Source organism: Pseudomonas sp. 3A(2025) (assembly GCF_054589175.1).
Map to the genome: position 1 here is coordinate 57,672 of NZ_BAAILM010000101.1, position 57,671 is coordinate 115,342.

Sequence of the window (57,671 nt, forward strand, 5' to 3'; positions counted from 1 at the left end):
CGATGCAGTTGCTGGGTGGCGCGGTGGTGGTGGGTGCGATTGTGCTGCTGACCTATCGCAAGACCTCGTAGGAGCGGTTTTAGCCTGGTTCGGCACCCCGACGAAGGACACGACACCGTGTCGCGCCCTTCCCGACTAAAGCGGATCGCCGCCCGACGGATCGCCGCCCGGTCGGTCCTATGGGCTAATGCTGATCAGTTAAGCCGGTTTTCGCCGATATTTCGCCTGGCGCCGAATCCGTAGGAGATCACCCGCCGCCTTGGCGCCGCGCTGTCGCGCAGCAAACATTGGATGTAGGAGGGGCCGGTCGGCGTCCCGATCTGCCGGAATGCCGGACCATCGCGATCGGCTGCGCAGCAGTCGTAGATTTGCAGCGTTTCGACGATTTCTGTGAGCGCTTCGCGCTCAATCGCCAGCAGAGCTGCCTCCTACAAGTCAGCATTCGCGAGCTAGCGCTCAATCCTACAAGAGCGTTTCTTCAGTGGCTTAGTGCTTCGTTACCCGTTCCTGCAATCTTCTGAACCGGCTCGCTGCGCACTTCTCGCGCCAGGTTCCAGACCAGCACGGCCGCCACCAGATCGAATGCCGCCAGCACCACGAACAGCGGGCTGTAGCCGACCTTGGTCACCAGGATACCGAAGATCAGGGTGAACACGGCCGCCCCCAGATAGCCGAACATGCCGCCCATGCCGGTGGCGGTGGCCACCTGGTCCTTGCTGAACGAGTCAGAGGTGATCGAGTACAGCGCGCCCGACAGCGTCTGGTGAGCAAAGCCGCCGATGCACAGCAACGTAATCGCGGTGTACGGGCTTTCGACCAGACCGATGCAGGCAGGACCGATCATGCAACTGGCACCGAAGACCAGCACCATCTTGCGCGAGGTGAACAGCGACACCTTGAAATACTTATGGAAGAACGGGCTCAGGTAGCCGCCCAGCACGCAGCCGATGTCGGCGGCCAGGAACGGCAGCCAGGCGAACATCGCTACCTCTTTGATGTTCATGTGCCGCTCGGTCATCAGGTACAGCGGGATCCAGGCGTTGAAGGTCTGCCAGGCCGGCTCGGAGAGAATGCGCGCCGAGGCAATCGCGTAGAAGTTGCGTTCCTTGAAGATCTTCTTCCAGGCGCCCTTCTCACGTCTGGCGGTCTGAAAGTGCGCTTCCTGGCCGCTGAGGATGTAGTCGCGCTCTTCATTGCTGAGGTACTTCTGGTCCTTGGGGTGCTTGTACAAGAGCATCCACAACAGGGTCCAGACGATGCCCGACGCCCCGACGATCAGAAACGCCAGTTGCCAGCCACTGTGCAGAATCGCCCAGACCACCAGCGGCGGCGCCAGCAAGGCACCCAGTGACGAACCGATATTGAACCAGCCGATGGCGACCGAACGCTCTTTGGCCGGAAACCATTCGGTGGTGGCCTTGACGCCAGCGGGCAAGCCAGCCGCTTCGGTCATGCCCAGCAGGCCGCGCATGAATGCCATGCTTTGCCAGCCGGTGGCCAGGGCGGCGCCGGCGCAAGCCACCGACCAGGCCATGGCGAAGACGGCAAAGCCCAGTTTGGTGCCGATGAAGTCGATGAACCAGCCGGCCACCGGCTGCATCAGGGCGTAACAGATCTGCCAGGCCGCGACGATCTTCGCGTACTGCTCGGTGGAGATCGACAGGTCGGTCATCAGGGTCGGCGCGGCGACCGACAAGGTGTTACGAGCGAGATAGTTAACGACCAGGCCAGCCGTGACCAGGCTGACCATCCACCAACGGATGCCTTTTATTCTCATGGTTCACCTTAATTATTTTTAGAAGGCGGGCTATTGCCTAGGCGTCGAATAGCGACCCGAGACAATTTGTTTCAAAATAATTCTGGCACGTTACCAGACGTCGTACAACGACTTTTGAATAGCCAATGGTCTATGAACCCTAGCGATAAAAAAACAAACGGTTATAACCTTAGATCGCATCTTCATAACCGTCAGGCCTATAAGTCGCTATGCTGCCCGCCACTTTTTACCTGACAACAGATAACTGTGATTTAGGGCTTCGATAATGGATGTGGGCGGTTTGGGTTTTGTAGTAGCCGGCCTTGTGGTCGGTTTTATCGTCGGGATGACCGGCGTCGGTGGCGGCTCGTTGATGACCCCGATCCTGCTGTGGTTCGGCATCAACCCGGCTACAGCGGTGGGCACCGACCTGCTGTATGCGGCGATTACCAAAGCCGGTGGCGTGTACGTTCATAAAAAGAACGACAACATCGACTGGAAGATCACCGGCTGGCTGACCCTGGGCAGTGTGCCGGCGGTGCTGGTAACGTTAGGCTTTCTCAGCAGCCTGGACAGCTCGCCCGATGCGCTCAATGCGATCATCAAGCAGGCGCTGGGCTTTGTGCTGTTGCTGACCGCCCTGGCCATCCTGTTCAAGAACCGTTTGCTGGCCTTCGCACATAACCGTGTCGACGGCCATTCGCTGTTCAAGGACTCCAGCCTCAACCTGCTCACGGTGATTACCGGCGTGGTGCTGGGCACCATGGTCGCCCTGACCTCGATTGGCGCAGGCGCCTTGGGCACGGTGGCGCTGTTCATTCTTTACCCGTTGCTGCCGACCCGCCGTCTGGTCGGCACCGAAATCGCTCACGCCGTGCCGCTGACACTGGTCGCCGGCATCGGCCACGCCAGCATGGGCAATATGAACTGGGAATTGCTCGGGTTTCTGTTGTTGGGTTCGTTGCCGGGTATCTACCTGGGCAGCCATATGGCCGGGCGCGTTTCCGACAACCTGCTGCGCCCCTGCCTGGCGGTGATGCTGGGTTTGATCGGCTTCAAGCTGGCGTTCTGATTATTTCAGGAATCTGAATCCGTTCTCGTTTCGTCCACATCCCTTTCACATCCTCTTCACGTTCACGGCCTTAAAGTTACCCCACTCCTTTGATGAATCCCCTTGGCTCACCTCCCCCGGTGAGCCATTTTTTTTGCCTGTCTTTTAACGCGTTCAACGCACCTGAGTATCAGAAGACGTTCTTGCAGCAGACACCATGACGGGCTCAGGTAGCGGCGCCAATTGCGCCAGTCGCTCGTTACTGGTGCCGTTGACGACCTGACTGCTCCACTGCCCGGCCACACTGGCCAGCCAGGCCAGCAGCACCAACGCCATGATCTGCAAGGCCCATTTGGTAATCGTCGCCATGTTGTGTCTCCCCCTGTTGGTTTCGATGCCGGGGATATAACCACTGCTCTGTTGCAAAGCCATTGCAGCGCCCTGTCCAGGTCGACCGCTTGTCCGTGCACCGGAACTGCGCGCACGGCCTGGCCTTCCATAACTCATAAGGTTTCAGGCTGTTAACAAGGCATTGCCGAGGAGTCAGCTTATGAGCGGATCAGGTCGTGGTCATGTTGAAGTCGTTTTACTGCCCACTGAAAAAATCCTCGGCCAACACGAAGTGGTCGTGCATCAGGCACTGGGCCGGCAACTGGCGCAGTTGTTGGGCGGCGAGTTCGTCGGCACCTTCGATGAGTCGCTGCATAAGGGCCGCTCTTTGTATTTCGTGCCGTCCGATACGCTGGTCGACCCACAGGTACACGAACACCTGAACATCCGCAGCAGCGACGACCTGTTCGGCGGCCTGGTCAGTGAACCGTTCATGGCCACCAAAGCCATTTCCCACGCCTTGCCAAGGAACGCCAGCGCGCGCCCGCCGGGCTGGTCCGAGGCCTTTCATCGCCTGGCCGGTGACGCGGTGCTGGCGGGTTTCAGTGTGTTCAGCGAAGCCGATGCACAGCAGGCCGGGCAACAGATGCTCGCGAACGGCCCGGTGCGCATCAAGCCGGTACGTGCAACCGCCGGGCGCGGGCAGATCGTGGCCCGTGATGCAGAACAACTGGCGGCAGCGCTGGCGGAACAAGACTTTGCCGAGGTGGCGCGCTGGGGGCTGGTGATCGAAGAAGATTTGCAGGATGTCATCACCTACAGCGTCGGCCAGGTCTCGGTTGCAGGTTGCGTGGCCAGCTATCACGGCACCCAGAGCCTGACCCGTGATCATCAGGGCGCCACGGTGTATGGCGGCTCATGCCTGTGGATTGTGTGCGGCGGCTTTGAGGTGCTGCTCGACCAGCCGCTGGAAGCGCCCGTACGCCGCGCCGTGCAGCAAGCGATTGCCTATGACCAGGCGGCTCTGGACTGCCTGCCGGGCTTTATCGCCTCGCGGCGCAATTACGACATTGCCCAGGGCGTGAATGCCCGGGGTCAGACGTGCTCCGGTGTACTGGAGCAGTCGTGGCGTATCGGTGGCGCCAGCGCGGCAGAAATCCAGGCGCTGCTGGCGTTTGCCGAAGATCCCGGCCTGTCACGCATTCGCGTCTCGACCCACGAGGTCTACGGCGAATCGGCGCCCCTCCCTTCCAATGCTCAGGTGCTGTACGAGGGCGATGACCCTCAACTGGGCTTTCTCCGTAAACTCATTCAGGTTCAGCCTTATGACAGTGAGCAGTGAAGACATTGAAATCGCCATTGGCCACGACTCGATCTCCGGCACCCTTCTGACCCCCAGCGCCAAAGTGCCGGGCATTCTGTTCGTGCACGGTTGGGGTGGCAGCCAGCAGCGCGATCTGGCGCGGGCCAAGAATATTACCGGTTTGGGCTGTGTATGCCTGACCTTCGACCTGCGTGGCCATGAACGCACCGAAGAGCTGCGCGCCACGGTGTCGCGCGAGCACAGCCTGGACGACCTGCTGGCCGCCTACGACCGTCTGGTCAGCCACCCGACGGTCGACCCCGAAGCCATTGCAGTGATCGGTAGCAGTTACGGCGGGTATCTGGCGACGATTCTGAGCAGCCTGCGCCCGGTCAAGTGGCTGGCCTTGCGGGTGCCTGCGCTGTATTGGGACGCCGACTGGGACATGCCCAAGCAGGCTCTGGACCGCGACAAGCTCGCGCATTACCGCCGCTCGGTGGTCACGGCTGCCGATAACCGCGCACTGGCGGCGTGCAAGGCGTTCAAGGGCGATGTGCTGCTGGTCGAATCAGAGACGGACGATTATGTGCCGCACGCAACGTTGATGAGTTATCGCAGCGCTTTCGAGCTGGCTCATTCGTTGACGTACCGCCTGGTGGACGGCGCCGACCATGCTCTGTCCAGCGACATCAGCCAGAGCATCTACAGCGCGATGCTGACCAACTGGATCAGCGAAATGGTGATTGGTGACCGCCTGACGGATTATCCCCATCACTCGGCCACCCTGTCCTGAATGCTGCTGCAGAATCAATAGCGTGCCGGGCCCGACACATGCCGTGGTCCGGCGACGATCCAGGCCAGCACACCGACGATCGGCACCGCGACAATGCCGATGATCCACATAGCCTTGTTGCTGGCGCTGGTGTGGCTGGAGCGGACCCTCATTACAGCCCACAAGTCCGACAGAATGATAAGTACAACAAGCAGTAGCGCTCCCCACAGTCCTGCTTCTGACATAGGCATCTGAAACCTCCTGACCTTTCGGTGTGCCCAGGCGCCAACACGACGCTCTTGAATAGAAGAGATCGGCAAGGCAAGGAAAGTTCAGAGAAGTCGGATAAAACGCAGGGGGATTCAAAGCAATGCGACCACCGGTGAGGTGGTCGCAAGATATCGCATGCAAATGGGGCGTTTTTACCTCACGTCACTGGCGCCGGGTTGAACAGGGCCAGGTCGTTGTGCAGACGGTAATGCTCGGTCCAGGTTTTCTTCTTGCCGCTGGCCACGTCCAGATAGTAGTGCAACAGCTCCCAGCCCAGGTCTTCGATGCTCGCACGCCCGGTGGCGATGCGCCCGGCATCGATATCGATCAGATCGGGCCAGCGCTGGGCCAGCTCGGTACGGGTCGAGACCTTGACCACCGGGGCCATGGCCAGCCCGTAAGGCGTGCCACGACCGGTGGTGAAGACATGCAGGTTCATGCCGGCCGCCAGTTGTAGCGTGCCGCAGATGAAGTCGCTGGCGGGCGTGGCGCAGAAGATCAGGCCTTTACGGCTGACCCTCTCACCTGGCCCGACCACACCGTTGATGGCGCTGTTGCCGGACTTGACGATCGACCCCAGGGATTTCTCGACAATGTTCGACAGCCCGCCCTTCTTGTTGCCCGGCGTGGTGTTGGCGCTGCGATCCGCCTCGCCCTTGGCCAGGTAACGGTCGTACCAGTCCATTTCGCGCACCAGGCCCTCGGCCACTTCCTGGGTTTCGGCCCGGGAAGTGAGCAGGTAGATGGCATCGCGCACTTCGGTGACTTCGGAAAACATCACCGTCGCGCCAGCACGCAGCAGCAGATCGGAAGCGTAGCCCAGTGCCGGGTTGGCGGTGATGCCGGAAAACGCATCGCTGCCGCCGCACTGCATGCCCAGAATCAGCTCGGACGCCGGCACGGTCTCGCGACGGCGCTGGTCGAGCTTTTTCAGGCGCACTTCGGCCAGCTCCATGATCTGCTCGATCATTTCATTGAAGCCATTGCCGGCGTCCTGCAAGCGGTATTGCCACTGATCGCTGAGGTCGACCGACAGGTCGTTCTCGTGCATCACCTGCCCTGCCTGCAATTTCTCGCAGCCCAGGCTGATCACCAGTGCTTCGCCGCCCAGATTCGGGTTGCGCGCCAGGTTGCGCACGGTGCGGATCGGAATGTAGGCGTCGGTCGCCGAGATCGCCACGCCACAGCCATAGGTGTGGGTCAGGGCAATCACGTCGTCGACGTTGGAGTACTTGGGCAGCAGTTCATCGCGGATGCGCTTGACCGCATGCCCCAGCACGCCGGCCACACATTGCACCGTGGTGGTGATGCCGAGGATATTGCGGGTGCCGACGGTGCCGTCGGCATTGCGATAACCCTCGAAGGTGAAGCCTTCCAGTGGCGCCTCTTTTTCCGGCACCGCGTCGGACATCGGCAGCTTGTCCAGCTCGGGCGCCGACGGCATGCGCAGCAGGTCTTCCCTGACCCAACTGCCGCGCGGGATCGGTTGCAAGGCATAGCCGATGGTCTGGCCGTAGCGGATCACAGGATCCCCTTCGCCCAGATCGACAGTGCTGATCTTGTGGCTCTGGGGGACGTTATCGACCGTCTCCAGGCCATCATCGAATCGGGTGCCGGCAGGCACACCCTGGTCATTGACCACCACGACCACGTTATCCAGCGGGTGAAGCCGGATATGCCGTGGCGAATCGGCATGTTGAATCAGGTTCATCACGGTTTCCTCAGGATTTGGCTTGGGAAAGGTCGCTGTTCAGCGCTGGCCCCTGTGCAGGCGGCTCTTTCAATTCCACACGCTTGATGTCTCCTACGATAAAGATGTAGCTGATGACGGCCAGCAGTGCGTTGGCACCGACGAACACCAGTGCCCACTTGAACGAGCCGGTGCTGCTGATGATGTAGCCGATCACGATCGGGGTGGTGATCGATGCAATGTTGCCGAAGGTGTTGAACAGGCCACCACTGAGACCGGCGATCTGTTTTGGCGACACATCGGACATGACCGCCCAGCCCAGTGCGCCCACGCCCTTGCCGAAGAATGCCAGGGCCATGAAGCCGACCACGACCCACTCTACGTCGACGTAGTTGCAGGTGACGATGGAGGTCGACAGCAGCAGACCGAAGATGATCGGTGCCTTGCGGGCGAAGGTCAGCGAGTGGCCTTTGCGCAGCAGGTAGTCAGAAATGACCCCGCCCAGTACGCCGCCGATAAAGCCGCAGATGGCCGGCAACGAGGCGATGATACCGGCCTTGAGGATGGTCATGCCGCGCTCCTGAACCAGGTACACCGGGAACCAGGTCAGGAAGAAGTAGGTGATACCGTTGATGCAGTACTGGCTCAGGTAGATACCCAGCATCATGCGGTTGGTCAGCAACTGGCGGATGTAATCCCACTTCGGACCGCTGTTGGCGCTCTTGCTGCCTTTGCCCTTGTCCTGATCCATGTCGACCATGCCGCCGTTGCTGGCGATGTGATCGAGTTCGGCTTCGTTGATCATCGGGTGCTGGCGCGGGCTGTAGATGACTTTCATCCAGATGCCCGAGAACACGATACCGGCCGCGCCCATGACGATGAACACGTGCTGCCAGCCGTAGGTGAAGACGATCCAGCCCATCAGCGGTGCGAACAACACGGTGGCAAAGTATTGCGCCGAGTTGAAGATCGCAGACGCAGTGCCGCGTTCGGCGGTCGGGAACCAGGCGGCGACGATGCGGGCGTTGCCCGGGAACGATGGCGCTTCGGCCAGACCGACCAGGAAGCGCAGCATGAACAGCGCGACAATGGCGGTGGAGATGCCGAATTCACCGACATAGCCTTGCAGCAGGGTGAACAGCGACCAGGTGAAAATGCTGATGGCATAGACTTTCTTCGAGCCGAAACGGTCGAGCAGCCAGCCGCCAGGAATCTGACCGGCCACGTAGGCCCAGCCAAATGCGGAGAAGATATAACCCAGGGTTACGGCAGTGATGCCGAGGTCTTTTTGCAGGCTGGAGCCTGCGATTGCGATGGTGGCACGGTCGGCGTAGTTGATCGTGGTGACCAGAAACAGCATCAACAGGATCAAATAGCGGACGTGCGTCGGCTTGGACTTTTGCATTAGGTAGAACTCCCACTCATTATTTTTTTTACGCGGGTGATGCTGTTTTTGGGTGTAGCGTCTACAGGCCCCTTGGAAGCGTTGGTGGCGACAACGGATTCCACCTGCAGAGGGTCCAACGACAAAGACCGCGGAGCGTACTCAGCGGCCTTTGCCTGTCGGGGGAGTTACTGCGGGCCTTGCTTGTCCATCAACGCGGCGAGCAGGTCGACTTCTTCAGGCGTCAGGTCGGTCAGTGGCGCACGAACCGGGCCTGCGTCGTAGCCTGCGATCTTGGCGCCGGCCTTGACGATGCTGACGGCATAGCCGGATTTGCGGTTACGCAGGTCCAGGTAAGGCAGGAAGAAATCGTCGATGTACTTGCCAACGGTCTCGTGGTCGTCACGAGCGATGGCGTGGTAGAAGTTCATCGCCAGCTTCGGCACGAAGTTGAACACGGCCGACGAGTAGACCGGTACGCCCAGGGCCTTGTAGGCCGCGGCGTAGACTTCAGCGGTCGGCAGACCACCCAGGTACGAGAAGCGGTCACCCAGACGACGGCGGATCGAAACCATCAGCTCGATATCGCCCAGGCCATCTTTGTAGCCGATCAGGTTTTCGTTGCGCTCGGCCAGTTTTTCCAGCAGTGGCGCGGTCAGGCGGCAAACGTTGCGGTTGTAGACCACGACGCCGATCTTGACCGACTTGCACACCGCTTCAACGTGGGCGGCAACACCGTCCTGGCTCGCTTCGGTCAGGTAGTGAGGCAGCAGCAGCAGGCCTTTGGCACCCAGACGCTCGGCTTCCTGGGCCATTTCGATGGCTTGACGGGTCGGACCACCGACACCGGCCAGGATTGGCACAGTCTTTTCGCAGGTATCGACGGCAGTCTTGATGATCTGCGAGTACTCGCCGGAGGTCAGGGAGAAGAACTCACCGGTACCGCCAGCGGCGAACAGGGCGCTTGCGCCGTAAGGGGCCAGCCACTCCAGACGCTTGATGTAGCCTTCGCGGTTGAAATCGCCTTGGGCATTGAAGTCAGTGACAGGAAAAGACAGCAAACCGTGGGAAAGGATGGACTTGAGTTCTTGTGGATTCATTGTTCAAACACCCTGGGGGACATTGTTGTAGTAGGTAACTCATCAGCCTGAGTGCCGATGTCGTAAGTCATCGTACAACTGAAAATAAAATGTCTCAACAGGGATTTGCAGAATTTTTCCGCAAGGGGCGCTTGACTGGAGTTAAAGCCTTGATTACTGGGGATTTTAGCGAGGAGAAGACGACGAAAGTCGTACGATCACCGCAGGACGGCCACGCGTAGCCAGATCCTGCAACGCCTGCTGAAACGGCCTACATAAAGCGCACCACCAGACGCGCAAGGATGCATACCCCACGCATTCTTGAGCCTGACCATGATTCCTGTTTCCCGATTGACCGACCAGCACGCCTGCCCGATCCCTCTCCATGGCCTGACCCCGCTGGTATCCGGCTCACCCACTGTTTACGTCAACGGCCTGCCCGTAGCCCGGATCGGCGACCGCGCCGGCTGCGGCGCGGTGATCGTCAGCGGCTTTGTGCACATCCTCGTCGATGGCCGGCCCATGGCGCACATGGGCAGCCTGACCAGCCACGGCGGCGGCATCGTCACGGGCAGCCACGACACCGCCGGCGGGCAGGTCCGCTTCGATACGCAAAACCTCGCGGTCGATTTCGCTCTGCTGGGCGCCATCGATGCGCAGGGCAATGTCGATGAGCAAACGCTGCAAGCCTTGCTGGCCGACCCGCAGCTTGAACAACGCGCCCAAGCAGCAGGGGCATTGGTGCAGCCCAATGACGCGCCCTTCCCGAAAGCGCCGGCTACTGATTTGCCGGAAATGATCGCCGTCGCCGGTAGCCAGCATGACAACGGCGCCGGCAACAAGATGATGTTCATTGGCCAGGCCGTGCGCCAGTTGAGGGTGTTCAAGGAGCAATACCCTGCCCGACCGCGAACGCTGGTGGTTTTTACGCCGCATTACAGCGAGGCCATGCTCGACGCAGCCAGGAAATCGGCCGGGTTATACACCGCCGACTTCAAGACCCTCGACACCGCGCAGGCACTGATCGACTACATCAATACGGGGCGTGATCGCAGCAAACACCCGGTCGCGCAGCTAGACCTGTTCAGCCATGGTGTACCGCTGAGCATTGCCTTTGGTCATCACCTGGAAAATGAAGCCGACATGGCGTTGGATGTGGATAACTTTCAGCTTCTCGCCGTCAACGCTTTTTCTCCAGAAGCTCGAATCACGTCCTACGCCTGCCGAACGGGGATGGGCAATCCGCAGGATATGGACATTGAAAACGCGGTACAGCTTAACCCGCAACCGAAACTCAGCCTGGCGCAGAAGCTGGCCGATCATTTGAAGATTCCGGTGGGGGCGTTTATTACACGGTCGGATTACAAGGAAACGTGGGGGTCGTTTGTGGACAGGCGACGTGCCCAAGTGTGCCCTGTTACGAACACAGTATTACCCGATGACGAGTGGTGCGATGAGTGGGGGGCGTTGATGAAGGATAGGAAACGGGCCGAAAATCAGGTCGATGTACTCTACCAATCAGGCGGTGCAATTAACCCTGTGACGTCGGGTACGACACCCCACGGCCCGTCCATGGGCATTATTGAATTCAAGCCCAATGAATAAGTGGCGAATAATTCTGCCCAGCTTGGCGATTGGGTCTCTGATTGTGATATTCCAGAAAAATGACTACACCACTGACTATGGCAACGGCGTGACGGTTTATGCAGACCGGTATGTGAACACGGGAGAGTGGGTATATAACTGCAAGCGCTCATTCCTGGTCAGCAGGGTAGCGAAGGTATTTCCCTCGGAGCACTTCAAGAGTGAAGGAGAAATATCAATTGGGCCGATTCTTCTTTATCCACACAAAGAGCTCATAGCAAAAGCATTCATCAGCGCTGTCATCGCCGATAAGGACTGGCATGCAAAACTTGAATATGTGAAGACCGGCATTGATGAAACAAGCAGCCTGTCAGACCACTACTTTCAATTTACGACTGATTACGAAGGCTCCTTATGGACGATCTCGGTAGGCCAGCCACATGATTTGAACAGAGATAACGAATATTCGATTACCGCCAAGCCTTACGACCCGGCCACTCACATGACACATGAAAGCGCATTGCGTGAGTCACGGATCAGTTGCCCGAAGCCTCAATAGAGACAGAGGAGTCTGCGGAGTTTGTGTGTGGGCCATTTTTGGCGTCAGGCACAAACCCCGTAGGAGCTGCTTTAGCTGCGAAGGGTGTGGCGATCAGGCGTTTTGCGCAGCGGCTTCTTCGTGGGCGTGGCGCAGGCGTTCGCGGCTGTTGGTCAGGTGCAGGCGCATCGCGGCGCGGGCGGCGTCGGCGTCCTGGCGGGCGATGGCTTCGTAGATCTCTTCATGCTCACGGCTCAGGCGCACCATGTAGTGCTGCTGGTCGTCGTGGGCCAGGCGTGCCGAGTTAAGGCGGGTACGCGGAATGATGCTGGCGCCCAAGTGGGTCATGATGTCGGTGAAATAGCGGTTGCCGGTCGACAGGGCAATCTGCAGGTGGAACTGGAAGTCCATGGCCACCGCATCGCTGGCGTGGGCGGCGCTTTCGTTCAGGGCATCGAGGGCGGCGCGCATGCCGGCCAGTTGCTCATCGGTACGGCGTTGCGCAGCCAGACCTGCGGTCTCGACCTCAAGACTGATGCGCAATTCGAGAATGGCCAGCACATCACGCAGGGTGACGATGGTCGCCGGATCGATACGAAAGCCGCTGGGGCTGGGCATGTCGATCACGAACGTGCCGATGCCGTGGCGGGTTTCGACCAGCCCCGACGCTTGCAGGCGGGAAATGGCCTCGCGCACCACGGTGCGGCTGACGCCCTGCTCTTCCATGATGGCCGATTCGGTAGGCAGTTTGTCGCCACGCGCCAGTTGGCCTGAGCGAATGCGCTCGGACAGCTCGGTCACCAGTTCCTGCGCAAGACTGCGATGTTTACGACGTGCGCGGGGTGGAGCGCTTTGATTTTCCATATCCTGCAACGGTCTTCTCAATGGTTATGACGGGCAATCATAGCGCAGCGGTTATACGATCACACGCCATGAAAACGCAGGTAAGCCGGCCGGTCGTGGATTGGCCGGCTGACATTGGCGGGCCGATGCCCGGCCCTCGTGCCGCCAGCGCTCAAGCCTGCGGCTTTACCGGTGGCAGCGCGGATTTTCAGCGCCGCACCGGACGCTTCTGCAATTTGCGCTGCAAGGTACGCCGGTGCATGCCCAAGGCACGTGCGGTTGCTGAAATATTGCCTTCATGCTCGGTCAATACGCGCTGGATGTGCTCCCACTGCAAGCGGTCGACCGACATCGGGTTTTCCGGCACCAGGTTGTCGAGGTTGGCGTGTTCGGACAGCAATGCCGCCAGCACATCGTCGGCATCGGCCGGCTTGCACAGGTAATTGCAGGCGCCACGCTTGATGGCCTCGACCGCCGTGGCGATGCTCGAATAGCCGGTGAGGATCACCACGCGCATGTCCGGGTCAAGTTCCAGCAGCTTGGGCAACAGCACCAGCCCCGAGTCGCCGTCCATCTTCAGGTCCAGGGCTGCGTACTCAGGGATGTCCTGCTGGGCCAGTACCAGCCCTTCCTCGGCTGAACCTGCGGTACTGACGCGAAAGCCGCGACGGGTCATCGCCCGGGCCATGACCCGGGTAAAGGTGGCGTCGTCATCGACCAGCAGCAGGTGCGGCAGCTCTTCGCCATCGACCTGTTCGACTTCAATCTCATCACTCATGCTTGTTCTCCTCGCTTGTCACGCGGCAGACGCAATTCAGTGAGCGTGCCGCCTTCTTCGTGACGATAGAGCCTGACCGAACCACCCGCACGGGTGACACTGGCCTTGCTCAGAAACAGACCCAGGCCGAAACCTTTGCCCTTGGTGGTGAAAAACGGTTTGCCGATCTGTTCGGCAATCGCCGGCGGCACACCCGGACCATGGTCGCGGATGCTCAGGCAAATCTCGTCGCTGTCCCAGTCCAGCGACACCTGCAAGTTGTCCGGGCTGGCATCGGCGGCATTATTGAGCAGGTTAAGCAGCGCCTGGGTCAGGTCCGGCGGTGGCGCCAGCATCGGCACGCTGCCCTGGCCCAGTTGCTGGAAACGATAACTGACTTCCGGGCGCATCAGGTGCCAGCGGTTCAGCGCTTCGTCGAGCCAGCGCGACACGGTCTGGAACTCCACGGCCATGCGCCGGTTGGCCTCGGCGGCCCGTACCAGATGCTGCAAGGTGTGCTTGCACTGCCCGACCTGCTCCTGAAGCACCGCAAGATCCTCCTGCAAGCCTGGATCATGGTGATCCTGACGCATTTCGTTGAGCAACACGCTCATGGTCGCCAGCGGCGTGCCCAGTTCATGCGCGGCACCGGCGGCCTGGGTGGCGACGGCCAGCAATTGCTCGTCGCGCAGGCCTTCTTCGCGGCGCTCGGCACGCAGGTGTTCCTGGCGGCGCAGCTCTTCGGCCATGCGTGCGGCAAAAAAGGTAATGACGCCGGCGGCCAGCACAAAGCTCAGCCACATGCCGTAGACCTGCATGTTCTCCCGCGAGATCGGGTAGTTTTCCAAAGGATAGGCCTGCGACAGCAGCCAGGTGTAGAGCGCCAGTGCAATACCGGAAAGCACCAGCGAATAGCGCCACGGCAAGGTCACCGCCGCGATGGTCAGCGGCACCAGGTAATAAGAGACGAACGGGTTGGTCGAGCCACCGGAGAAATACAACAGCGCGCTGTGGATAATCAGGTCCAGGGCCAGTTGCAGGGCATATTCCTGCTCGGTGACCATCCACGGTGTACGCAGGCGAATGGCGGTCAGGGCGCAAAGAATCACCGAACAGCCCAGGGTGATCGACAATTGCAGCCACGGCAGTGGCAGGACATCGAACAGCCAGGCGATGCCCACAGAACCGGCTTGCGCGGCCAGCACCATGACGCGGATAAAAGTCAGGCGCCACAGGTTTTGCCGTGTGGCCGAAAGCATTTGGACGGGGACGAGCATGAGCGCTCCTGCTGACGCGGGTGGATCGGGCTGAGTATAACCAGCCACGGGGCATCACCGGGAATCCTGCGGCAATGCGCCACAGCACGCTTGCGCTAAAATCCTGACCGCCTCGCCCGGAACCGCACCCCAGGTGCGAAGTCTGATTGCAGGTGCCGTCCAACAGCCGTTGGAGGCCGTCCGTCAACAAGGAGTTCCCATGTTCAAGCTTCGTCCTGCTGCCGCATTCCTGGCCCTGAGCGCTACCGTCCTGGCGAGTGCGTCTTTCGCCGCCGATGAGCCGCGCTTCAATCAGGTATCGCTGCGCGCTGAAGTCAACAAGGAAGTCGCCCGCGACCTGATGCAAGTCACCCTTTATACCGAAGCCCAGGACCGCGATCCGGGCAAGCTGGCGGCGCAGATCACCGAAAGCCTGAACAAGGCCGTCGGTCAGGCACGCCAGGTCAAAGGCGTCGAGATTCGCCAGGGCAGCCGTAACAGCTCGCCGATCTACGACGATAAAGGCCAGAAGATCACTGCCTGGCGCGAGCGCGCCGAAGTGCGCCTTGAAAGCGCCGACTTTGCCGCCCTGTCGCAACTGACCGGCGAGCTGCTGACCACCCTGAAAATGGACAGCATGAACTTTGCCATTTCGTCGGCCACCCGCAAGACCAGCGAAGACGATCTGCTCAAGGAAGCTGTTACGGCCTTCAAGGCCCGCGCGCAACTGGTGACCGACGCCATGGGCGGTCAGGGCTACAAAGTGGTCAACCTGAACCTCAATACCTCGGGTTATCCACAACCTTACCTGCGTGACGCCGCACCGATGATGATGAAGGCCAGCCGTGCTGAAGCGGTGACGCCGGATGTCGAAGCCGGGACCAGCAAGGTCAGCGTCACGGCCGATGGCGTCATCGAAGTGCAAGTGCCATAAACCCATGGCCCCCTCGTCCGGGCGGTATCCGCCCGGACGCATCTACAAATCCTACAACCGCTATCGACCCCGTCTGATTTTAATCCGCGCCTCAATCCGTAGACTCGCCCCCTTCAAATATCCCCTTACACAAACATTTCTTAAGTTATAAGGAATCACGGATGAATCCTGTCATTTCGCCGGCGCATCGCGCACGGCATCGTCTGCTCACGCTCCTGTCCAGCGGCAGCCCTGAGTATCATCGTCACCAAAACCGGGTGGCTGCCAGCCAGTTGCACAGCCGCTTCGCCCTGAACCAATTGACCGGGCTGGCACAACGCTGCATGGCGCCCGAGTTCGTCCTGCTGATGGCGCCGGTGTTCGGCCTGGACCTTGAACCGCGCATTTACCTGAAGCTGCAAGCCGCGCTGCAACAGGGAAAAATCGCCAACCCCGAATGCCGCGTCGTGACCGACGGTTTCTACCCCGCCGAATACGACAGCCGCGAGCGCGTGCTGCGTATTCACAGTGCCGCCCTGGACTACGTGCAGGACAACCCGCATGCCGCCTGGGAATTGCTGGAAATACTGCTGCACGAGTTCGGCCATCACCTCGACACCCTGTTGCGCGAGGACTTCGCCGCAGGTCATGCCGTGCGTAGCGATGCCCCCAAAGAGGAAGGCCGCCGTTACGTGCAACGCATGGCCGACGCAGGCTGGCCGGTGCAAGCATTGTTGCCGATTGCCAGCTATCAGAGTGGCGCAGGCCACACCATGGTCATTCATGTGGAGCCTCGCCAGGCTTTGCTGAAAATCCGTGCGCGACAAACCGTTGGCGGCGCACATGCGCACGGTTCGCCCCATAATGGCCGTGAGCATTTCGAGGCCAGTGGCGAGGCGCACAACACGTTCAGCCATGAGCGTATCGAGCAAAGCCTCACGGCCCTGGGTTTTACCGAAGAGGAGCGCCTGACCCTGTATTTCGGCAACTGGCTACGCGATTACTCGCAATTGCTGGACCCCAAGCTGGTACGTGGTGCGCACATGCCGAAAAACTTTCCGCGGTTAATGTCCCGCGATGGCCTGACCGAGATTGTGGATATTCTGGCGGCACGCAAATTCGCCGAACTGCGCCTGCACGACAGCGCCAGCTTTACCGTCACTCGTGAGCGGCTGGGGGTTTATCGCCCCAGCGAACATATCGACAACCCGCGTACCGAGCCGCCTGCACCGTTCGACCTGGCCGAGCGCGATGCCGATTTCGAGCCGTGGGTCATGGCTGGCGATGATTGGCTGCAGGTAGACCCCGAGACCTCGATGAAGCGTTATCTGCAACACTCGGTGGCATTCATCCAGGACCACCTGCACCTTGCCCTGCAAGCGGGCCGCACGGCGCAAGGCTTACAAAGCCTGGGCGCAGCGTTGCATGTACTGGAAGACCTGTTCGCCCATGCCAACCTTGTCGAACTGGGGCTGATCAAACTGGGTTATCCGGTGCTGCCCTGGACGTCGCCGGCAGACTGTAAATGGAAACTGCCACTGGTCACCGGGCGTTTTGGCGGCGCCGATATCATCGCCAGCCTGGCGCAACCCATCGCCCGGTTGATTGCGCCGACCGAGAACTGGGCGTTCGTCCCCGCAAATCCCGGCGACCGTTCCGACACCGACAAGATGCTGCTGGTGCTGTTCAGCGAACACCCCAACGAAGCCTGGCTGAACGCCTATGAGCAAATGCTCGAACTGCGCGATGCCTTGAGCGCTAACCGGCTTTTCAATGCCGTACGCCTCTGGACCTGGACCAAAACCGCACCGGCCAGACTGCTTGGCAATGCCTATAAAACAGTGTTGCAAGGCCTGCTGACCTTGCTGGGCAACAGCATCGACGATGCCCAGACACTGCTTGGCGGCGACCCCCACAGCAACGGTTCGAGCGACCCGTCGCACTCGCAACTGGCCAAGGATCATGCACAACATCCGTTGCATGAGCCTGCGGCGATGCTTGCCGGCATCGCGATCACTCACGTCGCGCAAGCGGTACTCGACCATTGGCAAGGTGTGCCTGGCGAAGACCCGCTGGCGGTCGCCAGCCGCTACTTCAAGCACCCCAACGACAGTGACTGGCAAGACAAACCCCTGGCTGAATGGGCAGAGCAAAACGCCGCCCGGATCGAACGCGCCAACTCCAGCACTGAAATGCACACGCTGCGCGAAGAAATACACACGCTGGCGGTGGTCAGTCTGGAAAACCTGAAGCAGGAAAGTCAGTCGACCTGGGACTACATCAGCAGCTTTCTCACACAATGGCTCGACAAGGTCCCGGAGCCCGACACCGACGTCACACAGCAATGATGCCGTGCAGTTCTTGTAGAAAAAGCAGACAGTGCGGCATGCTCCGCCAATACTTTCTGCCGCCTTTGAGGACTTCATGGACAAGACTGTCTTCCACCCGCTGTTATTGGCTGCCGCCCTGCTGGGCTGCGCACCCGTAGCGCAGGCCGCCAGCACTCTGGTGTATTGCTCCGAAGCCAGCCCCGCAGGCTTTGACCCCAGCCAGTACACCAGCGGCACCGATTTCGATGCCTCGGCCGAGACCGTGTTCAACCGCCTGACCCAGTTCAAGCGTGGCGGCACCGAGGTAGAACCCGGCCTGGCCAGCAGTTGGGAGGTGGCCGGCGATGGCCTGAGCTACACCTTCAAACTGCGCCAGGGGGTGAAGTTTCACACCACCGACTATTTCGCCCCGAGCCGCGACTTCAATGCCGATGACGTGCTGTTCACCTTCAACCGGCTGCTCGACAAGGACCAGCCATTTCGCAAGGCCTACCCGTCCGAATCGCCCTACTTCACCGACATGGGCCTGAACACCACGATCAAGAGCGTCGAAAAGCTCGACGACAACACCGTGCGCTTCAACCTCAATAATGTCGATGCCGCCTTTGTGCAAAACCTGGCCATGAGCTTTGCTTCGATCCAGTCCGCCGAATACGCCGACCAGTTGCTCAAGCAGGGCAAGGCCGCCGACCTCAACCAGAAGCCGATCGGCACCGGTCCGTTCGTGTTCAAGCGCTACCAGAAGGACTCGCAGATCCGCTACACCGCCAACACGGCGTACTGGAAGCCGGAAGATGTGAAGATCGACAACCTGATTTTTGCCATCAACACCGATGCGGCCGTGCGCCTGCAAAAGCTCAAGGCCGGCGAGTGCCATGTCAGCGGCTACCCGCGCCCGCAAGACATCGAAGACATTGGCAAGGACCCGAACCTCAAGGTGCTCAGCCAGCCCGGTTTCAACCTGGGCTTTCTGGCCTATAACGTGACCCATGCGCCACTGGACCAGCTTAAAGTGCGTCAGGCGCTGGACATGGCCATCGACAAGCCGGCGATCATCAAGGCGGTGTACCGCGGCGCCGGCCAACTGGCCGAAAACGCCCTGCCGCCGGGCCAGTGGGGTTTCGACCCGACGATCAAGGACGCCCCGCACAACCCGGAAAAGGCCCGCCAGCTACTCAAGGAAGCCGGTATTGCGCCGGGCACGGTGATCAACCTGTGGGCCATGACCGTACAACGCGCCTCCAACCCCAACGCCCGACTGTCGGCGCAGATGATCCAGGCCGACTGGGACAAGATCGGCATCAAGGCCAATATCGTCAGCTATGAATGGGGCGAGTACATCAAGCGCGCCAAGGCCGGCGAACACGACGTCATGATCTACGGCTGGACCGGCGACAACGGTGACCCGGACAACTGGCTCGGCGTGCTGTACAGCTGCGCGGCGGTCAAGGGCAGCAACTACGCCAAATGGTGCGACCCGGCCTACGACACGCTGGTGCAACAGGCAAAAGTGGCGTCGTCGCAGGATGAGCGTATCAAGCTGTACAAACAGGCCCAGCAGATCCTCAAGACCCAGGTGCCGATCACCCCGATTGCCAACTCCAGGGTGTTCCAGCCGATGCGCAAAGAAGTGCAGGACTTCAAGATCAGCCCGTTCGGTTTGACGCCGTTTTATGGGGTGAGCCTGAACAAGTAACACCTCCGGCCCCAATCGGGTGCATGGCACCCACCCGATTGCCCGACAACGGGCCGAACCTTGATAGCAAAATGCCCGCGCAAACGTTCAACTTCTTCGATTTCGTACAACTTTGCGACATTCTTGTACGACCGCCCCACAAACTGACACCTCTATAAGGCCGGTTGGCCACTTTGGGTATATACCCTGCATGATGCCCCTCTAGATCGGCTCACAAGGCCGATCATTACTTAAAATGACAAAAATTGAGGCCACCATGCTCAAACAAGCGGTCATTCCGTTTTTTATCGGCGCCAGCCTGCTGGCCGGCGCACCGTTCGCCCAGGCCGCCAACCTCGTGTTCTGTTCCGAAGCGAGCCCTGCAGGTTTTGATTCCGCCCAATATGTGGCCGGTACCGACTTCGATGCCGGAGCCGAGGCCATCTACAACCGGCTGGCCGAATTTGAGCGTGGCAGCACCGCTGTGGTGCCGGGCCTGGCAACGCGCTGGGACATTGCCCCGGACTTGCTGACCTACACCTTTCACCTGCGCGAGGGCGTGAAGTTTCATACCACGCCGTGGTTCAAGCCCAGCCGCAACTTCAATGCCGACGACGTGCTGTTCACCTTCAATCGCATGATCGACAAGGACCAGCCATTTCGCAAAGCCTACCCCACAGAGTTTCCGTACTTCACCGACATGGGCATGGACACCAACATCAAGCAGGTCGAGAAGCTTGATGACTACACGGTGAAATTCACCCTGGCCACGGTCGATGCCGCCTTCATCCAGAACATCGCCATGAGCTTTGCCTCGATCCTGTCAGCCGAGTACGCCGACCAGTTGCTCAAGCAGGGCAAGCCTGCCGACATCAACCAGAAGCCGGTCGGCACCGGGCCGTTCGTGTTCAAGAGCTACCAGAAAGACTCCAACATCCGTTACACCGGTAACAAGGAGTACTGGGCGCCTGAAAACGTGCGGGTCGACAACCTGATCTTCGCCATCACCACCGACCCGTCGGTGCGCATGCAAAAACTCAAGCGCGACGAGTGCCAGATCACCGCCTACCCGCGCCCGGCCGACCTTGAATCGCTCAAGGCCGACAAGAACCTGAAAATGCCCGAGCAGGCGGGTTTCAACCTCGGTTATATCGCCTACAACGTCATGGACAAGATCAAGGGCAGCGACACGCCCAACCCGCTCGCACAGCTGAAAGTACGCCAGGCGCTGGACATGGCGGTCAACAAGCCGGCGATCATCAACGCGGTGTATCAGGGCGCAGGCCAACTGGCGGTCAACGCCATGCCGCCGACCCAGTGGTCTTATGACGACACGGTCAAGGACGCACCTTTCGACCTCGACAAGGCCCGCGCCCTGCTCAAGGAAGCCGGCATCAAGGAAGGCACCGAGATCACCCTGTGGGCGATGCCCGTGCAGCGCCCCTACAACCCCAATGCGCGGCTGATGGCCGAGTTGATCCAGGCTGACTGGAAGAAGATCGGCATCAACGCCAAGATCGTCAGCTATGAGTGGGGCGAATACCTCAAGCGCGCCAAGGCCGGCGAGAACGGCGCCATGCTGATCGGCTGGAGCGGCGACAACGGTGACCCGGACAACTGGCTGGGCACCCTGTTTGGCTGCGACGCCGTCAACGGCAACAACTATTCGAAATGGTGCGACCCGGCCTTCGACACGTTGATCAAGCAAGCCAAATCCAACCCCGACCAGGCAAAGCGTACCGAGCTGTATAAACAGGCGCAGCACTTGCTCAAGGACGCCCTGCCGCTGACCCCCATCGCGCACTCGACGGTTTATCAGCCGATGCGCAACACGGTTCAGGACTTCAAGATCAGCCCGCTGGGCTTGAATTCGTTCTATGGCGTCGGGGTGAAGTAACCCGGTCTCAGGACGTTTCCTACAACAATTGAAGACGTCGGCCCGACATACCACAGGCTTCGTCCGACCTATTGTTGTCGGCTGTCGCAACCCTGGTGGCAAGCCAGGGTTGCAAAGCCTGTGGGCCCGACCAACGTCCCGTTCGTTACCAGCCCCGAATAACAAGGAAGACCATGCGCCCATCCCTCGCAACGACCTCAGTATTGAGCCTGGCCTTGTGGGTCGGACTTTCTCACGCCCACGCCGCCAACAGCCTGGTGTTCTGCTCCGAAGCCAGCCCCTCGGGCTTCGATACCGCGCAATACACCTCGGCCACCGACAACGATGCCGCACAACCGATCTATAACCGCCTGACCGAGTTCGAACCGGGCGGTACCGTGGCCGTTCCGGCGCTGGCGACCTCGTGGGATGTGTCGGCAGACGGTCTGGTCTACACCTTTCATTTGCGCGAAGGGGTGAAGTTTCACAGCAACAAGGCATTTACCCCCAGCCGCACCTTCAATGCCGACGACGTGCTGTTCACCTTCAACCGCATGCTCAAGCCCGACCATCCGTTCCGGGTCGCCTACCCCGCCGAATTTCCGTACTTCACCGGCATGGGCATGGACAAGAAAATCCGCTCGGTAGAGAAGACCGGACCACTGACCGTGGTCTTCACCCTCAATACCGTCGACGCCGCGTTTATCCAGAACCTGGCAATGAGCTTCGCCTCGATCATCTCGGCCGAATACGCCGAGCAACTGATGGCAAGCGGCAAGCCCCGCGACATCAACCAGCAGCCGATCGGCACCGGGCCGTTCGTGTTCCAGCGTTACCAGAAAGATGCGCAGATCCGTTACAAGGCCAACCCCGATTACTGGGCGCCGGATCAGGTCAAACTCGATCAGTTGATCTTTTCGATCAACACCGACGCCTCGGTGCGCCTGCAAAAGCTGCGCAAGAACGAGTGCCAGGTGACCCTGCACCCGCGCCCTGCCGAAGTTCCGGGCCTGAAAGCCGACCCGCAACTGAAAGTGATCGAAATCCCCGGCTACAACCTGGGCTATATCAGCTACAACGTGCGCCATGCGCCGCTGGATAACCTGCAAGTACGTCAGGCGCTGGACATGGCGGTCAACAAGCAGGCGATCATCGATGCGGTGTATCAGGGCGCCGGCCAACTGGCCGTCAACGCCATGCCGCCCAGCCAGTGGTCTTATGACACCAGTATCAAGGACGCGCCCTTCGACCCCGACAAGGCGCGCGAACTGCTGCGCGCCGCCGGGGTCAAGGAAGGAACCACACTGAATCTGTGGGCCATGCCGGTGCAGCGCCCGTACAACCCCAATGCCCGGCTGATGGCCGAAATGCTCCAGGCCGACTGGGCCAAAGTCGGCTTGAAGGTCAACATTGTCAGCTATGAATGGGGTGAGTACCTGAAACGCAGCAAGAACGGCGAACACGATATCTCGCTGATCGGCTGGACCGGCGATAACGGTGACCCGGACAACTGGCTGGGCACGCTCTACAGTTGCGCGGCGATTGGCGGTAACAATTATTCGATGTGGTGCGATGAACAGTACGACAGGCTGATAAAGGCGGCGATTGCCACCACCGACCGAGGCCAGCGCACCGACTTGTATCAGCAGGCGCAGCGTTATCTCAAACAGCAGGTGCCCATCACCCCGATAGCCCATTCGACGGTCAGCCAGCCTTTGCGGGCCACGGTCGAAGGCTTCAAGGTCAGCCCGTTTGGGCGCAATAACTTTTCCGGCGTCAGCGTTGCCGACTAAGAGCCTGACAGGAGCATTGCCTTGAAACCGACGTATCTGCACTGGCCGCTGGCACTGTTGCTCATCAGCACCGCCGCCACGGCCAAGCCCTTGGTGGTGTGCACCGAAGCCAGCCCCGAAGGCTTCGATATCGTGCAATACACCACGGCGGTCAGCGCCGATGCCTCGGCCGAAACCTTGCTGGAGCGGCTGGTGGCCTTCACGCCAGGTACCACCGACCCGGTGCCGGGCCTGGCCGAGCGTTGGGAAATCAGCGACGACGGCCTGCACTACACCTTTCATTTGCGTCGCGGGGTCAAGTTCCAGACCACAGCGGACTTCACCCCCAGCCGGGCGATGAACGCCGATGACGTGCTGTGGAGCTTTCAGCGTCAGCTCGATCCTGCTCATCCCTGGTACAGGCTGTCAGCGGTCGGCTTCCCGTACTTTGAAAGCATGGGCTTTCGTGATCTGCTCAAAAGCGTCGAGAAGGTCGATGACTACACCGTGCGCTTCAACCTGGCGCGGGCCGAGGCGCCTTTTCTGCGCGACCTGGCCATGCCCTTCACCTCGATCTACTCGGCCGAATACGCCGATCAGTTGATAAAAACCGGCAAGACCGAATGGCTCAACAGTAAACCGGTCGGCACCGGGCCGTTCATCCTCAGCCGTTACACCAAGGACGCGCAGGTGCGCTTCAAGGCCAACCCGGATTACTGGAAAGGCCCGCCGCCCAGCGAAACGCTGATCTTTGCCATCACCGTGGACAGCAATACCCGCCTGCAAAAGCTCAAGGCCAACGAATGCCAGGTGGCGTTGTACCCCAAGCCCGACGACATCGAGATGGTCCAGGCCGATGCGCAACTGGCCATTGATGAACTCGAAGGCTTGATGACCAGCTATGTGGCACTTAATACGCGCAAGCCGTACCTGAACGATGTGCGGGTGCGCCAGGCGATCAATCTGGCATTCGACAAGCCGGCGTATCTCAAGGCGCTGTTTGGCGATGGCAAAGCCACCGAGGGCGTCGGGCCTTACCCGCCGACCCTGATCGGCTACGACCAAAGCCTGCAAAACCCGGCCCGTGACCTTGAACAGGCACGTACCTTGATCAAGCAGGCCGGTGTACCTGCAGGCCAGGTGTTGACCCTGTTTATCCGAAATGGCGGTGGCGTGACCAACCCCAATCCGCTGCTCGGGGCGCAGATGTTGCAGGCAGATCTGGCCAGAATCGGCCTGAAGGTGGATATTCGCGTCATGGAATGGGCCGAGATGCTGCGGCGCGCCAAACGCGGCGAACACGATATGGTGTTTGCCGGTTGGGCCGGCGACAACGGCGACCCGGACAATTTCCTGACCCCCAACCTGGGTTGCGAGGCGGCACGCAACGGCGAAAACTATGCGCGCTGGTGCAACACCGCCTTCGAGGCGGCGATCACCCAGGCACGAGGCACCACCGAACCTGCGACTCGGGCGGCCCTCTATAAGCAGGCCCAGCAGGTGTTCATTCAGGAACGCCCCTGGATCAGCCTGGCTTACCCCAAATTGTTCATTGCACGGCGCCACAACGTCGAGGGCTTTCATGTCAGCCCATTGATCAATAACAACTTCTCGACCACGAGCGTGAAGTAGACAAAAACACCGCCAGACCCCACGAGGGATCAGCGCGGTTTGCCTGACCGGCCGATTGAGGACCACCACACAATGTTGAGTTTTATTGCCCGCCGGGTGGGGTTACTGATCCCCACCTTCTTCGGCATTACCCTGTTGACCTTCGCCCTGATTCGCCTGATTCCCGGCGACCCGGTCGAGGTGATGATGGGCGAGCGCCGGGTCGACCCCGAAATGCACGCCCAGGCCATGGAGCGCCTGGGTCTGAACAAGCCCTTGTACGAGCAGTACCTGGATTACATCGGCAAGCTTGCCCAGGGCGATCTCGGTGAATCGCTGCGCACCCGCGAAAGCGTCTGGCACGAGTTCCTGTCGCTGTTTCCGGCCACCGTCGAGCTGTCGCTGGCGGCACTGGTGTTTGCCGGGGTACTGGGGTTGCTGGCCGGGGTCACGGCGGCGCTCAAGCGCGGGTCATTGTTCGATCACGGGGTGATGGGCATTTCGCTGGCCGGTTATTCGATGCCGATCTTCTGGTGGGGCCTGATCCTGATCATGTTTTTCTCGGTGACCCTGGGCTGGACGCCGGTGTCGGGGCGTATCGACCTGCTGTACGACATTCCGCCGGTCACCGGCTTCATGCTGATCGACACCTTGCTCAGCGACGAGCAAGGCGCGTTTCTCGATGCCCTGCATCACCTGATTTTGCCGGCCATCGTGCTGGGCACCATTCCGCTGGCGGTGATTGCGCGCATGACCCGTTCGTCGATGCTTGAAGTGCTGCGCGAGGATTACGTGCGCACGGCCAGGGCCAAGGGCCTGTCGCCGGCGCGAGTGGTGTTCGTGCACGGCCTGCGCAATGCGCTGATTCCGGTGCTGACCGTGTTCGGCCTGCAGGTCGGCGCGCTGCTGGCCGGTGCGGTGCTGACCGAGACGATATTTTCGTGGCCGGGCATCGGCAAATGGCTGATCGAAGCCATTGGCGCCCGGGATTATCCAGTGGTGCAAAACGGCATTCTGCTGATCGCCTGCCTGGTGATCCTGGTCAATTTCGTGGTGGACATCCTCTACGGCCTTGCCAACCCACGCATCCGTCATCAGCGCTGAGATCATTCCCATGAGCGATAACACTCCTGCGGTAGCAGTCGATCAAAGCCTGCTTTATCCGTCGCCCCTCAAAGAATTCTGGCAAGCCTTTGCGAAAAACAAAGGTGCGGTCGCCGGCCTGCTGTTCATGATCGTCATCGTCTTTTGCGCGCTGTTCGCGCCCTGGGTCGCGCCGCATGACCCCAGCGAGCAGTACCGCGACTTTCTGCTGACCCCGCCGGCCTGGCTCGAAGGCGGCCAGTGGCAGTTCATCCTCGGCACCGATGAACTCGGCCGCGACCTGCTGTCGCGCCTGATTCACGGCTCACGGCTGTCGTTGCTGATCGGCCTGTCGTCAGTGGTCATGTCGTTGATTCCGGGCATCCTGCTGGGCCTTCTGGCCGGCTTCTTCCCGCGCTTTCTCGGCCCCTCGGTGATGCGCCTGATGGACATCATGCTGGCCCTGCCCTCGCTGCTGCTGGCCGTGGCCATCGTCGCGATCCTCGGCCCTGGCCTGATCAACACGGTGATTGCCATCGCCATCGTGTCGTTGCCCTCCTATGTACGCCTGACCCGTGCCGCAGTGATGGGCGAGCTGAACCGCGACTACGTGACGGCGGCCCGGCTGGGCGGCGCCACCTTGCCGCGCTTGATGTTCATCACCGTGCTGCCCAACTGCATGGCGCCGTTGATCGTGCAGGCAACCTTGAGCTTTTCCTCGGCGATTCTCGATGCTGCGGCATTGGGCTTTCTGGGTCTTGGCGTGCAACCGCCGACGCCGGAGTGGGGCACCATGCTCGCCTCGGCGCGCGACTACATCGAACGCGCCTGGTGGGTAGTAAGCCTGCCCGGTCTGACCATTTTGCTCAGCGTGCTGGCAATCAACCTGATGGGCGACGGCCTGCGCGATGCGCTGGACCCGAAACTCAAGAACGCCGCCTGAGGAGATTCCTATGTCATTGCTTGAAATCCGTAATCTCTCGGTGCGTTTTGGCGACGAAAAGGCAGTGCCGGTGGTCGATGGCCTGTCGCTGAGTGTCGACAAGGGCGAAGTGCTGGCAATTGTCGGCGAATCTGGTTCCGGCAAATCGGTGACCATGATGGCGCTGATGGGCCTGATCGATCACCCCGGTATCATCAAGGCCGATGCGCTGACTTTCGATGGCAGCGAACTGCTCAAACTCAACGCCCGGCAGCGGCGCAGGATCATCGGCAAGGACCTGGCGATGGTCTTTCAGGACCCGATGACTGCACTGAACCCCAGCTACACCGTGGGCTTTCAGATCATCGAGGTGCTGCGCCAGCACCTTGGCCTGTCGGGCAAGGCCGCACGGCAGCGTGCGCTGGAGCTGCTGGAAAAAGTCGAGATCCCCGGTGCTGCGCAGCGCCTGGACGCTTACCCGCATCAATTGTCGGGCGGCATGAGCCAGCGGGTGGCGATTGCCATGGCGATTGCCGGCGAACCCAAGCTGCTGATCGCCGATGAACCGACCACTGCGCTGGACGTGACCATTCAGGCGCAGATCATGGAGCTGCTGCTGAGCCTGCAAAAAGAGCAGGACATGGCGCTGGTGCTGATCACCCACGACCTGGCCGTGGTCGCCGAGACCGCGCAGCGGGTGTGTGTGATGTACGCAGGCCAGGCCGTGGAAATCGGCCAAGTACCGGGGCTGTTTGAAGTGCCCGCGCACCCGTACAGCGAAGCGCTGCTGGCGGCGATTCCGGAGCACAGCATGGGCGCCGAACGGCTGGCGACCTTGCCCGGCATGGTGCCGGGCCGTTACGACCGCCCGGCAGGCTGCCTGCTGTCGCCGCGCTGCCCGTATGTACGCGACAACTGCCACACCCAGCGACCGGGGCTGGACCCCAAGGCGCATAGCCTGGCGCGCTGTTTCTATCCCTTGAATCAGGAGGTGGCGTAATGAGCGTCGTACTGACTGCCCGCGACCTGACCCGTCACTATGAAGTCTCCCGTGGCCTGTTCAAGGGCCACGCCATCGTGCGCGCTCTGAATGGCGTGTCGTTCGAGCTGGAAGCCGGCAAGACCCTGGCCGTGGTCGGTGAATCCGGCTGCGGCAAATCCACCCTGGCGCGGGCGCTGACCCTCATCGAAGAACCGTCGTCGGGCTCGTTGCAGATTGCCGGACAAGAAGTCAAAGGCGCCAGCAAGGCCGAGCGCAAGCAACTGCGCAAGGATGTGCAGATGGTGTTCCAGAGCCCGTACGCCTCGCTCAACCCCCGGCAGAAGATCGGTGACCAACTCGGCGAGCCGCTGCTGATCAACACCGACCTGAGCCGCGCCGAACGCCGTGAAAAGGTTCAGGCGATGATGAGCCAGGTCGGCCTGCGCCCCGAGCATTACCAGCGCTACCCGCACATGTTCTCCGGTGGCCAGCGCCAGCGAATCGCCCTGGCCCGGGCCATGATGCTGCAACCCAAGGTGCTGGTGGCCGATGAACCGACCTCGGCGCTGGACGTGTCGATTCAGGCACAGGTGCTGAATCTGTTCATGGACCTGCAACAGCAGTTCAACACCGCCTATGTGTTCATCTCGCACAACCTGTCGGTGGTGCGTCATGTCGCCGACACGGTGCTGGTGATGTACCTCGGCCGACCGGCAGAAATGGGCCCCAAGGACGCCATCTACGAACGGCCGCTGCACCCGTATACCCAGGCGCTGCTGTCGGCCACCCCCACTATTCATCCTGACCCGCTGAAACCGAAGATCAAGATCGTCGGCGAACTGCCCAACCCGCTCGACCCGCCAAGCGGCTGCGCGTTTCACAAACGCTGCCCGTACGCGACCGCCCGATGCGCCAGTGAAATTCCGGCGTTGCGCGAAGTGGACCGGCGGCAAGTGGCGTGTCATTACGCGGAGCAGTTTGTCGCGGCGTGAGCCCGGCATCTGTAAAAAACCAAACAATTAACCAAACGGTTAATTCTTGGGTTTATAATCGCCCGATTCCAAAACGGGTGCTTCAAAATGACACATCGACAACCACTCTCCGGGGTCGCCAGGTTCATCCTGCTGGGCCTGGGGATCATTTTTGTTCTGCTTGGCCTGGTCCTGGCTGCCAACGGTTTCCGGCTGGTGAGTGTGGGCGGTAGCTGGTACTTCCTCATCGGCGGCCTGGTCATGGCCGCCTCCGGTGCCTTGATTGCGGCACGTCGCACGGCCGGTGCCTGGCTGTTCGGCGCCTTTCTGCTGGGCACCGTCGTCTGGGCGCTGGCCGATGTCGGCCTGAAATTCTGGCCGTTGTTCTCGCGTCTGTTCATGTTCAGTGCCATGGGCCTGGCCGTGCTGCTGGTCTACCCGCTGCTGGCCCGTGCCAGCGGTGCCGCACCGAGTAAAGCGCCGTATGGCCTGGCCGGTGTACTGGCCATCGGGCTGGTCATTGCCGTCGGCAATATGTTCGTGGCTCACCCAAGCGTGGCCCCGACCGGCGCAGGTCCTGGCTTGACGCCGGTAGACCCGGCCAACGCACAGAAAGACTGGGCGCACTACGGTAATACCGAAGGCGGCAGCCGTTTTGCGGCGCTGGACCAGATTAACCGTGGCAACGTCGACAAGCTCAAGGTTGCCTGGACTTACCACACCGGTGATGTCGCGGTCAGCAACGGCAACGGTGCCGAAGACCAGTTGACCCCGCTGCAGATCGGCAACAAGGTGTTCATCTGCACGCCGCACAACAACATCATCGCGCTGGACGCCGACACCGGCAAAGAGCTGTGGAAGAACGAAATCAACGCGCAGTCCGCCGTGTGGCAACGCTGCCGGGGCCTGGCCTATTTCGACGCCACCGCACCGATTGCAGCGCCCGCCCAGCCAGGCAGCTCGCCGGTCACCGCCGTCAATGTCGCCGCAGGCGGCAACTGCCAGCGTCGCCTGCTGACCAACACCATCGATGGCCGCCTGATCGCGGTCGACGCCGACACCGGCGCGTTCTGCCAAGGCTTCGGCACTAATGGCCAGGTCGACCTGAAAGCCGGACTCGGTAACGTGCCGGACTCGCACTACCAGCTGTCGTCCGCGCCACTGATGGCCGGCACCACCGTGGTAGTGGGCGGCCGCGTGGCCGACAACGTCCAGACCGACATGCCAGGCGGCGTGATTCGTGGCTTTGACGTGGTCACAGGCGCGATGCGCTGGGCCTTCGACCCGGGCAACCCGCAGGACCGCAATGCACCGGCAGACGGCAAGACGTATGTGCGCAGCACGCCGAACAGCTGGGCGCCGATGTCTTACGACCCGGCGATGAACACCGTCTTCCTGCCGATGGGCAGCTCGTCGACCGACATCTATGGTGTCGAGCGCAGCAAGCTGGACCACACCTACGGTGCGTCGATCCTGGCGCTGGACGCCAGCAGCGGTGCAGAAAAGTGGGTGTACCAGACGGTACATAATGACCTGTGGGACTTCGACCTGCCGATGCAGCCGAGCCTGATCGACTTCACCAAGCCCGACGGTCAATCGGTCCCGGCGCTGGTGATCGGCACCAAGGCTGGCCAAATCTTCGTGCTCGACCGTGCGACCGGCAAGCCGCTGACCAAGGTCGAAGACGTTGCAGTCAAGGCCGGCAACATCCCTGACGAGCCGTACTCGCCGACCCAGCCAAAATCGGTGGGCATGCCGCAGATCGGCGCCGGCCAACTGACCGAGTCGGACATGTGGGGTGCCACCCCGTTCGACCAGTTGCTGTGCCGCATCGACTTCAAGAAAATGCGCTACGACGGCCTGTACACCCCGCCGGGTACCGACCGCTCGCTGAGCTTTCCGGGGTCCTTGGGCGGCCTGAACTGGGGCGGTCTGTCGACTGACCCGGTGCACGGTTTCATCTTCGTCAACGACATGCGCCTGGGCCTGTGGATCGAAATGATTCCTTCGCAGAACAAGGGCAAGGCGGCTGGCGGTGGTGAGGCGATCAACACCGGCATGGGCGCTGTACCGCTCAAGGGCACGCCGTATGCGGTGAACAAGAACCGCTTCCTGTCGATCGCCGGCATTCCGTGCCAGGCGCCGCCGTTCGGCACCCTGACCGCCATCGACATGAAGACCCAGAAAATCGCCTGGCAAGTGCCGGTCGGTACCGTTGAAGACACCGGTCCCCTCGGTATCGCCATGGGCCTGCCGATCAATATCGGCCTGCCTACTCTGGGCGGCACCCTGTCGACCCAGGGCGGCCTGATCTTCATCGCCGGCACCCAGGACTTCTACCTGCGCGCCTTCAACAGCGCCAACGGTGAGGAAGTCTGGAAATCCCGTCTGCCGGTCGGCAGCCAGGGTGGCCCGATGACCTATGTTTCGCCGAAAACCGGCAAGCAGTACGTGGTCATCACCGCCGGCGGCGCCCGTCAGGCAACGCAACGCGGCGATTACGTGGTGGCCTACGCCCTGCCGTAATGCCTTTGCCCGCCCTTCGGGGCGGGCAACCCTTCTCGTAACACATTGCCATCCAGTCGATGCGCACGTTCTACACCGTCTATGGTCTTCAGTACCTGCCTTTACGCATCCGCCGCCGACAACAACCTCGGCACACGGCGGCGCCTGTGTTTTCGTCTATTTTGAGAGGTTTGCATGTCTTATCGACTTGCCCCCAGCCCCCTTGCTCTGCACATCCACGCGCTGGTTCTGGGGCTGGGCGTCAGTGCCCTGGCCCAGGCCGATGACAACAAGGTTTCGAGCTACGAAATCCTCACCCCGCTGGTGATCACCGGCAGTTATGCCCCGGTGTCCGGCTTCGATCTGCCGTTCTCGGTCGACACCGTGCAATTGCAGCAGATCAACGACGGCCAACTGGGCGTCAACCTCTCCGAAGTATTGCCGCGCGTGCCGGGGCTGGTGGTGCAGAATCGCCAGAACTACGCGCAGGACCTGCAGATTTCCTCGCGTGGCTATGGCGCACGTTCGGCATTCGGCATTCGTGGTCTCAAATTGCTCAGCGACGGCATCCCGGCCAGCACCCCGGACGGCCAGGGCCAGGCGGCCACGCTGAATCTGGATGTGGCCGACCGTATCGAAGTGCTGCGCGGGCCGACCTCGACCATTTATGGCAGCAATGCCGGCGGCGTGATCCAGATGTTCACCCGCGACGGCCAGGGGCCGGGCAAAGTCGGCGCCGACACCACCTTTGGCAGTGACGGCTTTCGCAAGAATCACCTGTCGGCCGAAGGCGGCAACGACAAGGCGGGCTTTATCGTCGATGCCTCGCGCATGGACACCGACGGCTACCGCGACCACAGCAGCGCGCGGCGCGACCAGACCTTCGCCAAGGTGCACGTCAAACCCGATGAAGACAGCCGCCTGGCGCTGACCTACAGCAGCCTGGAGCAGAACGGCACGCAAGACCCGCTGGGCCAGACCTGGGAAGGCTATAAAAACGACCCGCGCTCGGTGGCCGCTGTGGCCGAGACCTACAACACCCGCAAGAGCATCGACCACCAACAGGTGGGCATGAACTACGAGCGCAGTTTTGGCGACGCGACTTTGCAGTTCAACCTGTATGCCGGCCAGCGCAGCGTGGTGCAGTACCTGTCGATTCCACGCACCGTGGCGTCGAACAGCCAGCGCGGTGGTGGCGTGGTCGACTTCGACCGCGAGTTTCATGGCGGTACCTTGCGCTGGATCCAGCCGGTCCACGGCGTGCCCGGCCAGTTGACCGTCACCACCGGTGTCGACTACGACCGCAGCCGTGACGACCGCCGCGGCTTTCAGAACTTCAGTGGTACCCAGCTGGGCGTCAAAGGCGAACTGCGTCGCGACGAGATCGACACCGCGACCAGCCTTGATCCCTATGTGCAGGCACGCTGGATTCTGGACAAGTGGACCCTCGACGCAGGCATCCGCCACAGCACCATGGAAATGGAAGTCGATGACCGCTACCTGAGCAACGGCGACGCCAGCGGCTCGAAAAAATACCAGCGCAACACCCCGTCACTGTCGGTGATGTACGCCTTCACCCCTGACCTGAACGGTTACATCAGCGCCGGCAAAGGCTTCGAGACGCCGACCCAGGCAGAAATGGCCTACGCACCGGGCGCCATCGAAGGCTTCAACTTTGGCCTGTCGCCGGCCACCAGCACCCAGTACGAAGTCGGCCTCAAAGCCAAGGTCGCGGGCAATACCCGTATCAACGCCGCGATCTTTGAAATCCGTACCGATGACGAAATCGTCGTGAGCAGCGCCACCGACGGCCGCACCAGCTACCAGAACGCCGGCAAGACCCTGCGCCGCGGCTTCGAACTGGGCGTGCAGACCCAACTGAGCGAACAGTGGGAAGCCACACTGGCCTACACCCGCCTGCAAGCGACCTACGACCAGGACTTCACCGCCAACAACCAGACCATCGAAAAAGGCAACCACCTGCCCGGCGTGCCCGGCAGCAGCCTGTTCGGCGAACTGGTGTGGAAGCCGGTGCAAGGCATCAGCATGGGCCTCGAAGGCCAGTACCGCAGCAAGGTCTATGTCGAAGACAGCAACCAGAGCAAGGCCGCGCCGAGTTATGCCGTGTTCAACTGGCGCACCCGGCTGGAGCAGCATGTCGGGCCATGGACCTTCCACCAGTTGGTACGCCTGGACAACCTGGCCGACCGCCAATACGTAGGCTCGGTGATCGTCGGCGACGGCAACGGCCGCTACTACGAATCGGCACCGGGCCGCTCGTGGTACGCCGGCGCTGGCGCCACTTACGAGTTTTGAGCGGCAAGTTTCAAGCTGCAAGCTAAAAGCTGAAAACACACCCGTGGAGGCCGATCCTCCACAGGTGCATCAGGCCACACCGTCCCTCTTGCAGCTTGTCGCTTACAACTTGCAGCTCGATTCAATAGACGTCGCGTTTGTAGCGGCCTTGTTCGATCAGGTCGCTGACGGCCTGTTCGCCGAGCAATGCCGTGAGCGTCTGATCCACGCCGGCCGCCATGCCTTGCAGGCTGCCGCAGATGTAGATAGCGGCCCCCTCGGCCAGCCAGGCCTTTAGCTCTTCACCGGCTTCCAGCAATTTGTCCTGGACGTAAACCTTGCTCTCCTGATCACGCGAGAACGCCAGATCCAGACGGCTGAGCTGGCCGTTGTCCAGCCAGCCTTGCAGCTCATGGCCACAATAGAAGTCATGCGCCCGGTTACGCTCGCCAAACAGCAGCCAGTTGCGGTGTTGACCCTGCTGGATGCGTTCCTGCAGCAAGCTGCGCAACCCCGCCAATCCTGTGCCGTTACCCAGCAAAATCAAGGGCACCGGCTCGTCCGGCAGATGGAAACCACTGTTGCGGCGCACGCGCAGGCTGACGGCATCGTCGACCGGCAAGTGCTCGGTCAGCCAGCCGGACCCCACGCCCAGCCCACCATCGCTGTGAATCTCTTGCCGAACTATCAATTGCAGCGCGCCGTGACTCGGAATGGAGGCAATCGAATATTCGCGTGCTGCCAACGGCACCAGCGCATCGACCAGCGCCTGCGCATGCAGGCCGACCAGGTGCACCCGGTGTTGCGGCAATTGCCGGCTGGCCAGCGCCTGCAACAGGCTTTCCTGCAAGCCATCGACAGTCACGTTTTCAGCGCCGGTCAGGCCCAGGCCGTCAAGCAGGCGCAGCAATACGGCGTCGCTGTTGCGCGGCAGGATTTCAACCAGATCACCGGCCTGCCAGGTGGCGGCAGTCGGTGCATCCAGGTCGAGCATGAACACCTTCGAACCACTGCTGCCGGGGTTGAGCAGTTCGCGGCGGCTCAACGTCCAGCGTTCGAACTGTGGCGCCTGCCAGACGCCGGTCGGCGTACTGCCGGTGGCGCGGCCCAGTTGCTGTTGCCAGTTCTGCAAGGCCGCAGGGTCGGCATTGTCGACTTCGACCGGGGCAAACAGCGACTGCCCGCCGCGTTCGACCAGCCAACCGTGCAAGCGCTGGGCAAAAGCACAGAAGTGCTGATACTGGCGGTCGCCCAGCGCCAGCACCGCATAGTTGAGGTGCGACAGCGCCAAGGGCTGACCAAGCAGTTTGCGCTCGAAACCACGGGCGCTGTCGGGTGCTTCACCGTCGCCGAAGGTGCTGATCACAAACACCGCGTTGCGGCTTTGTTGCAGATCGTTTTCAGTCAGTTCAGCCAGGCGCTGTACACGCACCGGCAAGCCTGCGGCCTGCAATTGCCCGGCGGTCTGCCAGGCCAGTTGTTCGGCGAAGCCGCTCTGGCTGGCAAAGCCCACTAGCCACGAATCAGCGCCCTCGACATTGCCGCCCGCCAGGCCACTGCGGGCATTCCTGATCTCGCGCTTCTTGCGCCGCCGGTCGAGGTACAACAGCCAGCCGGTGATGAAGAACAGCGGCATCAAGACCGAGGCGATGGTCATGATGATGCGCCCCGGCAAGCCAAAGTAACTGCCGACGTGCAAGGCGTAGTTGCTGGTCAGCAACTGCGCACCCAGGCTCTTGTCGGCATAACGTGCCACCGAATTGATTTTGCCGGTCGCAGGGTCGAGGTTGATGATGTTCAGGGCCCGTGGGTGCGGTGAGTCCTTGAGCAGGTAGAACACCGTGGCCGGTTGCCCGCCGGCATTGGGCAGGCGCAGGTTGTAGCCGGCAATGTCGGGGCCTGCGGTGTCGCGGATGCTGGTCCACACGGCATCGTAATCGACCACCAGCGGCCTGGGCGCCTGCGCAGGTTTGCCGCCAGCACCACCCTGACCACCGGGACCGCCCGCGCGGCGTTGCTCACCGGCCGGCGGCGCGTCGCCGAGCAGGCGGGTCATGCCGTCGCTCCACCATTGGTAGGACCACATCAGGCCGGTGATGGCGAATAACAGATAGGCCAGCAGGCACCAGGTGCCGAAGATCGAGTGCAGGTCCCAGTTGAAGCTGCGGCCTTTCTTGGCCCAGTCCATGGTCAGCCACACGCGCCAGTCCAGCGGCTTGCGCGGCCAGCGCAGGTACAGCCCGGACAAACAGAAGAACAACAGCATCAGGGTGCAGGCACCGGTGATCTGCCGCCCGGTTTGCCCGGAGGCCAGAAAGCGGTGCAGGCTCAGTACAAAGTCAAAGAAGCCTTCGCCCACGCCGTCGCCACGCAACTCGCCGGTGTACTGATCGAAGTTGCGCTTGGGCCCACGCCGCTCGCCGGGCTTGGGCTGGAAATAGACTTGCGCCACGCGGTTACTGGTGGTTTCGACGCGCAGAATTGCGACGGTCATGCCGGTGGCGCTTTGCAGTTTGCTGACCAGTTCGGCGGGCGGTAAAGGCGCCTCGCGCTTCTCGACCAGCAGCACATCAGGGTTAAGCGCATCGAGGATTTCTTCCTCGAAGGAATACAGTGCACCGGTCACGCCCATCAGCGCCAGCACCAGGCCTGCGGTAATGCCGAAGAACCAGTGCAATTGAAACAGGACTTTCTTGAACACCACCGCCACCTCGCTGACACATCGCGGTGCGCATTATGCGCTAACTGTTAGTAATTCTCATCTCGCAAAAAAGCCCCGCCTACGTCGATAGGCAGGGCTTTATGCATGCAGCGCTTTAGAAGTGGAAGTTGGTGGTCAGCAAGGCTGTACGACCCGCCGCCTGGGTAGCGAAGTGCGAGGCGTAGGCCTTGTCGTAGTAGGTCTCGTCGGTCAGGTTCTGCACGTTCAGTTGCAGGTCCAGGTTCTTGCTCAGCTTGTAGTTGACCATGGCGTCGTAACGCACGTACGACGGCACGTACACGGTGTTGGCCGCATCGCCATAGACGTCATCGACATAGAACGCGCCGCCACCGACCGTCAGGCTCGGGATCACCTGGTAAGTGGTCCACAGGCTGAAGGCGTTCTTCGGCGTGTTGGGCATCTGGTTGCCGCTGGTGGTGCCGGTGGTGACCGCGCCGTTACGACCGTTCAGGCCCGAGTCGACCAGTTCGCTTTTCAGGTGGCTGTAGCCGGCGAACACTTGCCATTTCTCGGTGATCTTGCCGGTGGCCGACAGCTCGATGCCGTCGACGCGGGTTTCACCGGCGTTTTCGTAGGTGTTGGTCGCCACCAGGATGCGGGTGTTCTCTTTCTCGGTGCGGAAGATCGCAGCGGTCAGCGAGACACGGTCGTTAAGCAGATCCCACTTGGTACCCAGCTCGTAGTTCTTGGTGGTTTCCGGTTCCAGATCGCTGCGCAGCACACTGTTGCCGGCGATCAGCGGGTTGCCGTCCACGCCTTCGCCGAGCATGGCGCCTGGCGGTGTTGCCGAGGTGGCAAACGAAGCGTAGACGCTACCGTTCTCCAGCGGCTTCCAGACCAGGCCCGCTTGCCAGTTCCAGAAATTGCTTTCGTTGCTGGTTTTGCCGGTGGTCACGTTCTTGGCGTGGGTGTCGAAGCTGTCATAGCGCGCACCGAGGTTGACCTGCCATTGCGGGCTCAGCTCAACGGTGTCGAACGCGTAGATCGAACGGGTATCGGCGGTGGTGTCGGTGTACGCATAGTTACGCACGGCCGTGCCGGTCCAGGCATCGTTCGGGTTCGGATTCGACAACGAGGTACAGCTGCTGTTGACGCCGACCAGGGATGCTACGCAACCGCCAGTCGGGTTGGCGTTCGGCGATACGGTGTAGCCACTGTAGGTGCTCGACTCACGGGTGATTTCAATACCGGTGGAGTAAGTGTTCTTGAAGCCCAGCGCCTGGAACTGACCGAACAGGTCGGTCTGGTTGGTGGTGGTCGAGGTGTTGCTGACGCGGGTATTGGCCCGGCGCCATACGGTGCCGAAACGGTTGACGTTGTGCTGGCTGTCGTCGGGCTGGCTGAGGATGTAGTCCTGGCCGGTGTTGCCGTGACGCAAGGTGTTCTTCAGGGTCAGGTTGTCGTTGAAGTCGTGCTCGATCGAGATCGTGCTGATGTCGGCGCGCGTCTTGCGGAAATCGCGGTCTTTCAGGCCATAGAAGTTGCTGCTGTCGCCACCGTCATCGGGCTTGTCATGAACATGCACGGCGGTGGCAGAGTTGGAGCCGTAGCCATACGGAATGCCCGAGTCAGGCAGGTCGTTGCTTTCCATATGGTAGTAATTGACGTTGACGCGGGTCGGCGTGCCCAGCCCGAAGGTCACCGACGGTGCTACGCCCCAGCGGTCATAGTTGATCGAGTCGCGCCCGGCAACATTCTGCTCGTGGCTCATCAGGTTCAGGCGGAACGCTGCGGTGTCGAGGAACTGGCGGTTCACATCCAGGGTGTAGCGGCGCGTCTGGTCGGAGCCGTAGGTGAAGCTGGCGTCGGTGAAGTCGTTCTGCTTGGGTGCCTTGCTGACCAGATTGAGGCTGCCACCGGCCGAGCCGCGACCGCCGAACGCCGAGTTCGGGCCTTTGCTGACCTCGATGGACTCGATGGCAAAGATTTCACGCGATTGCGCGCCGGTGTCACGCACGCCATCCAGGTAGGTGTCGCTCTGGGCGTCGAAACCCCGAATGATCGGCCGGTCACCCTGTGGGTTACCGCCTTCGCCGGCGCCAAAGGTAATGCCGGGCACGGTGCGCAGGGCATCCTGCAGCGAGGTCGCCGAGGTGTCCTTGATCACTTGCTGCGGGATGACCGTGATCGAACGCGGCGTGTCGGTCAACGGTGCGGTGTACTTCTTCGATGCCGACTCTTCGGTCTTGTACGCGGTATCAGCCTGTTCGCCGGTAATGCTGGTGGCGCCCAGAGTCACACTCTTGTCTTGCGTGCTTTCGGCGGCGTGAGCCATCGAGGCGGCCGACATGGCAGCCATGGCGACACTGACAGCCGTTGCCAGCGAGCGCTGTGAACCGGTACCGAGTTGTAATTGTTGGCGCGACATCGTGATTCCTCCCCCAGGAATTGAAGGTGCGAAACATATTGCAAACAAATTCTATAAGCAATTGAGAACGAGTGACATTTGCATGTTTTTTACAATTTTTACACTCGCCTTCACAAAACTTTGACGCCGTTTGATGCAGGTCGTGATTTTGAGGTTGTACACATCCAATAAGAATCACTACCATTCGCCACCCTCCGCCACACCGGTGCTGTGCCATGCTCCTGCATATTCCTGGCTTGTTTACCCGCGACGAAGTCCTGCGCATTCGTCAGGCGCTGGAGCACACCGATTGGGCCGACGGCAAGATGACCGCCGGTTACCAGTCGGCCAAGGCCAAGCACAACCTGCAGTTGCCCGAGGACCATGCACTGACCAAAGAGATCGGCGAGGCCATGATCGAGCGGCTATGGAACAACCCGCTGTTCATGTCGGCCGCCTTGCCGCACAAGGTGTTTCCACCGTTGCTCAACTGCTACACCGCCGGCGGCAATTTCGGTTTTCACATCGACAATGCCGTGCGCCAGGTCAAGGGCCGCGCCGAGCGGGTGCGCACCGACCTGTCGGCCACGCTGTTTTTCAGCGACCCGGACGAGTACGACGGCGGCGAGCTGGAAATCCAGGACACCTACGGCACCCAGCAGGTCAAGCTGCCGGCCGGCGACATGGTGCTGTACCCCGGCACCAGCCTGCACAAGGTCAATGCGGTCACTCGTGGCGCACGCTTCGCTTCGTTTTTCTGGACCCAGAGCCTGGTGCGCGAAGACAGCCAGCGTGCCCTGCTGTTCGAGATGGACAGCGCCATCCAGCAACTGGCCCGCGATGTGCCGGATCACCCGGCGCTGGTGCAGTTGACTGGCACTTATCACAACCTGCTGCGCCGCTGGGTCGAGGTCTGAACATGAGCTGGAATCTGGCCCGTGAAGAGCATGTCGACAGCGACGACCTGCGCGCCATGCTCGAAGAAAACCCGGCCCGTGCCGCTCAGGCGATTCTGGCGGCTGCCGGTGCAGGCATCGTCGACGCGCAGGCCTTGCTGGGGCAGATTCTGCTCGATGGCAGCGGTATCCAGCGCGACCCGGCACTGGCCGTGACCTGGTTTGGCATCGCCGCACGGCAGGGCCACCTGATGGCGCGCAACATGCTGGGCCGTTGCCATGAACATGGCTGGGGCTGCTCGCCAGACAGTGTTCAGGCCGCGCAGCATTATCGGCTGGCGGCCGAGCAAGGCTTCGATTGGGGGCTGTATAACCTGGCGAACCTGCTGGCCACCGGACGCGGTGTTGCGCAAGACCATCGGCGCGCCATGGCGTGTTATGCCAACGCGGCGCATCAAGGCCATGCCAAGTCGATGAATCTGCTGGGGCGTTATCTGGAAGAAGGTCTGGTGGGTCAGCCCGATATCAGGGCAGCCCATGAGTGGTATCGGCGCTCGGCCGAGGCCGGGGATTTTCGCGGTCAGTTCAGCCATGCATCGGTGCTGGCCGAACAGGGCCATGCCGAGCAGGCGCTGACCTGGCTGAAAACCGCCTTGGCGGGCGGCAATCTGAATTTCTTGCGGGTGAGCCGCCAGTCGTTACTCAAGGCGGCCCACCCGGTTTTACAAGCCCTGGCCGAAGACTATCATCAGCGCGCTGCCGATCTGGGTGATGAATCGGACCGGCAGGCCCTGCGCGACTTCCTTGTCCAGTATCGGCCAGAACACAGGGATCAGCTCTGCCAATCGCGGCGTAGCTCATCCATGTAAGTGCTCAGGACTGCGGCGTACTCGATAAAGCGTGAAACGCGCAGCTCATGGCTATCGGCGTCCTTGAACGTGTAAGCAATGAATTGTTTCAGCGCTTTGTGCAACTTGCCGAGTTCCTGCACGTATTCGTTCTTTGACGTCCCCATGCCCTGAATCAGCGCGAACCGGGCAAGCCTTGCGGTTTCTTCATCGAGGTGTGAGCGCAGCGGGCGGGCTTGATCCTGAATACTGTCCAGTTGCCCCTGCAAGCGCGTGCGGCGGTTGACCAGATGCTCGTATTTAAGAGCATTGCTGGCCAGGTCGAGCATGCTGGATATGGCATCGATTCCCGCCTTGATAGAGCCCACCAATGGATCCTTGGGGTCGATATCCGCCAGCTTTTTCAGGGTCTCTACCAACGGCTTGAGCTTGTCGAAAAAGCTGACTGCCTCCAGATCTGCGATCAGCTTGTTGAGCGTCGTTTCCTCCTCGCGCAGTTTGATCAGCGGGGCTTCTATGGCGGTGATCCGGTTATTGAGCCTGACGATTTCCTCGTTGATCGGTGTAATGAAAGCATCAAGATCGCCAAACGATACGTCGTCAAAGTTCACACACGCATTATCCAAAGCACTGGCATGCTCAGCCAGCCCCGTGGAGGCCGCCTGCAACTGCGCGTCGATTTCCGCCATGATCTGGGCGATGGCTTCGCCCTGATCGCTTTCGGTATCCTGCTGCAGGACCGCCAGCGCTTCGAGCAAATCCGGCAGACTTTCGCTGCTCACCAGACCCGGCACTGCGCTGATCATGCGCAGCGCTTGTGTGTCGACCTCACCCAGTTCCCTGATCAGGCTGAGGAGTGTTTCCCGTATCAGCGGCAGGTAAAAATCACTCAGGGTATTGGCACTGCGATTCAATTCAGTGCGGCGGGCAATCACAACGGCCAGATCGGGCTTGGGTAGTTGCAACGGTGTATCCAGTACATGAACAGTCATGAGGGTATTTTCTTCCATTAGAAATAACATTCAATTCAACGAGCCGTGTCTTCAAGCGCATTGTTAAAGGCAGTCAGCAGATCAAGTGAATGCTTCTTGATATCGGTCCAATTTGAAACCAGGCTTTTGAATCGCGAAACAAAAATCACCAGAAACTTTCCATCGTCCAGATCTTCAAGACTTTTTCGTGACGACTCGACCAACTCCGCAAGCAATACCCAGAGACTTTCGATATTGCTGACACTGCTGGTGGCGCCGTCCATTCGAGCCTTGAGATCCTGCATATTCGTTTCGAAGGCATGCAGTTCGCTGACAAACTGATTGAGCTGCCGAAGTTGTCGCTCCAGCCCTTGTTTTTCGCCCATTAACCGGTCTTTTTCCTTCAGGGCGTCATTGGCCTTGGGGCCGTAAATAGACCACGAAATAGCGCCGCCGATAGGCCCCCACCAGAACCCCACCCATTTGTAGTTGGCGTATTCTTCGTATTCGGCAATTTTCTGTTCGATGCGCTCATTTAGCCGGGCGATATCTTCGTTGAGCCTGAGAATCGCTTCATTGGTTTCAGACGATTTGGCCAAATTGATCTTGCGGGCCACATCAGGTGCCAGGTTGTCCCTGAGCCTGCCCTTGAACACCGCCACACCGCTACTGACCCGTGTGGTGCTGACGCTGTGCCGTGACACCAGTTTTTCAATGTCACCGACCAGCGCCACCAGCCCTGGCAATTGCTGACGGTCACCGTCTGGCAACTCGATCGGCGGCAGACTTTCGATCTGCTCGGGCGTCAGGTCATCGGGCTTCAACGTTTGCCAGGCGGCCAGACTCTTGATGAGTTCGATCATGACGTCAACGGTATTGATCAGGCCACCGGAGAAGACATACAAGTCACTGCCAACGGCACGCATGTCGTTCTCAAGCGCGGACCAACTGGCCGCGTGGTCATGGATCGCCTGGTAAAGTGCCTGGATAGCGTCGGGTTCAAGTCCGGCAATATCAATACCGTAATCGCCCACTAACTGCCGGATCTGTTCAAGATCAGTGGGCAGTTCCAGCCCGGTTCTTACATAGCGATGGATACGCCGGACATCCTCATTGGTAATCAACAAGCCGGGATCGCGTTCGACCCCATCGCCCAGACCGGAAAGCACATTCATCAAATCCTTGCCGACCTGACTTACTTCGTCGGCGCCGTGCACCTCACCATCCGTTTTTAGCGGCTCTACTGCGCTCATTATAATTTCCTTATTATAAGACCCTTCCATTGAGTGCAGGACCCACCTGCACCCCTGAAGGTATTTAGAAACTAGCAGAGCCACTAAGAACATGACAGCGAATGGAATGGATACAACTTGTAGGAATAAGCCACACAAAGAAAATGGCGCCAAAATAGAGCTATTTATTTAATAATGGATCCAACCTTTTAAAGTAACCGGCACACAGACCACTGCCAGTTATTAACAAGACGCATTTCGACAGATGTAAAAAAACCCATGATCGCTCATGGGTTTTTTGGGTACCGCAGCCAGTCTTACAGGTAGAACGACTTCAGCGGCGGGAAGCCGTTGAATTCTACTGCGCTGTAGCTGGTGGTGTAGGCACCGGTCGACAGCCAGTACAGGCGGTCACCGATGGCCAGGTTCAGCGGCAAGCCGTACTTGTAGTGCTCGTACATGATGTCGGCGCTGTCGCAGGTAGGCCCTGCGATGACCACTTCTTCCATCTCGCCTTTTTTCTCGGTCCAGATCGGGAACTTGATGGACTCGTCCATGGTTTCGATCAGGCCGGAGAATTTGCCCACATCGGTGTACACCCAGCGCTCGACGGCGGTGCGCGACTTCCGAGCGACCAATACCACTTCGCTGACCAGAATACCGGCGTTGGCGATCAACGAACGGCCTGGTTCCAGGATGATTTCCGGCAGGTCGTCACCGAAGTCTTCCTTGAGGAAGCGGATTATTTCTTCGGCGTAGGTTTCCAGGCTGTTGGTACGGGTGATGTAGTTGGCCGGGAAGCCGCCACCCATGTTGATCAGCTTGAGTTCGATACCGTCTTCTTCTTTCAGGCGCTCGAAGATCACTTTGACCTTGGCAATTGCCGCATCCCAGACGCTGATGTCGCGCTGCTGAGAACCGACGTGGAACGAGATGCCGTACGGCACCAGGCCCAGGTCACGGGCAAGAATCAGCAGGTCCATGGCCATGTCGGTCTGGCAGCCGAATTTGCGCGACAAAGGCCAGTCGGCGGTGGTCGAGCCTTCGGTCAGAATACGCACGTAGACTTTCGAACCCGGTGCGGCCTTGGCGATGTTGCGCAGGTCGGCTTCGGAGTCGGTGGAGAACAGACGCACGCCTTTGTCGTAGAAGTAGCGGATGTCCTTGGATTTCTTGATGGTGTTGCCGTAGCTGATACGCTCCGGACCAACGCCGCGGCTCATGACCTTGTCCAGCTCGTAGATCGAGGCGATGTCGAAGCTCGAACCCTTTTCCTTGAGCAGGTCGATGATTTCGACTGCCGGGTTAGCCTTGACGGCGTAGTACACCTTGGCGAATTCGAAACCTGCGCGCAGGTCATCGTAGGCCTGGCTGATCATCTTGGTGTCGATGACCACGAACGGGGTTTCCTGGGTGTCAGCGAACGCCTTCATTTTGTTGAAGGTGCTTTTTTCGAAATAGTCTTCGACCTTGATCGACATGCTCAGGGACTCCTGGGGGCAAACAAATGAATAAATGGGTGCAAATGAACGTCCTCCGTATCCCCACTTTGGTTCGCCTACTTCCCAAGGCATGTCGCCGAAAGCAAAAAGGCCATGGGGCGGCTCCCCTTGGCCTTGCTGTCTCGTCGTCAGTACTTGAGCCGGATGGATCGTTTCCAGCATGGACGTTCGGCGCGAACTTTAGGACCTGAGGGGCGATAGATCAACTAAAAATGTCGCGTTTTCGCACGAGGTTCTCAGATCGTTCCTGCACCCACCTGTGTAAACGACCTACATGACAGGCTTATGTTCCCTCACAGAGTCAGTTCGCGGACCGGCGCGGTAAATGCATCGATACCGTCACCTGGCGTCGCATCCGACCTTAAAGCCCAAAACCTGATAGTTCTGACAGTACCCGACAGCAGACAAAGGGCGTTCAATACAAGCCTTGGATATTCAGGTTGAAGGGAATCGGCCATGAGCACGCACCATGTGCAAACGCTTGGAGCGCCGCCGTATGCGACGGCATCACAAACCTTCCGGATCTATGGCCGAGGCTCAGCCGAAGCTCACCGGCTACGTCACGCCAGAGCGCGACGGCACAGTGAATACCAACCCACCGGGGTGTATGTGGCAGCGGGCGAACGGCTGACAATCACTGTCGTAGGTTTCTCCTTGGGCAACCTGTATGCCGTCATTGGCGTTCCCGAACTGGATACGCCGACCAGCTTTGCGCTTGCGCTCGGGCAAAACATCGTGACGGCCCCCCATGCAGGCCTGCTCAGCTTTATCAATCGCAGCCCGTCAGGGCATATTGATATGGTGGTGGATCCGGTCAATGCCAGGGTGCCGACATTCGAGCTGGGCCTGAACGATAATGCCGACTGGGCCAGGCAAATGGCAGAGCACAGCAGCGCACCAGTTGTACTGCTGATGAGCACTCGCGCCCTCGTTGTGGTTCGTTATCGCAGCGCAGACCTCTACTTACGCGACCCTGAAGCCCTGATGCAGAATTTCGAGCTGTTTATTGCGGCTCAGGACGACATATCAGGAATCGGCGATGAACGGCTGGAAGATTGCCGAATAGATCCGAGCCAATTGCTGTATCTGGAAGCCGATCGCGGCTTCATGTTCGCTGCGCAGGGCTATATGGGTTTCACCGGATCGGGGGCACTGTCGACCTTGCTGTCTGCCGATCGCAACACCGGCTGGGGCCCTTGGCACGAAAGCGGCCACCAACGGCAACTGGATCCCTTCACCTGGAGCCAGGGCTCTGGCATGACAGAAGTCACGGTTAATCTGTATTCCATGGCCGCGCAGGAAATGTTCGATGGCCGGGCCGGACGCCTGGATGAAGTTTACCCGGCCACCAGAGCGTATCTGCAAAACCCGCACAGAAACTACCACACGCTCGCGAACGTCTTTCACAAGCTGGCAATGCTATGGCAATTACGTCTGACATTCGGCAAGAGCTTTTACCCTCAAGCTCACCAGCTTTATCGGCTCATGCCGGATCAGCCGCAGAATGATGATGACAAGGTACAACGGTTTATCGTCGAAACGTCTTTGCTGACAGGCCTTGATCTCACGCCTTTTTTTGATCGCTGGGGGCTCTATGCAACGCCACGAACCCTCATCGGCCTCGGACACTTGCCCGTGCTGAGCGAGCCACTGTGGGAAACGGACGCTACCCACTCATTTCCCCTGCCCTTGCCTCGGCCGGACTATATTCCCTTGCTGGCCTATCTGACCGCCAATACAAGGATGGTGGCATTCAGCGCTAACGCCTTTCAACTGAGCATCGCGTCAGAGTGGCTAACACCTTACCGATTCGAGATTTCAGTCAATGAGCAGACGGTTGCTGCCGTGGATGACGGCGTCGGCGAAAACTGCACCGTATTTGCGGACTATATCGAAGTGCCCGTTACGCTCACCGGCCAAGACAAGATAGATATTTTCGTGGTCCTGGGCAGCCATCGCCACGCGTTGCTGACCAGCAGCCGCTTTCATTATTTGTTCAATATACAACTTGCCTCCTTGTTCACCGACCGGGCCCGGACCCAGCTCGACCCGGATATCACCCAGGCAGACCTCGACTTGCTGTTTGCAGAGCTTCAACAGTGGATCGTCGACCCTGCCCTGTTTGATCTGTTTCATCGTGCTCAAGGTTTGTTGCTGGTGACAACATTCAGAACGGTTTCGATCACCGAAAACTCAGTGACCGTAACGCTTGCAGGCGAGGCCTACAAAAACCATGACTACCAGATCGGAACCCGCACACGAGGCTTTGCAGAGCTCATTAAAGGCGTGCCGCTTTTTTCCAGCCTTATCGCTGGTGTGTGGCGCTGGATCGGGGTTTATGACACCACGTCGGAGGTCATGGTGCGCGTCATCATGAATGCCGGTCATGAGTACATCTTGTTCAGCGGCACCGTGGCGCAAGACCTGATCGCCCGTCCCATTGCGGCATTGTTCACGGATGACTCGATGACTGCGCTACTGCCCCATGTGGTGCAAGCGACTCTCGACCCGTTGTGGATAACGGTCAGGGGCAATTTCAGCCTCGCGCCACGCAACAGGGCAAGATTGCTCGAAAAGCTGGGCATGGCTCAATGCCTGCTGCTGCTTCCCACCATCGAACGCGTCGAAGAGGCCTCGAATGGATTGAGCGTTTATTTCAGCAATGATGATTTCAAAAATTTTATCTATTTCTTGCGCATGAACGGCGCTTACGTATCGGAAGTCAACAAAGGCCAGAATTACTATTCCTCCCTAAATGACCGCCACTGGAGAACCACGGTAAATATTGGCAGCGAGGACCGTTGCAGAATCGATGTGATGTTTGAAGGCGAACGTTACCCGCTGTATCAAAGTCCTGAGACGACCAGAGTCGCCGAAAGCGCTGAAGACACAGACAAGGCCATGACCCTTTGTGGTGCGGACGTCTGGCTTTTAAGTTGAAAAGATAGATACCGTGGGTGGCAAACAAGCAGTCCGTCTCAACACTGACAGTATTGTCAGTAGCTCGCCCATCCGTGACAGCACACGCTGGCAAGCACGGTGTTCGACTGGCTGCGTAAGGAGACGACCATGCCCACCGATGCCAAAGAGCGGTCTTTTATCGCGACACTGAAATCGGAGCACCCCGACTACTCAGCATCGCTTGATCTCTCAAAACGGCTTCAGGAAAGCGATGTACCCCTACGCCATTCGGCGCAGGGTTTCGCTGCAATCACCCCACCGCTTCAGCCGCAATCTCCGCCGGCGAAACAATACTGGTCTTGGCCCCGCGCGAGCGCCCGGAACTCAGGTACGCCGCAATCGACTCTTGCGTCACCTCACCCAGAAAAACTTTCTCGGCATCCAGCACCGGCAGCCACGAGCGGTTGAACTCGTACATGCGCGACAGCAGGATGCGCAGGTTTTCGTCATACGCCGCCGTGCCGTTGAACTCGCGCAAGAACTGCACGCAGGTGCCCTGCTGGCGGTGCAGGTCGCGGCGACGCACGTAGCCCATGGCCTTGTTGCCTGCGTCGGTGACCACCACGTAGCGGCGGTCGTTTTCGTCCATGACTTCCAGCGCATCGGTCACCGGAGTTTCCGGGCTGACCGACGGCGCGTTGTCGGCAGCGTCTTCTGCCTTGACCAGCAGCAGGCGCTTGAGCGTGCTGTCCTGACCGACGAAGTTGGAGACGAAGTCATCGGCCGGATGCGCCAGCAAGGTGTCCGGGTGGTCGATCTGCACCAGCTTGCCGGCGCGGAAGATCGCAATCTTGTCGCCCAGTTTCAGGGCTTCGTCGATGTCGTGGCTGACCATGATCACGGTCTTGTTCAGCGCGCGCTGCATCTCGAAGAACTCGTTCTGGATCATTTCGCGGTTGATCGGGTCGACCGCACCGAACGGCTCGTCCATCAGCAGCAATGGAGCGTCAGCGGCCAGGGCGCGGATCACGCCGATACGCTGTTGCTGGCCACCGGACAGTTCGCGCGGGTAGCGATGCAGGTACTGCTTGGGTTCGAGCTTGATCATGTTCATCAGCTCGCGGGCGCGGTCATGACACTTCTGCTTGTCCCAGCCGAGCAGTTTGGGCACGACCACGATGTTTTCTTCGATGGTCATGTTGGGGAACAGGCCGATCTGCTGGATCACGTAGCCGATGTTGCGGCGCAGGGTCACTTCGTCAAGCCCGGTGGTGTCTTCGCCGTTGATCAGCACCTTGCCGGAGGTCGGCTCGATCAGGCGGTTGATCATCTTCAGCGTGGTGCTCTTGCCGCAACCGGAAGGGCCGAGAAACACACAGATCTCGCCTTCGTTGACGGTCAGGCTGACCGAGTCGACCGCCTTCACTTCTTTGCCGTTGCTCTGGAAAGTCTTGGTGAGGTTCTGGAGTTCGATCATTTCAGGAGTCCTTTTGGAGTCAGCGTGCGTTGCAGCAGTTGCAGGAGCAGGTCGGCGATGATGGCCAGGATGCTGACCAGCACTGCGCCGACGATCAGCATCGACATGTCGCTGCGGCTGATTGAAGCAAGAATGAGTACACCCAGACCGCCGGCGCCAATGGTGGCGGCGATGGTCATGACGCCGATGTTCATCACCACGGCGGTGCGCACACCGGCGAGGATGACCGGCACGGCAATCGGGAGTTCGACCATGCGCAGGCGCTGGCCGAAGGTCATGCCGATACCCTTGGCCGCTTCACGGATGCCGGGCTCGACGCCGGTCAGGGCCAGGTAGGTGTTGCGCATGATCGGCAGCAGTGAATAAAGAAACACGGCGGTGATTGCCGGCAGCGGGCCCAGGCCCTGGCCGAATTTTGAATAGAACGGCAGCAGCAGGCCGAACAGGGCAATCGATGGCACGGTCAGCAGCACTGTGGCGCTGGCCTGCAAGGGGCCAGCGACCGCCGGAAAGCGGGTCATCAGGATGCCCAGCGGCACACCGACGACAATGGCCAGGGTCACGGCGACGCCGACGAGGGTGATGTGCTGCCAGGTCAGTTGGGCAACCTGATTCCAGTCCATGTGCGAGAAGGCGCTGAAAAATTCCATACATGTGCCTCCTTTAATTAAGCGGATGCTGGCGCAGGAACTCTGCGGCAACGGTGGACGGGCTCTGGTGATCGACATCCACCTTGGCGTTCAGGCCACGCATGGTGGTGTTATCCAGCAGCGCCGCCAGCGGTTCGAGCAGGCCGGAGATTTCCGGGTGAGCATCGAGAAAGTCTTTGCGGATCACCGGGGCGGCGGTGTAGTCCGGGAAATACTTCTTGTCGTCGTCCAGCACCTTGAGCTTGAACGCGTCCAGGCGACCGTCGGTGGTGTAGACCAGCCCTGCAAACACCTGGCCGTTGCGCAGCGCGGTGTAGACCAGGCCCGCGTCCATCTGGCGGATGTTCTCGCGGCCCAGGTTCATGCCGTAATGCTTGACCATCCCCAGCAAACCGTCGGAGCGGTTGGCGAACTCGGTGTCCAGCGCCACGATATGGCCCTGGTCGGCTTCATCTTTAAGCACCTTGGTCAGGTCGGTCATGGTGTTGACCTGCGGGTACTGGTCGGCGACGTTCTTGGGCAGCGCCAGGGCGTAGGTGTTGTTGAACTTCGATGGTGCCAGCCAGATCAGGCCTTTTTTGGCATCGACTTCCTTGACCCGGGCGTAGGTCTGCTCGCTGTCGAGTTTTTCGTCGATGTGGTTGTAGGCCACCAGCGAAACGCCGGTGTATTCCCACAGCAGGTCCAGCTGGCCGCTTTCGTGTGCACTGCGCGCCAGGTTGCTGCCCAGCCCGCCGGTGATCTGCACGTCAAAGTTCTTGGTGCGCAGGTATTGCGCGGTCAGTTCGGCGAGCAGGGTCTGTTCGGTGAACACCCGGGCACCGATGCGCAGCAGTGGCTTGTCGGCCGCCTGGGCGAACGCCGAGAACAGCAGGCCAAGGCCCAGTAATAAACATAATTTCTTCATGAGGGTTCCTTATCGTCTCTGCGGCATCGTCTCAGCGGCTCAGGCCGCGCTCGAGCCAGATGCGGCTGAACAGCGTGACCAGACCATCGAGCAGCAGCGCCAGCAAGGCGGTGCACGCCGCGCCCAGCAGCAATTGCGGCTGGTTGTTCAGGCCGATACCCGGAAAAATCAGGCTGCCCAGGCTATTGGCGCCGATCAGGAACGACAGCGGGGCAGTACCGACGTTGAGCGCCAGCGAGATGCGCACGCCACCAACGATGATCGGCACGGCATTGGGCAGCTCGACCTTGAACAGCACCTGACGCGGGGTCATGCCGATGCCGGTGGCGGCTTCCTTGAGGGAGGCGGGAACGTTTTTCAGGCCTTCGTAGGTGTTGCGCACGATGGGCAGCAACGAGGCGAGGAACAGCGCAAAGATGGCAGGCCCACTGCCGATCCCGAGAATCCCGAGAGCAATGGCCAGAACCGCAAGAGGAGGAACGGTGTTACCGATGTTGAAGATCTGCATGAAGCGTTCGGCGCGGCCAACCATGGACGGTCGGCTCAAGGCAATGCCGGCAGGAATACCGACCACCAGGGCCGCCAACATTGAAACCAGAACCAGAACCAGATGCGCTTGCAGATAAAACAGCAGGTCATCCTTGTACTTCACAAATGTTTCAGTGCCGATCCATTGGACCAGCAGGGCCAGGAGTACGATGATAATCGCGCCTCCCACTAGCCCCTTGCCATAGCGATTAGCCACGGGCGGACTCCTTTTTTCAGTCGGCGAGCGCATGCCCTGGCATCCGTTGCAGGATGCAGGTTCAACGTTCGCGAAGAGCAGCAGGTGGGTCGCCATAAAAGGCGAAAACACAAGCCATGAGCACAGCTTCGTCAAGCCGATTTGCAGATGAATCAGCCACTTGAAACAGTCCTGACATGGCCTGTTACAAGGGAATGGACGTCTCCGGAATCCGAAAGGTTCCCACGCGAGACAGCATTTGGCCACCCCGGATCGACTGAGCGGTTCGGTTATTGGCCCGAGTTGCGCTATAATCTGCGCCCTTTTTTGACTCCCTTTTCAGGCGATTCCCCATGACGCAACAGGCCGCCGAAGTCGCGAAACGTCGCACTTTCGCCATCATCTCCCACCCCGACGCCGGTAAAACCACCATTACCGAAAAGCTCCTGCTGATGGGCAAGGCGATTTCGGTGGCCGGTACGGTCAAATCGCGTAAATCCGATCGTCATGCCACCTCCGACTGGATGGAAATGGAAAAGCAGCGCGGCATTTCCATTACCACCTCGGTCATGCAGTTTCCGTATCGCGAGCACATGATCAACCTGCTCGACACCCCGGGCCACGAAGACTTCTCGGAAGACACCTACCGCACCCTGACCGCTGTGGACTCGGCGCTGATGGTGCTCGACGGCGGTAAAGGCGTCGAGCCACGGACCATCGCACTGATGGACGTCTGCCGCCTGCGTGACACGCCGATCGTCAGCTTCATCAACAAACTCGACCGCGACATCCGCGACCCGATCGAGCTGCTCGACGAAATCGAAGCGGTATTGAAGATCAAGGCCGCGCCGATCACCTGGCCGATCGGTTGCTACCGTGACTTCAAAGGCGTGTACCACCTGGCCGGCGACTACATCATCGTCTACACCCCAGGCCACGGTCATGAACGCACCGAGACCAGGATCATCGAGAAACTGGACTCGGACGAAGCCCGCGCCCATCTGGGCGACGAGTACGAGCGCTTTATCGAGCAGCTTGAGCTGGTGCAGGGCGCCTGCCACGAATTCGACCAGGACGAATTCATCAACGGCCAGTTGACCCCGGTGTTCTTCGGCACCGCGCTGGGTAACTTCGGTGTCGACCATGTGCTCGATGCCGTCGTCGACTGGGCACCGCGCCCGCTGGCGCGTGAAGCCCGCGAGCGTAACGTGGAGCCGGTCGAAGAGAAATTCAGCGGCTTCGTGTTCAAGATCCAGGCGAACATGGACCCCAAGCACCGCGACCGCATTGCGTTCATGCGCATCTGCTCGGGCCGCTATGAGAAAGGCATGAAGATGCGCCACGTGCGCCTGGGCAAGGACGTGCGTATCGGCGACGCCCTGACCTTCTTCTCGTCGGAACGTGAAATGCTCGAAGAGGCTTATGCTGGCGACATCATCGGCCTGCACAACCACGGCACCATACAGATCGGCGACACCTTCACCGAAGGCGAGGCTCTGGGCTTCACCGGTATTCCGCACTTCGCCCCGGAACTGTTCCGTCGCGTACGCCTGAAAGACCCGCTCAAGTCCAAGCAACTGCGCCAGGGCTTGCAGCAACTGGCCGAAGAAGGCGCCACCCAGGTGTTCTTCCCGCAGCGCAGCAACGACATCATTCTCGGCGCCGTCGGTGTGCTGCAGTTCGATGTAGTCGCCAGCCGCCTGAAAGAGGAATACAAGGTCGAATGCGCCTACGAGCCGATCACCGTCTGGTCGGCCCGCTGGGTCGATTGCGCCGACAAGAAGAAGCTCGAAGAGTTTGAAACCAAGGCCGTGGAAAACCTGGCACTCGACGGCGGTGGTCACCTGACCTACCTGGCGCCGACGCGGGTCAACCTGGCGCTGATGGAAGAACGCTGGCCAGACGTGAAATTCCGCGCGACCCGCGAGCATCATTGATCTTTTCGCGGCTAAAGCGGATCGCCGCCCGGCCGCTCCTACGTGCACCTCATCCCCGTAGGAGCGGCTTTAGCCGCGAAGGACACGCATACTCCGCCAGCTTTTCCTGCATGAAATCCAGAAAGCATTCGATCCGCAGCGCCAGTTTGGAGTTGCGGTAGTACACCGCATTGATCGGCTGGCGATAGCCGCTGTTGGCCTCGCTCAAAATGGCGACAAGCCGGCCTTCGCTCAGGTCTTCGTGGGTCATGAAATGCGACAGACAGGCAATCCCCTCCCCGACCAGCGCCAGATGCCGCAAGGTATCGCCGCTGGACGCCGCAATGCTCGGCTCAATTGCAAAGCGGTCGCCGCCGACATGGCGCAGCGGCCAGTGATTGAGCGTCTCGACCTGCGTGAACCCCAGCAACGTATGCCCGGCAAGGTCAGTGACCGACGCTGGCGTGCCGTGACGCTGTAAATAAGCAGGGCTGGCGACGATGTTCAGCCCAGTGCAGCCCAGGGAGCGTGCGTGCAGGGTCGAGTCGCTGAGTTCGCCGATGCGGATGGCGATGTCGGTGCTCTGTTCCAGCAGGTCGATGAACCAGTCGTTGCTGGTCAGCTCCAGCTGGATATCCGGGTACAGGCGGCGAAACTCGCCGACATGCGGCACCACCGAATGCAGCATGAAGGGCGATGCGGCATTGACCCGCAGGCGCCCGGCCGGTTTCTGCCGGGACTGGGCCAGGTGCTCTTCAAGGTTGTGCATGCGTTCGAGAATGTCGCGGGCGTGGTCCAGAAAGAATCGGCCTTCCTCGGTCAGGTCCATGCGCCGGGTGGTGCGATTGAGCAGCGTGGTCTGCAGCTTGGCTTCCAGCCGGGTCAGGGTGCGACTGACGCCTGAGGGCGTCAGGCCCAACTGTTCGGCGGCAGCGGAAATAGACCCGCTTTCGATCACCGAAACGAACACCTGCAACTCATCGGATCTGGCTTTCATAGTGGGCCCACGGCGTTAGACGAGGCGGGATGGTAGCCGGGTTTGCCCGTTAACCGCCAAACACCTCCCCCAAATGCGCTTCATAACGCTGCACATCACCTTCAATGTTCGGGCGCTTCATCACGTCCACCGCCAGAAAGGTCGGCAGCGCGGTCATGCCCAGAAACTGATTGGCCTTGTGGAACGGAAAATACACCGCGTCTACGCCTTTGGCTTCGAAGAAGTCGCTCGGGTCGTCGAAGGCTTGTTGCGGGGCGTTCCAGGTCAGCGAGAGCATGTATTGCTTGCCGTGCAGCAAACCGCCGCTGCCGTATTTCTGTGAGGCGTCGGAGCGGGTGCGGCCGTCGTTGGCGTACAGGCTGCCGTGGCCTTCGGTGAAGACTTCGTCGATGTATTTTTTCACGGTCCACGGCGCGCCCATCCACCAGCCGGGCATCTGCCAGACGATCACGTCGGCCCAGAGAAACTTCTGCACTTCTTCGGCCACGTCATAGCCACCGTCGATGAAGGTGTGCTGCACATCGAAACCGGCGCGGTCCATGAACGCGATGCCTGCATCGTGCAGGGTGGCGTTATAACGGCCGTCGGAATGGGCGAATTGTTTGCCGCCATTGAGGAACAGGATCTTTTTCATGAGAAAACCTCTGCAGGGTCGCCTCGTTTTTTGAGGCTCGCTAAATGAATGGACGGCAGAATAGCGAGTCATCGGGCCTGGACAAAGGTGCTGACGGGCAAATGACATTTGCCTGTAAATCACGAATCAAAGACCTATTGTTGACTTAAGATAACGTCACTTTCATTCAAGGAGCTTCTTGTGAGCGAGCGCGTCAGCTTCATCCTGCATGCCTACACCCGCCCGGAAAAATCCGCCGAATTCGAAGCGCTGCTCAGCGGCTATGTCGCAGCCAGCCGCAGCGAACCCGGTTGCATCGAGTACCACATGCTGCGCGACCAGGCCGACCCGAGCCTGTTCATCTTCTTTGAGGTCTGGGAAAGCCAGGCGCATCTGGACGTGCATTCGGCGCTGCCGCACATGGCGAAATTCGCCGAACAGCGCGCCGACTACCTGACCCGCGATTTCGAGATACGCCGTATCGACATGCTCAGCCCTGCATCAGCAAATGCAGGCCCAGCCCAGCCATCCCGATAAAGAACACCCGCTTGAACAGCGCCGCGCTGATGCGTTTGCGCAGCCACTGACCGAGCAGCATGCCCAGTAGCGCCGGCGCCAGCGCCAGCCATGAAGCGCCCAGTTCGCTGCCGCCCAGCGCGCCGCTACCGGCAAGCCCGGCCGCCAGCGCCAGGGTCGAGACCGTGAATGACAGGCCCAGCGCCTGCACCAGTTGATCGCGGCTCAGCCCCAGCGCCTGCAAATATGGCACCGCAGGGATCACGAATACGCCGGTGGCCGAGGCAACGATGCCAGTCAACAACCCGCATGCCGGGCCCAGCCAGCGCTCAGTGGCGTGTGGAACCCTGAACGTCGGCAGCGCCAGCCCGCTCACGGCATAGACCAGCAGCGCTGCGCCCAATGCCCGGGTCATCGACGGTCCGCCATTGATGCCCAGCCACCACGAGCCCAGCCCGGTGCCGACCGCAATCATCAGCAGCATCGGCCACAGCCGACCGAGCAAGCCGCGCAACTGCCCGCCATTGGCCAGTTGCCAGACATTGGTCACGGTGGACGGAATGATCAGCAAAGCGGCGGCCTGTGCAGGCGACATCGCCAGCCCCAGCAAGCCCATCGCCACAGTGGGCAAGCCCAGCCCGATCACGCCCTTGACCGCGCCAGCCAGCAGAAATGTGCCGATGATCAGTGCGGTCAGCGTCCAGCCGATGTTTTGATAAAACGCGAGAAGTGTGTTCATGAAGGCAGCATGGCGCAGGTCGGACGAGTTGAAAATCAGGCATATACTCAGGCAGCCTCAGGCACAGACAGAGGCATAAGAGTCAATCCATTTTCCGGGGCCTCCATGCATTTCGACCTCACCGACCTGCGGCTTTTTCTCAATATCCTCGAAACCGGCAATATCACTGCCGGCGCCAACCGCAGCCATTTATCGCTGGCCTCGGCCAGTGCCCGGGTGCGGGCTATGGAAGGCTCGCTCAACAGCCCGTTGCTGGAACGCAACCGCCGCGGCATCACCCCGACCCCGGCCGGCAAGGCGCTGGGCCGGCATGCGCGGCTGATTTTGCAACAGGTCGAGCACCTGCAAGAAGACCTGGCCGATTATGCGCAGGGCTTCAAAGGCCAGATCCGCCTGCTGTGCAATACCTCGACCTTGAGCGAACACTTGCCCGAATTGCTCGCCGGCTTTCTGGTCAGCCACCCGCATATCGACATCGACCTGCAAGAACAACCGAGCCTGCGCATTCTTCACGCCCTGCGCCACGGTACGGCAGATATTGGCATCGTCACCGATGCGGTGGACGCCAGCGACCTGCAAACCCTGCCCTTTCGTGACGATCCGCTGAGCGTGGTGATGCCGTTGGGGCATGCGTTACAGGCGCACGACAGCCTTCGCTTCAGCCAGATCCTTGATTTTGATGTGGTGGCGCTGGCGGCCAACAGTGCGCTGGGGATTTACCTGGAAGAACAGGCGCTGCACATCGGCAAGCGCCTGCGCATCCGCGTGCGGGCCGAGGGGTTCGATGGTGTGCTGCGCATGGTGACGCACGGCGCGGGGCTGGGGATTGTGCCGCAGGCAGCGGTGGATCGCTGGCAGGGGCCGCAGGATTTTCTCGCCGTGCGGCTGGAAGATGATTGGGCCGACCGCAAGCTGCTGCTGTGTGCGGCAGAGTTTGCGGCGTTGCCGGGGTATGCGCGGGAGTTGGTGGCGGTGTTGGCGCAGGACGGGGTTGGGTTAATAGCAGAATAAGCAGTGCCGCAGGACTAATGCAGATCAGTCGGTCTGGCACCTAATCTGGCAGATCGCGAACAGATAAGGAGATCACTCGCCGCCTTGGCGCCGCGCTGTCGCGCAGCAAACATTGGATGTAGGAGGGAGCGGGCGGCGATCCGTCTCTGCCGGAATGCCGGACCATCGCGATCGGCTGCGCAGCAGTCGTAGATTCGCAGCGTTTCGACGATTTCTGTGAGCGCTTCGCGCTCAATCGCCAGCAGAGCTGCCTCCTACAGATTTTTGTTTTTAATTCAATAAAATCAATAACTTATTTTATGTTTGATGAGAGATTACCCGTCGCCACGGCGCCGCGCTGTCGCGCAGCAAACATGGGGCCGTAGGAGGGAGCTCTGCTCGCGATCGGCTGCGTAGCAGTCGTAAAATGCTAGCGTTTCAGAAATCTCTGTGAGCGCTTCGCGCTCAATCGCCAGCAGAGCTGCCTCCTACAGATTTGTGTTTTTAATTCAATAAAATCAATAAGTTATTTTATGTTTGATGAGAGCGAAAGCTCGTGAAAGGACCTGTAAAACCGGTACATCTGCTGCGTCTGTACCACAGCATTAGTCGCAGTGCTGCCCGCAGGTCTGCGCCACGCCTTCACTGATCGGCATTATGCTGTAGGACCCAATAACGGTCGAAGCCACTGCTACGCGCTCAACCCCAGCGCCTGGACCTCATTAAGAGGGTTTGCAGGCATTCGTTACTTCTGGCGGGACTGTCCTGCAGAGTCTGTTCGAAAGCCTCAAAGGCGGCGTCATTGAGCATGAATAGCTGCTTTTCCAAAATGACTTCTGGCTTATCGGGCTTATCCGACTCTGGATGAACAGGGCTCATGGCTTCCCCTCAGTGGAATAGTTTTCAGGTGCTGCGTCTGTCATTAGCAAGGTAGTCGCGTTTCTGTGCGAGCGTAAAACTGATGCATGACTGCGTACAGCAAATATTCACAAGCCAAGCACTGTCGTGACGTGTCTACCCTTCTGGACCCAGGGCAGCTCAAAAAGGCCGTGGCCGTTACTTCAACTCACAAAATGTCTGCTTTGGCAGTCCGATCCGGCAGCCGTTTCGCTTTCCTTTGTACGAACTTTCCGAGAAAATCCCGGCCGCTTGCGTGTTACAACTTCGGCTACTAG

Annotated in this window: 46 protein-coding genes (1 of these 46 only partly in view); 24 read left to right on the plus strand and 22 right to left on the minus strand. The window is 60.2% G+C overall.

Features of this window, described 5'->3' with window-relative positions:
- Window positions 1-71, plus strand: partial view of an EamA family transporter gene (locus ACYP2A_RS26165; RefSeq protein ID WP_459748835.1) — the end only. Its footprint begins 853 nt before the window's first position; 71 of the gene's 924 nt are visible here — the last part of the coding sequence; its start codon lies beyond the left edge, outside the window; it ends in the stop codon at window positions 69-71.
- A 407-nt stretch (window positions 72-478) separates the two neighbouring features.
- Here ACYP2A_RS26165 and ACYP2A_RS26170 read toward each other — a convergent pair whose 3' ends face one another.
- Window positions 479-1,777, minus strand: a complete 1,299-nt coding sequence (locus ACYP2A_RS26170) for an MFS transporter (protein WP_459748836.1) — start codon at window positions 1,775-1,777, stop codon at window positions 479-481.
- 265 nt (window positions 1,778-2,042) lie between these two features.
- Here ACYP2A_RS26170 and ACYP2A_RS26175 point away from each other — a divergent pair, with 265 nt between their 5' ends.
- Window positions 2,043-2,828 carry a sulfite exporter TauE/SafE family protein gene (locus ACYP2A_RS26175; RefSeq protein ID WP_459748837.1) on the plus strand — a complete coding sequence of 262 codons (786 nt, stop codon included), beginning with the start codon at window positions 2,043-2,045 and terminating at the stop codon, window positions 2,826-2,828.
- Between the two features lie 153 nt (window positions 2,829-2,981).
- Here the strand turns inward: ACYP2A_RS26175 and ACYP2A_RS26180 are convergent, their stop codons facing one another.
- Window positions 2,982-3,176 carry a hypothetical protein gene (locus tag ACYP2A_RS26180; RefSeq protein ID WP_459748838.1) on the minus strand — a complete coding sequence of 65 codons (195 nt, stop codon included), beginning with the start codon at window positions 3,174-3,176 and terminating at the stop codon, window positions 2,982-2,984.
- Window positions 3,177-3,357: 181 nt separating this feature from the next.
- Between ACYP2A_RS26180 and ACYP2A_RS26185 the strand changes: the two genes are divergently transcribed.
- Complete coding sequence (locus tag ACYP2A_RS26185; protein WP_459748839.1) at window positions 3,358-4,479, plus strand: DUF3182 family protein; 1,122 nt, start codon at window positions 3,358-3,360, stop codon at window positions 4,477-4,479.
- Window positions 4,463-5,233 (plus strand): alpha/beta hydrolase family protein, encoded by a 771-nt coding sequence (locus tag ACYP2A_RS26190; RefSeq protein WP_459748840.1) that lies wholly within the window; start codon window positions 4,463-4,465, stop codon window positions 5,231-5,233. The genes ACYP2A_RS26185 and ACYP2A_RS26190 overlap by 17 nt, the downstream gene beginning before the upstream one ends.
- Before the next feature lie 14 nt (window positions 5,234-5,247).
- Here the strand turns inward: ACYP2A_RS26190 and ACYP2A_RS26195 are convergent, their stop codons facing one another.
- From ACYP2A_RS26195 to kdgD, 4 genes are all read right to left on the minus strand, one after another.
- The gene (locus tag ACYP2A_RS26195) at window positions 5,248-5,463 is read right to left on the minus strand and encodes a PLD nuclease N-terminal domain-containing protein (protein WP_459748841.1); all 216 of its coding nucleotides are present in this window, start codon (window positions 5,461-5,463) and stop codon (window positions 5,248-5,250) included.
- A gap of 176 nt (window positions 5,464-5,639) precedes the next feature.
- A complete protein-coding gene (gene garD, locus ACYP2A_RS26200; RefSeq protein WP_459748842.1) occupies window positions 5,640-7,193 on the minus strand; it encodes a galactarate dehydratase in 1,554 nt (517 codons plus the stop codon).
- Between the two features lie 10 nt (window positions 7,194-7,203).
- Window positions 7,204-8,676: an MFS transporter gene (locus ACYP2A_RS26205; RefSeq protein WP_459748911.1), complete on the minus strand. Its 1,473-nt coding sequence runs from the start codon at window positions 8,674-8,676 to the stop codon at window positions 7,204-7,206.
- 68 nt (window positions 8,677-8,744) lie between these two features.
- Window positions 8,745-9,656, minus strand: coding sequence for a 5-dehydro-4-deoxyglucarate dehydratase (kdgD, locus tag ACYP2A_RS26210; RefSeq protein ID WP_459748843.1), 912 nt, complete (start codon window positions 9,654-9,656; stop codon window positions 8,745-8,747).
- 312 nt (window positions 9,657-9,968) lie between these two features.
- Between kdgD and ACYP2A_RS26215 the strand changes: the two genes are divergently transcribed.
- Together ACYP2A_RS26215 and ACYP2A_RS26220 are read left to right on the plus strand one after the other, a co-directional pair.
- Window positions 9,969-11,240 (plus strand): PAAR domain-containing protein, encoded by a 1,272-nt coding sequence (locus ACYP2A_RS26215; RefSeq protein WP_459748844.1) that lies wholly within the window; start codon window positions 9,969-9,971, stop codon window positions 11,238-11,240.
- Entirely contained in the window at window positions 11,233-11,778 is a 546-nt protein-coding gene (locus tag ACYP2A_RS26220; protein WP_459748845.1) for a hypothetical protein, read from the plus strand. Before ACYP2A_RS26215 ends, ACYP2A_RS26220 begins: the two co-directional genes overlap by 8 nt.
- A 93-nt stretch (window positions 11,779-11,871) precedes the next feature.
- Here ACYP2A_RS26220 and ACYP2A_RS26225 read toward each other — a convergent pair whose 3' ends face one another.
- From ACYP2A_RS26225 to ACYP2A_RS26235, 3 genes are all read right to left on the minus strand, one after another.
- Window positions 11,872-12,621 carry a FadR/GntR family transcriptional regulator gene (locus ACYP2A_RS26225; protein ID WP_459748846.1) on the minus strand — a complete coding sequence of 250 codons (750 nt, stop codon included), beginning with the start codon at window positions 12,619-12,621 and terminating at the stop codon, window positions 11,872-11,874.
- 187 nt (window positions 12,622-12,808) lie between these two features.
- Entirely contained in the window at window positions 12,809-13,378 is a 570-nt protein-coding gene (locus ACYP2A_RS26230) for a response regulator transcription factor (RefSeq protein ID WP_459748847.1), read from the minus strand.
- Window positions 13,375-14,634 carry an ATP-binding protein gene (locus tag ACYP2A_RS26235; protein WP_459748848.1) on the minus strand — a complete coding sequence of 420 codons (1,260 nt, stop codon included), beginning with the start codon at window positions 14,632-14,634 and terminating at the stop codon, window positions 13,375-13,377. Before ACYP2A_RS26235 ends, ACYP2A_RS26230 begins: the two co-directional genes overlap by 4 nt.
- Window positions 14,635-14,833: 199 nt before the next feature.
- On the opposite strand from ACYP2A_RS26235, the gene ACYP2A_RS26240 reads away from it, so the two are divergent.
- The 12 genes from ACYP2A_RS26240 to ACYP2A_RS26295 all read left to right on the plus strand — a co-directional run bounded on the left by ACYP2A_RS26240 (window position 14,834) and on the right by ACYP2A_RS26295 (window position 33,569).
- Complete coding sequence (locus ACYP2A_RS26240; protein WP_459748849.1) at window positions 14,834-15,547, plus strand: SIMPL domain-containing protein; 714 nt, start codon at window positions 14,834-14,836, stop codon at window positions 15,545-15,547.
- Window positions 15,548-15,708: 161 nt separating this feature from the next.
- Entirely contained in the window at window positions 15,709-17,874 is a 2,166-nt protein-coding gene (locus tag ACYP2A_RS26245; protein WP_459748850.1) for an HET-C-related protein, read from the plus strand.
- A 76-nt stretch (window positions 17,875-17,950) separates the two neighbouring features.
- On the plus strand, window positions 17,951-19,552 hold the full coding sequence (locus ACYP2A_RS26250; protein ID WP_459748851.1) for an ABC transporter substrate-binding protein: 1,602 nt from the start codon (window positions 17,951-17,953) through the stop codon (window positions 19,550-19,552).
- A 256-nt stretch (window positions 19,553-19,808) separates the two neighbouring features.
- On the plus strand, window positions 19,809-21,428 hold the full coding sequence (locus ACYP2A_RS26255; protein WP_459748852.1) for an ABC transporter substrate-binding protein: 1,620 nt from the start codon (window positions 19,809-19,811) through the stop codon (window positions 21,426-21,428).
- 173 nt (window positions 21,429-21,601) lie between these two features.
- Window positions 21,602-23,200, plus strand: a complete 1,599-nt coding sequence (locus tag ACYP2A_RS26260) for an ABC transporter substrate-binding protein (RefSeq protein WP_459748853.1) — start codon at window positions 21,602-21,604, stop codon at window positions 23,198-23,200.
- Between the two features lie 21 nt (window positions 23,201-23,221).
- A complete protein-coding gene (locus ACYP2A_RS26265) occupies window positions 23,222-24,811 on the plus strand; it encodes an ABC transporter substrate-binding protein (RefSeq protein WP_459748854.1) in 1,590 nt (529 codons plus the stop codon).
- Between the two features lie 72 nt (window positions 24,812-24,883).
- Entirely contained in the window at window positions 24,884-25,894 is a 1,011-nt protein-coding gene (locus ACYP2A_RS26270; RefSeq protein WP_459748855.1) for an ABC transporter permease subunit, read from the plus strand.
- A gap of 10 nt (window positions 25,895-25,904) precedes the next feature.
- The gene (locus ACYP2A_RS26275) at window positions 25,905-26,816 is read left to right on the plus strand and encodes an ABC transporter permease subunit (RefSeq protein WP_459748856.1); all 912 of its coding nucleotides are present in this window, start codon (window positions 25,905-25,907) and stop codon (window positions 26,814-26,816) included.
- Between the two features lie 10 nt (window positions 26,817-26,826).
- Window positions 26,827-27,795 (plus strand): ABC transporter ATP-binding protein, encoded by a 969-nt coding sequence (locus tag ACYP2A_RS26280; protein WP_459748857.1) that lies wholly within the window; start codon window positions 26,827-26,829, stop codon window positions 27,793-27,795.
- Window positions 27,795-28,769: a peptide ABC transporter ATP-binding protein gene (locus ACYP2A_RS26285; RefSeq protein WP_459748858.1), complete on the plus strand. Its 975-nt coding sequence runs from the start codon at window positions 27,795-27,797 to the stop codon at window positions 28,767-28,769. Before ACYP2A_RS26280 ends, ACYP2A_RS26285 begins: the two co-directional genes overlap by 1 nt.
- A gap of 87 nt (window positions 28,770-28,856) precedes the next feature.
- The gene (locus tag ACYP2A_RS26290) at window positions 28,857-31,274 is read left to right on the plus strand and encodes a glucose/quinate/shikimate family membrane-bound PQQ-dependent dehydrogenase (protein WP_459748859.1); all 2,418 of its coding nucleotides are present in this window, start codon (window positions 28,857-28,859) and stop codon (window positions 31,272-31,274) included.
- 174 nt (window positions 31,275-31,448) lie between these two features.
- Window positions 31,449-33,569, plus strand: coding sequence for a TonB-dependent receptor family protein (locus ACYP2A_RS26295; protein WP_459748860.1), 2,121 nt, complete (start codon window positions 31,449-31,451; stop codon window positions 33,567-33,569).
- Between the two features lie 121 nt (window positions 33,570-33,690).
- Here the strand turns inward: ACYP2A_RS26295 and ACYP2A_RS26300 are convergent, their stop codons facing one another.
- Together ACYP2A_RS26300 and ACYP2A_RS26305 are read right to left on the minus strand one after the other, a co-directional pair.
- Window positions 33,691-36,249 carry a PepSY domain-containing protein gene (locus ACYP2A_RS26300; RefSeq protein ID WP_459748861.1) on the minus strand — a complete coding sequence of 853 codons (2,559 nt, stop codon included), beginning with the start codon at window positions 36,247-36,249 and terminating at the stop codon, window positions 33,691-33,693.
- A gap of 115 nt (window positions 36,250-36,364) precedes the next feature.
- Window positions 36,365-38,638 (minus strand): TonB-dependent receptor, encoded by a 2,274-nt coding sequence (locus tag ACYP2A_RS26305; RefSeq protein ID WP_459748862.1) that lies wholly within the window; start codon window positions 38,636-38,638, stop codon window positions 36,365-36,367.
- Between the two features lie 215 nt (window positions 38,639-38,853).
- Here ACYP2A_RS26305 and ACYP2A_RS26310 point away from each other — a divergent pair, with 215 nt between their 5' ends.
- The gene (locus ACYP2A_RS26310) at window positions 38,854-39,534 is read left to right on the plus strand and encodes a Fe2+-dependent dioxygenase (protein WP_459748863.1); all 681 of its coding nucleotides are present in this window, start codon (window positions 38,854-38,856) and stop codon (window positions 39,532-39,534) included.
- A 2-nt stretch (window positions 39,535-39,536) separates the two neighbouring features.
- Entirely contained in the window at window positions 39,537-40,382 is an 846-nt protein-coding gene (locus ACYP2A_RS26315) for a tetratricopeptide repeat protein (RefSeq protein WP_459748864.1), read from the plus strand.
- On the opposite strand, the gene ACYP2A_RS26320 is transcribed toward ACYP2A_RS26315, so the two are convergent.
- The 3 genes from ACYP2A_RS26320 to ACYP2A_RS26330 all read right to left on the minus strand — a co-directional run bounded on the left by ACYP2A_RS26320 (window position 40,346) and on the right by ACYP2A_RS26330 (window position 44,045).
- Window positions 40,346-41,353 (minus strand): alpha-xenorhabdolysin family binary toxin subunit B, encoded by a 1,008-nt coding sequence (locus ACYP2A_RS26320; RefSeq protein ID WP_459748865.1) that lies wholly within the window; start codon window positions 41,351-41,353, stop codon window positions 40,346-40,348. The genes ACYP2A_RS26315 and ACYP2A_RS26320 overlap by 37 nt on opposite strands.
- 35 nt (window positions 41,354-41,388) lie before the next feature.
- Window positions 41,389-42,588 carry an alpha-xenorhabdolysin family binary toxin subunit A gene (locus tag ACYP2A_RS26325; RefSeq protein ID WP_459748912.1) on the minus strand — a complete coding sequence of 400 codons (1,200 nt, stop codon included), beginning with the start codon at window positions 42,586-42,588 and terminating at the stop codon, window positions 41,389-41,391.
- A gap of 293 nt (window positions 42,589-42,881) precedes the next feature.
- Window positions 42,882-44,045 (minus strand): type III PLP-dependent enzyme, encoded by a 1,164-nt coding sequence (locus ACYP2A_RS26330; RefSeq protein ID WP_459748866.1) that lies wholly within the window; start codon window positions 44,043-44,045, stop codon window positions 42,882-42,884.
- A 477-nt stretch (window positions 44,046-44,522) separates the two neighbouring features.
- On the opposite strand from ACYP2A_RS26330, the gene ACYP2A_RS26335 reads away from it, so the two are divergent.
- A complete protein-coding gene (locus ACYP2A_RS26335) occupies window positions 44,523-47,006 on the plus strand; it encodes a M60 family metallopeptidase (protein ID WP_459748867.1) in 2,484 nt (827 codons plus the stop codon).
- Between the two features lie 271 nt (window positions 47,007-47,277).
- Here ACYP2A_RS26335 and ACYP2A_RS26340 read toward each other — a convergent pair whose 3' ends face one another.
- Genes ACYP2A_RS26340 through ACYP2A_RS26355 form a run of 4 tightly spaced genes read right to left on the minus strand, consistent with a single transcriptional unit; the run spans window position 47,278 to window position 50,779 of the window.
- Window positions 47,278-48,444 (minus strand): osmoprotectant ABC transporter ATP-binding protein OsmV, encoded by a 1,167-nt coding sequence (locus ACYP2A_RS26340; RefSeq protein WP_459748868.1) that lies wholly within the window; start codon window positions 48,442-48,444, stop codon window positions 47,278-47,280.
- Entirely contained in the window at window positions 48,441-49,094 is a 654-nt protein-coding gene (locus ACYP2A_RS26345) for an ABC transporter permease (RefSeq protein WP_459748869.1), read from the minus strand. The genes ACYP2A_RS26340 and ACYP2A_RS26345 overlap by 4 nt, the downstream gene beginning before the upstream one ends.
- Window positions 49,095-49,107: 13 nt before the next feature.
- Window positions 49,108-50,001, minus strand: a complete 894-nt coding sequence (locus ACYP2A_RS26350) for a glycine betaine ABC transporter substrate-binding protein (protein ID WP_459748870.1) — start codon at window positions 49,999-50,001, stop codon at window positions 49,108-49,110.
- A gap of 31 nt (window positions 50,002-50,032) precedes the next feature.
- A complete protein-coding gene (locus ACYP2A_RS26355) occupies window positions 50,033-50,779 on the minus strand; it encodes an ABC transporter permease (RefSeq protein ID WP_459748871.1) in 747 nt (248 codons plus the stop codon).
- Between the two features lie 299 nt (window positions 50,780-51,078).
- Between ACYP2A_RS26355 and ACYP2A_RS26360 the strand changes: the two genes are divergently transcribed.
- Window positions 51,079-52,662, plus strand: a complete 1,584-nt coding sequence (locus ACYP2A_RS26360; RefSeq protein WP_459748872.1) for a peptide chain release factor 3 — start codon at window positions 51,079-51,081, stop codon at window positions 52,660-52,662.
- A gap of 49 nt (window positions 52,663-52,711) precedes the next feature.
- On the opposite strand, the gene ACYP2A_RS26365 is transcribed toward ACYP2A_RS26360, so the two are convergent.
- Together ACYP2A_RS26365 and ACYP2A_RS26370 are read right to left on the minus strand one after the other, a co-directional pair.
- Window positions 52,712-53,638, minus strand: a complete 927-nt coding sequence (locus ACYP2A_RS26365) for a LysR substrate-binding domain-containing protein (protein WP_459748873.1) — start codon at window positions 53,636-53,638, stop codon at window positions 52,712-52,714.
- A 49-nt stretch (window positions 53,639-53,687) separates the two neighbouring features.
- Window positions 53,688-54,272 (minus strand): NAD(P)H-dependent oxidoreductase, encoded by a 585-nt coding sequence (locus ACYP2A_RS26370; protein WP_459748874.1) that lies wholly within the window; start codon window positions 54,270-54,272, stop codon window positions 53,688-53,690.
- A 180-nt stretch (window positions 54,273-54,452) separates the two neighbouring features.
- Here ACYP2A_RS26370 and ACYP2A_RS26375 point away from each other — a divergent pair, with 180 nt between their 5' ends.
- Window positions 54,453-54,788 carry a putative quinol monooxygenase gene (locus ACYP2A_RS26375; RefSeq protein WP_459748875.1) on the plus strand — a complete coding sequence of 112 codons (336 nt, stop codon included), beginning with the start codon at window positions 54,453-54,455 and terminating at the stop codon, window positions 54,786-54,788.
- Here the strand turns inward: ACYP2A_RS26375 and ACYP2A_RS26380 are convergent.
- Window positions 54,742-55,506, minus strand: a complete 765-nt coding sequence (locus tag ACYP2A_RS26380) for a sulfite exporter TauE/SafE family protein (RefSeq protein ID WP_459748876.1) — start codon at window positions 55,504-55,506, stop codon at window positions 54,742-54,744. The genes ACYP2A_RS26375 and ACYP2A_RS26380 overlap by 47 nt on opposite strands.
- A 105-nt stretch (window positions 55,507-55,611) precedes the next feature.
- On the opposite strand from ACYP2A_RS26380, the gene ACYP2A_RS26385 reads away from it, so the two are divergent.
- The gene (locus ACYP2A_RS26385) at window positions 55,612-56,517 is read left to right on the plus strand and encodes a LysR substrate-binding domain-containing protein (RefSeq protein ID WP_459748877.1); all 906 of its coding nucleotides are present in this window, start codon (window positions 55,612-55,614) and stop codon (window positions 56,515-56,517) included.
- 678 nt (window positions 56,518-57,195) lie between these two features.
- Here ACYP2A_RS26385 and ACYP2A_RS26390 read toward each other — a convergent pair.
- On the minus strand, window positions 57,196-57,375 hold the full coding sequence (locus ACYP2A_RS26390; protein WP_459748878.1) for a type II toxin -antitoxin system TacA 1-like antitoxin: 180 nt from the start codon (window positions 57,373-57,375) through the stop codon (window positions 57,196-57,198).
- Window positions 57,376-57,671 lie beyond the last annotated feature (296 nt).

Excerpts from the sequence above, each read along its gene's own strand:
- ACYP2A_RS26170 (WP_459748836.1), bottom strand. The coding sequence starts at position 1,777 with ATGAGAATAAAAGGCATCCGTTGGTGGATGGTCAGCCTGGTCACGGCT.
- ACYP2A_RS26175 (WP_459748837.1), top strand. The coding sequence starts at position 2,043 with ATGGATGTGGGCGGTTTGGGTTTTGTAGTAGCCGGCCTTGTGGTCGGT.
- ACYP2A_RS26180 (WP_459748838.1), bottom strand. The coding sequence starts at position 3,176 with ATGGCGACGATTACCAAATGGGCCTTGCAGATCATGGCGTTGGTGCTG.
- ACYP2A_RS26185 (WP_459748839.1), top strand. The coding sequence starts at position 3,358 with ATGAGCGGATCAGGTCGTGGTCATGTTGAAGTCGTTTTACTGCCCACT.
- ACYP2A_RS26190 (WP_459748840.1), top strand. The coding sequence starts at position 4,463 with ATGACAGTGAGCAGTGAAGACATTGAAATCGCCATTGGCCACGACTCG.
- ACYP2A_RS26195 (WP_459748841.1), bottom strand. The coding sequence starts at position 5,463 with ATGCCTATGTCAGAAGCAGGACTGTGGGGAGCGCTACTGCTTGTTGTA.
- garD (WP_459748842.1), bottom strand. The coding sequence starts at position 7,193 with ATGAACCTGATTCAACATGCCGATTCGCCACGGCATATCCGGCTTCAC.
- kdgD (WP_459748843.1), bottom strand. The coding sequence starts at position 9,656 with ATGAATCCACAAGAACTCAAGTCCATCCTTTCCCACGGTTTGCTGTCT.
- ACYP2A_RS26215 (WP_459748844.1), top strand. The coding sequence starts at position 9,969 with ATGATTCCTGTTTCCCGATTGACCGACCAGCACGCCTGCCCGATCCCT.
- ACYP2A_RS26220 (WP_459748845.1), top strand. The coding sequence starts at position 11,233 with ATGAATAAGTGGCGAATAATTCTGCCCAGCTTGGCGATTGGGTCTCTG.
- ACYP2A_RS26225 (WP_459748846.1), bottom strand. The coding sequence starts at position 12,621 with ATGGAAAATCAAAGCGCTCCACCCCGCGCACGTCGTAAACATCGCAGT.
- ACYP2A_RS26230 (WP_459748847.1), bottom strand. The coding sequence starts at position 13,378 with ATGAGTGATGAGATTGAAGTCGAACAGGTCGATGGCGAAGAGCTGCCG.
- ACYP2A_RS26235 (WP_459748848.1), bottom strand. The coding sequence starts at position 14,634 with ATGCTCGTCCCCGTCCAAATGCTTTCGGCCACACGGCAAAACCTGTGG.
- ACYP2A_RS26240 (WP_459748849.1), top strand. The coding sequence starts at position 14,834 with ATGTTCAAGCTTCGTCCTGCTGCCGCATTCCTGGCCCTGAGCGCTACC.
- ACYP2A_RS26245 (WP_459748850.1), top strand. The coding sequence starts at position 15,709 with ATGAATCCTGTCATTTCGCCGGCGCATCGCGCACGGCATCGTCTGCTC.
- ACYP2A_RS26250 (WP_459748851.1), top strand. The coding sequence starts at position 17,951 with ATGGACAAGACTGTCTTCCACCCGCTGTTATTGGCTGCCGCCCTGCTG.
- ACYP2A_RS26255 (WP_459748852.1), top strand. The coding sequence starts at position 19,809 with ATGCTCAAACAAGCGGTCATTCCGTTTTTTATCGGCGCCAGCCTGCTG.
- ACYP2A_RS26260 (WP_459748853.1), top strand. The coding sequence starts at position 21,602 with ATGCGCCCATCCCTCGCAACGACCTCAGTATTGAGCCTGGCCTTGTGG.
- ACYP2A_RS26270 (WP_459748855.1), top strand. The coding sequence starts at position 24,884 with ATGTTGAGTTTTATTGCCCGCCGGGTGGGGTTACTGATCCCCACCTTC.
- ACYP2A_RS26275 (WP_459748856.1), top strand. The coding sequence starts at position 25,905 with ATGAGCGATAACACTCCTGCGGTAGCAGTCGATCAAAGCCTGCTTTAT.
- ACYP2A_RS26280 (WP_459748857.1), top strand. The coding sequence starts at position 26,827 with ATGTCATTGCTTGAAATCCGTAATCTCTCGGTGCGTTTTGGCGACGAA.
- ACYP2A_RS26285 (WP_459748858.1), top strand. The coding sequence starts at position 27,795 with ATGAGCGTCGTACTGACTGCCCGCGACCTGACCCGTCACTATGAAGTC.
- ACYP2A_RS26290 (WP_459748859.1), top strand. The coding sequence starts at position 28,857 with ATGACACATCGACAACCACTCTCCGGGGTCGCCAGGTTCATCCTGCTG.
- ACYP2A_RS26295 (WP_459748860.1), top strand. The coding sequence starts at position 31,449 with ATGTCTTATCGACTTGCCCCCAGCCCCCTTGCTCTGCACATCCACGCG.
- ACYP2A_RS26305 (WP_459748862.1), bottom strand. The coding sequence starts at position 38,638 with ATGTCGCGCCAACAATTACAACTCGGTACCGGTTCACAGCGCTCGCTG.
- ACYP2A_RS26310 (WP_459748863.1), top strand. The coding sequence starts at position 38,854 with ATGCTCCTGCATATTCCTGGCTTGTTTACCCGCGACGAAGTCCTGCGC.
- ACYP2A_RS26315 (WP_459748864.1), top strand. The coding sequence starts at position 39,537 with ATGAGCTGGAATCTGGCCCGTGAAGAGCATGTCGACAGCGACGACCTG.
- ACYP2A_RS26320 (WP_459748865.1), bottom strand. The coding sequence starts at position 41,353 with ATGACTGTTCATGTACTGGATACACCGTTGCAACTACCCAAGCCCGAT.
- ACYP2A_RS26330 (WP_459748866.1), bottom strand. The coding sequence starts at position 44,045 with ATGTCGATCAAGGTCGAAGACTATTTCGAAAAAAGCACCTTCAACAAA.
- ACYP2A_RS26335 (WP_459748867.1), top strand. The coding sequence starts at position 44,523 with ATGAGCACGCACCATGTGCAAACGCTTGGAGCGCCGCCGTATGCGACG.
- ACYP2A_RS26340 (WP_459748868.1), bottom strand. The coding sequence starts at position 48,444 with ATGATCGAACTCCAGAACCTCACCAAGACTTTCCAGAGCAACGGCAAA.
- ACYP2A_RS26345 (WP_459748869.1), bottom strand. The coding sequence starts at position 49,094 with ATGGAATTTTTCAGCGCCTTCTCGCACATGGACTGGAATCAGGTTGCC.
- ACYP2A_RS26350 (WP_459748870.1), bottom strand. The coding sequence starts at position 50,001 with ATGAAGAAATTATGTTTATTACTGGGCCTTGGCCTGCTGTTCTCGGCG.
- ACYP2A_RS26355 (WP_459748871.1), bottom strand. The coding sequence starts at position 50,779 with ATGCGCTCGCCGACTGAAAAAAGGAGTCCGCCCGTGGCTAATCGCTAT.
- ACYP2A_RS26360 (WP_459748872.1), top strand. The coding sequence starts at position 51,079 with ATGACGCAACAGGCCGCCGAAGTCGCGAAACGTCGCACTTTCGCCATC.
- ACYP2A_RS26365 (WP_459748873.1), bottom strand. The coding sequence starts at position 53,638 with ATGAAAGCCAGATCCGATGAGTTGCAGGTGTTCGTTTCGGTGATCGAA.
- ACYP2A_RS26370 (WP_459748874.1), bottom strand. The coding sequence starts at position 54,272 with ATGAAAAAGATCCTGTTCCTCAATGGCGGCAAACAATTCGCCCATTCC.
- ACYP2A_RS26380 (WP_459748876.1), bottom strand. The coding sequence starts at position 55,506 with ATGAACACACTTCTCGCGTTTTATCAAAACATCGGCTGGACGCTGACC.
- ACYP2A_RS26385 (WP_459748877.1), top strand. The coding sequence starts at position 55,612 with ATGCATTTCGACCTCACCGACCTGCGGCTTTTTCTCAATATCCTCGAA.
- ACYP2A_RS26390 (WP_459748878.1), bottom strand. The coding sequence starts at position 57,375 with ATGAGCCCTGTTCATCCAGAGTCGGATAAGCCCGATAAGCCAGAAGTC.